Consider the following 57,671-nt stretch of genomic DNA (forward strand, 5'->3'; position numbering starts at 1 on the left):
ACTCCCGACAAACTAATGAGGCTTTAATTTATGCACTCCAGGTCGAAGAAGGAATAGCAGAACCAACTGGAACATTTGGACCAGCTACAAAATCAAAATGCCCGACAATCTCAATGGGTAGCACAAAAGCTAATTTTGTAAAGCTCTTACAATATGCTTTGTACTGTAATAATCGTGATCCAGGAAGATTTGATGGTATCTTCGATGAAAATATGAGAACAGCACTTATTAATTTTCAAAAGTTTTCAGCATTACCTGCCGATGGAGTAGCTGGAATGCAGACCTGGGCATCTCTTTTAGTAAGCAAAGGTGACGAAGATAGGAAAGGAACAGCTTGTGATTGTGCCACACCAATTAATGCTGCCAGAGCAGCAACTTTGAAATCCAACGGATATAAAACGGTTGGGAGATACCTTACTGGATCACATCAGATGACGTTGCCTGAATTAGAGACTATATTTGCTGCAGGTCTTAGCGTATTTCCAATTTACGAGAGAAAATCAACTGAAGCTTCTTATTTTACAGAAACTCAAGGGGTATTCGATGCAAGAGCAGCTATTGGTGCGGCTAAGGGGTATGGTTTTAAAGAAAATACTATTATTTATTTTACTGTAGATTACGACGCTGTTGACGGTGAGGTTACCAGTCGTATAATCCCTTATTTTAAAGCAATTAAAAGGACATTTGCCCAACTCAATAGTGGTTATCAAATTGGCATTTATGGCGCGAGAAATGTTTGTAGCCGCGTGGCCGCAGCAGGTTACTCAGTCAGTAGTTTTGTATGTGATATGTCTTCAGGATTTAGTGGTAACCGCGGCTATTCACTTCCCACCGATTGGGCATTTGACCAAATTAAAACAAGGAGTATAGGGGATGGGCTTGGGAAAATAGAGATTGATAATAATATCTCATCGGGCAAGGATAAAGGCGTTAATTCTATAGTTTATAATAAAGAAAATAGTAATGATTATGTTTCGACGACAAATAATAAGTTCTTCGATCAATTAAAAGTTTTATATAATACAGCAGTAGATTATGTTACTAAAAAGGAAGGAAATAAACCTAATCCGGTCGGGAATATTACTCAACAGGCAAATGAATTAGTTGCCCAGTATCTAAGAAAAGATGAATATGATGGTTTATTGTGGATTTTAACAGCGGATTTTATTGACTCAGATTTTGTTAAAATAGCTGATGATGTATTGAAGGGACAAGAAAAGAGAATCCTGATAGATCCAATTTCTAAATTGACACTAGATAACGCACATATGATGGCTACTTTTAATGCAATAATTCATAGTTCTGTAGGAATGATACAAGATCTTGCAGGATGGGCAGGTGATTTAATTACAGTAGGGGGAGACACTGTCAAATATAATGCTAATTATAAAACAACATATGATGCTGCAATAGATTTAATAGGAGGTCAAATTGGTACATTTGGACTTCCGGATTTATTAGGAGATGTAGACGCTGTTAACCTTGCTATGAATACAAGAACAGGGAGTGCCTCACAACCAGTTTACAAGGTATTTGAAGAATACTATACTACCGGCTACAGTACAAGATACTCTCAATTTTTCAAAAACAGATTTAATAATTCATTTGAGGCAGTTACTAAGGATGCAGAGTACTATTTAAACACCAATAATCCTATCTGTTTGGAATTTAAACATCATTTTAATGTTAATAATTATACCCAAGAGGATGGTCAAGCAATTGCACAAGCATTTGCAGATTGCCTTAAAGAAAAAATAAAATCTGAATAATTAATTCTTCCCAAAAGTAAATCGCTGTTTTGATTTACTTTTGGGAAAAGCGTTATAATGCATATGAGGGGGCGCATATCATTGTGATACAGTTAAAGATTATATATAAGACAGTATTAGTAATTTTAATAAGTGCCTGTTTTTTATTGTTTAATGGATGGTATTTTCATAAATGTATTATCGATCCGCATTACTACCAATTAACAGATTTTTCGGAAGAAGATATTCAAATTTTTGAGCATTTTTATAATATTGATCTACCTTCAAACACAAAGTTTATTAAAGCTGAGCAATTTGAAACAGGGATAGGTAATTATTCTGCAATTTTGTACGTATCATTACCTGCCAAAAAGGTAAAGCCTTTAGTTTCTGACTATTCTTATATGCCTATCTTTTATAACAATAGGTATACAGTATTTTATGGTGTTAATATTACAAGCAGCAATAAGGAAACAGCACAAATTACATTTGGAGCAGACGATAGTTCGCTGAATGGTTCTTTATGGAGTAAGCAAGTAAGGAATCTCTTAGAATCGAAAGGGAAGTATATTGGCGTTTCAGATGAAACTTATGTTATTTCTGCGTTTATAATTAACGTCGTTTTTATTGCATTACTTGTTTGGATCTTGAAAAAGAACAGAAGAACTAGAGTTTGAATTAAGAAATATTTGAACTCACCAGCATAATGATGATTAGGAATACTTAAGGGTATATCGGACAGAAAGAGTTTTCATTGCACAGATCTTTATTAAATAATAACGGTAAGCCAAATTTAAATGCAGTTCAAGGGTATTATAATAGTCTTGTTTTCTCAAGATATAAGCTATTATAAAAATAAATTTAATAGTATGGAAGGAAAGAGAAAGGGGGAAAACATGAGGAGATATTTAGGGATAGTGTCACTTATCATGCTGTTATTCACATTGTGTTTTCTACCCCATATCCATTTTAGAACTGCACAAAATCAAAGCTCCGTCGAAAAGTCATCACCCTGCATGTATGGGAAAACCAAAAGAAAAGAAGAGGTTGGAAAAATCACTTAAAGTTTCAGGAAAAAAATCCTATGAAAAAATAGAACGCAATTTTGGAGATGAAACCAATCACTGATTCGTTGTTTCGAGCAGGCAAATAAAATGCGCGCGAACAAATTCTCTTCGCATCCGCCGGCTAGAATGGAAAAAATAAAATTTTTTATAAAAGTGTATTTGTTTAGCACTTTGTAATCTTTTATTCGTGTATATGGGTTTATTGGATACCTTGGCAAAGGTTTTATAGATGATACTTCAAATTTTAAGCTTCATTACACAAGAATCTTAAATTTGCATTAATATTAATAAATTTCTATCATACTTATTCATTTCTCAGAAGAAAGATATGGAAAAACCTCTGTTTTTTTAGGAAAATATGTTATTATAATTGTGAATTTAAAATATTAAAAAGAAAAGAGGAATTCTAAAGATGAAAAAGTTAGTAATGACCCTGTTTACAGCAGCACTTTTGGGAGTTGCCATTTTCGCAGGCGGGTCAGAAGCATTAGCTATGGATTCGAAAGGTACAATCAAATTTAAAACAGATGCTAATACATATACGAAAAGAGCTACTTCCATTGTGGTTACTGGTACTTTGGCTAGGGATTTAGATAATGGCTTTTCAGTAATTATATTAAATAATAAAGGTAAGGTAATTGCCAGAAAAGATATTTTGCATAGTATTGGTTCACGTAATTTTCGTGTGAGTTTTTCAACGAAAAATCTTCCTGCAGGTAAGTATGATGTGCAAGTTGGACAGGATTGGGGAGGAAGATATTGGTCAGGTGAACTAAAACATTATATTACAGTACAGCATTAATACGGCTGTATAAGTATTAACCTCTTGTTGTTAAAAGGTTTAACTTTAGAAATTTGTTTTCTGTGAAATAATAATTTTTCAATCAAGGTATCTTAATCAATTTACTGTACTGATAAAGATACCTTTTTATCTTTAAAAACAACAAGGTCATGAGTGTTTTTCAAAGCTTGTACCGCTAGCCGCAATGTAGTTGTCTTTTAAATGAGAATATCCATTTGCTCCACCTCACCCCGAATCCCAATCCCAGGCTCCCACGAATCAATCAGACGAATCGCCTTTTGATTCGATTCCATCGCTTTCGTTTTCTCTCCTTTTCGGTACAAGAGCTGTGCCATTCCGTAATAGTAATAGATCAACTCAACTTGATTGGCGTTGTGTTTGTCATAGAGCATTTGTTCAAAGGCTTTTTCCGCTTTTTCGAGTTGATCACACTTGACGTAAGCCATGCCCAGGTTGAAATAGGCTTCTATCGTTTTTTCGCCGCCGTATGCGGCGCTGGTTGTGTTTGCCGCTTCGTATAATGTGATGGCTTCTTCGTAGTGAGAGCGGGCGAAACTCAGGTCGCCGCGGACCAGAAGAACCCTGTGCCGGATAATGGGGGAGACGGGCTGATCTTTGATGCCGTCCAGCATTGCCGCCGCTTTGTCCGGATCTCCGGTTTTTAACAGCAGCCTCGATTGCAGGGCGGTTCCCCATACTTTCAAGTCGTCGTGAGCCGGAGCGCCTGATTGTTCGAGTATCTTCAGGCCGGCTTCTATTTGCCTGAGGGCTCCGTCTGAATCGTTGACTTCCATCAGCGCCCAGCCTGCCGTGTCGATCCTGAAGTAGGCTTCCCGTGTGTGTTCGCCTGATTGACGGGCGGCATCGGCGGCTTTTAATCCGTATTCGATTCGCAGGGGCAGGTTGATTCTGCTTAGAAAATGGCTGATGCGGATGATGAGTTTGATCAGGATGTCATGTTGTCCGGTTTCACTCGACCATTCGATGACCTTTAGGATGTTCGGCCATTCTTTTTTCATTTGCTCTAAATTCCGTCCCAGCAGGTAGCTCCAATAGACAGAATTGGGCTGTTCCCGCTTTATATGGGTTTCCGCATAATCAATATAATAATGCGCCCAGCGGCTGCGGGCTCCTTTTTCAAATTCGTGATTTTCGGATAAGTGCTGTTCTCCGTAAGCGATAACGGTTTGATGGGCTGCGTATTGAATTCTTCCTTCGCTTCGTTCCGGCTGTATTAAAGCATATGACCGCATTTGCTCAATGGCGTAATGAAACCGCCGGACGTCTAATCCGGCCGCTTGAGCCAAGCTTTTTTCATCAGGAGGCTTAGCGAAAAAGCAAAGCGTCTGCCATAGTTTTCGTGTGTCTTCATGACATCTGTTCCATGTGCGGCCAAAGAGAACTTCAAACAATTCCAATAATGAGTAGCCCGCTTGTTTAAGTTCTTGAATGAGCTGGGGAGCGGGGATGTCGTCGTCTGACATGTATGCAATGCTCAGTGCCATGGCCTTCGGGTTGCCGGCGGCTGCCGAGATGAATTCATTCTTAAGGTCAGGCGATAGCCGCAGCAGCTGCTCCAGCTTTTCCCGTTTTTGCGGGAGGTTGCATGTTTGCAGACAGCGGTGCACTTCTTGCTGAAAAAATTCAAGGGCATCCGTTTGTTCAAGGCCGCTCAGCTGAATGGCCGCCAGTTCCCCGAGGCCGTCCCGGTAAGTCTGTTTTACGTTTTCCCGTGCCGTAAGGAGGACTTTTACGCCTTGCGGAAGGCCGATGATAAATTCGTGAATGTCACGTTCCGCTGTATCAATGCTGTCAACGATCAGCAGCACGGGTTTTTCATTTGAATGAGCGGCTAATGCATTGCGGACGACGAAGCGTTTTTCGTTGATAGATTTGTCGATTTGTTCTGCGCGTCCAAGCTGATAGGCGATCGTGTTTAAAAAATCGCTGAAGCTCAATCCTTTCCAGTCAGCGCTGATCCAGATGATGCTGTTGAATGCCGGCCAATCTGGTGAACCGCCGGCACAAAGGTAGGCTGCTTCAAGAGCGATCGTTGTTTTTCCCATGCCGGCCCAGCCTGTGATTAAACAGACCGGTGACGGAGACAGCATCCATTGCCGGATCGCTTCCATATCAAAGCCGCGTCCGATAAAGTTCCCGGTCCGGCGCGACGGTAAGTTATGCGTGACGGGCTTTTCTGTAAGCGCATTCGTTTCATGGCCGGGTCTGTCATGAAACAGCCGCTTTACTGCTTTTTCAACATCTTCATCACTCGGCGCTCCGAATGATCCGTCTTTCCGGCGTATTTTTGCTTTTTTTAGACAAGACGCCGTCCAAACGGGCAATGCGGGTTTGATGACAGGAATGGTGGTGGTTTCCAGAAGGCCGGTCAGCCATTCAGGATCCATGTCGGTCTTTTCGATAATGATCCAAATCAAGCCGAACAGCTTTCCGTCGTCAATTCGTCCGGGAATGTAGTTTGCGCCCATCTGTCCGATCCAGCTTTTGATCGTGTTAGAGGAAACGCCTAATCGGAGTGCGATTTGATCGATATAAGACTGTCCTGTTTTTTCGTTCTTTTTCCTTCTGACTTTATAATCAGGATGATGTTTCAGCGATTTGACGGCAGGTGCCAGCAGTTCTGCAAATTGTGTCCGGTTTTCTAGTTCAGCCATTAGCCTGCACCTCCTATTAGTACTATTTTATCAATTCAGTGTTTTTTGTATATGAAAAATTAAAAAGTACAGTGCGGCTGTCCTTTTATACAGCAGGAAAGGCTGTTGAACGTATGGAAAAGCAGATAAAATAGGGGCAGTAATAGAGAAAACAAAAATGTATGCACTTACATTTCAAAGCAGAGAAAGGATTTTGCCAAATGACTCACACAGTGCCTCAAAACATGAAAGCGGCGGTTATGCACAACACGAGAGAAATCAAAATCGAAACATTGCCCGTGCCTGACATCAATCATGATGAAGTGTTGATTAAGGTGATGGCTGTCGGAATTTGCGGATCTGATCTGCATTACTATACAAATGGCAGAATAGGCAATTATGTAGTGGAAAAACCATTTATCCTCGGTCATGAATGCGCGGGAGAAATTGCCGCCGTCGGATCGGCTGTCGGTCAATTCAAGGTGGGAGACCGTGTCGCCGTCGAACCCGGTGTCACATGCGGACGCTGTGAGGCGTGCAAAGAAGGGCGTTATAATCTTTGCCCGGATGTACAGTTTTTGGCGACACCGCCGGTTGACGGCGCGTTTGTCCAATATATCAAAATGCGTCAGGACTTTGTTTTTTCGATTCCGGATTCACTTTCCTATGAAGATGCGGCTTTGATCGAACCGTTTTCTGTCGGCATTCATGCGGCCGCGAGAACGAAGCTTCAGCCCGGTTCAACGGTTGCGATCATGGGCATGGGTCCTGTGGGGCTGATGGCCGTTGCGGCAGCGAAAGCATACGGGGCAGGCACAATTATTGTGACCGACTTGGAGCCGCTGCGGTTAGATGCCGCGAAAAAAATGGGCGCGACGCATGTCATCAATGTCCGGGAACAGGATGCCGGTGAAGAAATCAAAACGATCACGAATGGCAGAGGCGTTGATGCTGCCTGGGAAACAGCGGGGAATCCGGCGGCATTGCAATCCGCACTGGCTTCCGTGCGCCGGGGCGGAAAACTGGCGATTGTCGGTTTGCCTTCTCAGAACGAGATTCCGCTCAATGTGCCGTTTATTGCAGATAACGAGATTGATATATACGGAATCTTCCGTTATGCGAATACGTATCCGAAGGGAATTGAATTTCTCGCTTCCGGCATAGTGGACACGCAGCATCTTGTAACGGACCAATATCCGCTGGAGAAGACGCAAGAGGCGATGGAACGCGCCTTTCAATACAAAAATGAATGCTTAAAAGTGATGGTGTATCCAAATCGCTGAGTGAAAGGGGAGGATCTTTGCATTCTCCCTCTTGCTTATCAAAAATGAAAACGGATTCTTGGGGTGGGAAATGATGATTGAAACAGAAAAAGCAGCGGCAGTAAAGACGAAACATCGCGGCCTGTCCTGGATGGAACGGATCGGCTACGGATTCGGCGATATGTCGTACAATATTATCTTTCAGTTTGTAAACGCATACTTATTATTCTACTATACAGATATCGGCGGCATTAAGCCTGCGGTCATCGCAGCTTTGTTTCTTATCGTAAGGGTGCTGGACGCTATTTTTGACCCGATTATGGGCGTGATTCTAGACAAGACGAATACAAGATGGGGAAAGGCAAGGCCGTATCTTTTGTGGGTGGCGTTTCCTTTTGCGTTATTTACGTTCTTATGCTTTACGACTCCTCATTTCGGTGAGACGGGGAACATGGTTTATGCGTACATCACTTATATTCTGCTTGGGATGTCCTTCAGCATGCAGACGATTCCGGTCAACAGCTTAACGGGTCGGATGACGAATTCCGTGGAGGAACGGACGGTTCTGACGACGACCCGGATGATTTTGGTTTATATCGGAATTCTGTTGTCGCTTTCCTGTGCGACCCCGCTTGCGGACGCCATCGGCGGGAAAGATCAGGCGTTTGGATTTCAGATGACGGCGCTTATCTACGCGGCGGTGAGCATCGCATTGAATCTGTTCAGCTTCTTTACCGTGCGGGAACGGATTCAGCCTGAAAAAAGAAAAAAACAAGGAATGAAAAAAACGTTGTCTGTTTTATTCCGAAACAAGCCTTTGCTCATTTTGGTTTCTGCATTTTTGGCGTTTGCGATTGGGTTTAACATTAAGCTCAGCACGATGGTGTACTATTTTACGTATAACGTCAACCATAAGGAATTTGTGTTTTTAGGAACCGTGTTGTTTTTCGGCGCCGCGCTGATCAGCAATCTGTTTATTCCTTTCTTTTCTGAGAAGCGGGGCCGGAAGCAGGTCATGATCATCACGGCGGCGTTATCGCTGATTTCTTATGCGGGCCTTCAGTTTACATCGTATTCCTCCATTCCCCTTATTTTCTTTTGGCTTTTCGTTTCGGGATTTTTCACGACGCCTTTAAATACACTTGCTTGGGGAATGGTTGCCGATTGTGTCGATTATGCGGAATGGAAAACCGGAGTCCGGGCTGATGGCGTGGTGATTTCGAGCATGAGTTTCATCAATAAGCTCGGAGTTGCGTTAGCCGGGTCATTTTCGGCCGTTTATCTCGGAATCGCCGGGTATGCCGCGAATACCGATCAGACCGCCTCGTCATTGACTGCGATTAAAAATATGAATGCGCTCATTCCGGGATTGTTCATTCTGCTGTCTATTATTCTTATTTCTTTTTATCCTTTAACTGAAAAGAAATATCAGCAGATGATGTCTGATCTGGAGCAAAGGGCTGCAAGATGAGTATACGTAAAATTTAAAATATTCTATGTAAACGGTTGTATTTATGACTGAAAGCACTATACTGAAACTATAATCGAGAATTGATAAATGAGTGTGATAATGTGGGAAGCCAATCTGTTATTTGTATTGGAGAATTGTTAATTGATTTCTTTTGTACCGATGTGGATGTTGATTTGACGGAAGGGCGCAATTTCTTAAAAAGTGCCGGCGGCGCACCGGCGAATGTGTCGGCAGCCATTGCTAAGCTGGGCGGAGACGCGGCTTTCAGCGGAAAAACAGGCAAAGATCCGTTCGGGTATTTTCTGAAGCAGACATTGGACGCCGTACACGTCGATACGTCTATGCTCGTCATGGATGAGAAAGCGCCTACAACGCTTGCGTTTGTTTCATTAAAACAAAACGGGGAGCGCGACTTTGTGTTTAACAGAGGAGCGGACGCTTTGTTTACGCTGGATGATATTGATCTGGAAAAGGTAAACGATGCGAAAATCCTTCATTTCGGATCAGCGACGGCATTGTTATCTGATCCGTTTTGCTCGGCCTATTTACGGCTGATGTCGATTGCGAAAGACAATGGACAGTTTATTTCCTTCGATCCTAACTACCGTGAGGATTTATGGAAAGGAAGAGTTTCAGAGTTTATAAACACCGCAAAAAAAGCCATTGCCGTAAGTGATTTTGTGAAAGTCAGTGACGAAGAGCTTGAGATCATCAGCGGTGCGAAGGATCATAAAGAAGGCGTTGCGGTTCTTCATGAGCTCGGGGCCGGTATTGTGGCGGTGACACTCGGGAAAAGCGGCACCCTTCTTTCAAATGGGAAGGATATTGACGTCATTCCGAGCATTCCGGTGACATCAATAGACTCAACGGGAGCGGGAGATGCGTTTGTCGGCGCGGCGCTGTATCAGCTGGCGCGCACGGCTGAGATTCAGACGGCAGCCGAAGATTTTGCGAAGCTGCGTGATATTGTCTCATTTGCCAATAAGGTGGGGGCGCTCGTGTGCACCAAAATCGGTGCGATTGATGCTTTGCCGAGCTTAAAAGAGGTTGAAGTATCACTGTAAAGTATGGAGGATGTTTCTTGAAAGTCATCGGACTTCGGGAAGCATCCTCTTTATTTAGGTCTGAAACCCTTTTCGATATACGGTATACTTTAGAAAGGCATCCAGTAAATTGAACCGCTGTGAAGTACATACAATAATGTTTTTATCAGTTCTGAGTAAAACCAAGTTTCTGCTGCTGCCGTCATGTACAGTGTGACGGCCTGTGATATTGAACCGCGGAGGAATGTTTTTTTATGAAACATGTTTTTCTTATTGTGCAATGCGCGTTTTCTGTTTTTTGTTTTCTTTGTCTCGCCGCTGTCAATTGGTATCAGGGGAGTGAGCTTGTTTCTGATTCGTTTGATTGGAATGATACGGCTAAATTCTCAAAGCTTTTGAATGGGACGGATACGATTACAAGTCCGGAACAGATTTCGCAGCTGGATTTCTTTGTGTATGCTGCGAAGCATTATCCGTTAGTGAGCGGGTTGATGATCGGGCTGTTTGTTTATTTTTTGTTCTCACTGTATCTGCTCGTGAAGAATTTCCGCCGGCACAAATGGGCTGAATGAGACTATTTTCATATAAAAATACATAAATTCAAGAGAAAATGAAACCTTTTTCGAAAAAAACAGTATATATAACTGTGAACTTGTTACTATTTAATTTTGGGAGGAAAATGAAAAATGAGTATTTTAGGAAGATTTAAAGACATTATGTCAAGCAATATCAATGCGCTGCTGGATAAAGCTGAAAACCCTGAAAAAATGGTTGATCAATATTTACGGAATCTGAACAGTGATTTAGGAAAAGTGAAAGCGGAGACAGCTTCTGTCATGGCTGAGGAACAGCGGGCGAAAAGAGCATTAACGGAATGCCAGGCTGATGCCGAAAAGATGGAAAGTTATGCGATGAAAGCGTTGCAGGCCGGCAATGAAGCCGATGCGCGGACATTTTTGGAAAGGAAAACGGCTGTTGAATCAAGACTGACTGAACTGCAGACGGCTTATCAGCTCGCTTCTTCCAACGCGTCTCAAATGCGCAAAATGCATGACAAGCTTGTCGCTGATATCGGAGAGCTTGAGTCGCGAAGAAATGCCATCAAAGCGAAGTGGTCTGTGGCAAAAACGCAGGAGAGAATGAACAAATTGGGGTCCTCTGTGTCAAACGCGGGCCAATCGCTGACAGCTTTCGGCAGAATGGAAGACAAGGTCAACCGGGCGCTTGATCACGCCAATGCGATGGCTGAGCTGAACGCGTCTCCGAAAGACGATATTGACGAGCTGACGGCTAAATATGACAGCAATCAAAGCAGTGTCGACGATGAGTTGGCGGCGCTTAAGCAGAAAATGCTTTTCAGTAAAGATCAATAGACAGCGGGCTGCAGTTTTGTCCGATACAAAGAGAAAGTGAGAGAAACAGAATGATCATTTCTTATAAATGCCCGAACTGCGGCGATGATATGGTCTTTGACAGTTCATCCGGCATGCTGACATGTCACAGCTGCGGGCGGCAGGATCAGATTGAGAGCCTGCCAAAAGAGTATATAACGACGAGATTTTCCGAAAATGAGGCGAACGAGTACCGTTGTGAGAACTGCGGCGCAGTATTAATGACTGAGGCGGAAACGACGGCCACGACGTGCGGGTTTTGCGGAGGAGCCGCTGTTCTCGCCGACCGATTATCGGGAAATCTCGCGCCTTCGATGGTGATCCCTTTTACGATCAGTAAAGAAGAGGCCATGGGCGCTTTTAAAAAGTGGTGCCGAAACGGCCGTCTGACACCGAAAGGATTTATGTCTGCCGATCGGGTGAAGAGCATAACCGGCATGTACGTGCCGTTTTGGATGTTTGACTTAAACAGCAAGGTTCAGGTCAATGCCGTTTGTACGAGAGTGCATCACTATGAAGATGGAGAATACCGGGTGACGGAGACCGAGTATTACAACGCGTACCGCGATATCAATCTTGATTATCTCAAAATTCCAGTCGACGCTTCAGAAAAAATGAATGATGAATTAATGGACAAATTGGAGCCTTACGCTTACAGTGAGCTGAAGGAGTTTAATACGGCCTATTTAGCGGGATATATAGCGGAAAAGTACAATTATACCGATGACGATCTCTTTCCGCGGGCGAAGGATAAAATCAGCCATTATATTGATTCTTATATCAGATCCACCTTCTCCGGGTATACGACGGCTGACATTACGGATGAGCAGATTCAGACCGATAAAATCAGCAGCTTTTACGTACTGCTTCCGGTCTGGATGGTCAGCTACGACTATGAGCGGGCTGAGCACATTTTTGCGATGAACGGGCAGACGGGCAAGGTTGTCGGCAAACCGCCGATCAGTGCCGGAAAAGTGGCCGCGTGGTTCGGCGGCATAACCGCCGGTGCGTTTTTAGCATTAAGACTCGTCTCACTTATGATAGGAGGCGGTTTTTAATGAAAGTATCGATGAAAAAAGCGTGTCTCTTCTGCTTTGTCCTTTTTCTGATGCTGTCTTTTTCTTTACATACATCAGCGTCTGCCGCGGAACAGAAGCAATATGTTTATGACAATGCCCATTTATTAACGAAGGATGAAACGAAGAAACTTGAGGAATTGGCCGGGAAGCTGGGAGAAAAGCGCCATACCGATTTTATCATTCTTACCGCAAACGGAACGGGCGGTAAGGAGATCGAACAGTATGCCGGTGATTTTTATGACAGTCATTTTAGCGGAAGCACGGCGATATTGACTATTGATATGAAGGATCGGGAAGTATTTCTCTCCGGGTATAAAAAGGCGGAGACGTATTTGAACAGCAGCCGGCTGAATACGATCAGAAATACGATCTCGTCAGATATTTCCGCAGGCCATTATGAAAAGGCGTTTCAGACCTACATCAAGATGGCTTATAAAGATATGGGGAAAAGTCCGGACGACAAGTCTGACAATCTGCTGCTCACATGGTGGTTTCAGCTGATTATCGCTGCAGCCGCGGCCGGAATCGCCGTCACCGTGATGGTGTACAATTCCGGCGGCAAGGTCACCGTCACCGGCAGCACGTATATGGATCACGATACGTCTGAAGTGCTGAGCCAGCACGACACATATATCCGAACCGACATTACAAGAGAAAAAAAGCCTGATAAAGATAATGACAATGACGGCGGAGTCACGAGGGGCGGCACGAGTTACAGCGGAAGCAAGGGAAGTTTTTAAATTATATGTAAAGGATTTGAGCATACATGGGTTTTTTCAGAAATCAGTTAGCAAATGTGGTGGAATGGGAAGAATTCAGAGACGACATGGTTTTCTATAAATGGAACAACCGTGAAATTAAAAAAGGCAGCCGTCTGATCATCCGGCCGGGACAGGATGCCATCTTTTTATACAACGGGAAGATTGAAGGGATTTTCCGTGATGACGGCGATTATGATATCGAATCAGAAATCATTCCGTTTCTATCGACACTAAAAGGGTTTAAGTTTGGCTTTAACAGCGGCATGCGGGCGGAAGTGCTGTTTGTGAATACGAAGGAGTTCACCGTGAAGTGGGGCACAAAAAACGCCATCAACATTCCGGCGGCAGGAATGCCGGGCGGTATGCCGATCCGCGCAAACGGCACATTTAACTTCAAGGTCATTGACTACATCGGATTGATTGATAAGATTGCGGGTGTCAGAGACAGCTATTTAGTAGAGGACATTAAAATCCGGATTACGTCTATTCTCGATCAGCTTTTGATGAAATGGATCACCAGAGAAGGAAAAGACATGTTCAATCTGCAGTCGAATTCATTTGAAATCGGAAAAGGGATTCAAGAAGATCTTGATATGCAGCTGATCGGAGACGGCATGTCGATTACGGGCTTCAATATTATGAGCTTTAACTATCCGCAGGAAGTTCAGGATATGATTACGAAAAACGCTTCTTACGGCATGGTGGGGGATGTGAACCGCTATCAGCAGATTTCCATGACGGACGGAATGTCATCCGGCAAAATGAGCGGAAGCGGCGCCGCTTCAGACATGGCGGGCATGATGATGGGAATGAATGTGGCAAATCAAATGATGAACCAAATGAATCAAAATCAGCAGAACCAGCCGCAGCAAGATCAAAGTCAGCAGGATCAGGGGACGGCGCCGGCAAACAGCTCGGAAGGAGCGGCTAAGCCGAAATTCTGTCCGAACTGCGGAACGAAAACGGAAGGCGCGAATTTTTGCCCGAATTGCGGACAGAAGTTTGCCTGATGATATACGAAAAAGAGGCCTTTTTGGGGCCTCTTTTTTTGTCATGATTTCATTGTTTGAACGATGAGGGATGTCAGCGCTTTTGATCCCTCAGGTATGAGATGGACGCCGTCCGGTGTGAAGTATTCAGGGTGCTGCAATGCTTTTGCGTGCCAATCGACAAGCGTCACATTTTTGCGTGACTCGGCCTGCCGGCGCAATGATTCGTTTACTTTGCTTTCCCACTGCCGCGGTACACGCGTGTTGACAAGATAGATATCGGCTTTTGAAAAGGAGCTGATCAGTGATTCAATTTGGCTGTTTGTGAAATAGCCATTCGTCCCTAACTCGATGATGACCGCTTTGTTCGGCTGATTAAATGACGCATATTCCGAAGTGAGCTGGAGTGCTTGAGAGACTTGTCTTCCTACCTTTCCGTCGATGGTGACATGAGGGAGGGACTGCCGCAGGTATGACGCAATGTCCAGCATCACCGAGTCACCGATGGCCAGCACGTCTTGCTGAGGCTGTGTTTGTTTTGGATCAGCCGTTTTTTGAGATGACCGTTCCTTTTTCTCGTCGTTTTTCTTCGTATCTGATTTGTCTGCTGGTTCTTTCTTGTTTTTGTCTGACGCGGTATCCGTTTTTTCGCCGCCGTGTTTTTTCTTGCTGTCTTCTTCTTTTGCAGGCTGATCGTGATCGGCCGTTTTGTGCGAAGAGGCGGCGGTTTCTTGCTGATCATTCTGCGCGTACGTCCATTGCGGCTGTTTTTTCTCTTCGGCTATCCCTGACAGCCCGCCCGCAAATACGAGAATGGCGGCAAGAATGAGGCCGAGCGACATTCTGCTGATGACAGAGGACGTCTTCCATTCCAGAAAGCGGTTCAGAAACACGCGGCGTAAAAATGGCCGGAAGCCCGCAGTGCGGATCGGCTGTTCAATGAAATGGTAAGATAGCTCGGCAAGAATGAAAGTGGCGCCGATTCTGACGGCGCAGTGCCAATAAACCGGATTTCCGATTTCCTGCACGGGTGTGCTCAGTACGAAAACCGGGTAATGCCAAAGGTAGATTCCGTATGATCTCGTTCCGATCCAGCGAAGCGGCTTCCATGAAAGGACATGTCCCAAAAAGCTGCTCGGATGGCATAAACATGCGACAAGAACCGCTGCGGTGATGCTGATCAAAAGCATGCCGCCCTTGTACAGGAAGGGTTCATATTCATCCGTGTAAAAGACGCAAAGCAGCAGCGCGGCAAAAGCGGCAAGCTCCGTCCCGTGAAGCAGGTGTTTCATGCTGCTCGGCAGCCGTTTGGAAGATAATCGTTTCATCGGCCACACTAAAGCTAAAGCGCAGCCGATCAGCAATTCAAATGACCGGGTATCCGTCCCGTAATAAACGCGGCTCGGATCTCCGCCGGGCACATACATCATACTCATTACGACTGCCGAACATAACGCGAGGAACATGACCGCGGCCGCAAGCCGGGCCCGTGTTTTACATATGTACATTCCCGCAAGCAGCAGGAAGGGCCATATGATATAAAACTGTTCTTCAATCGCCAGCGACCAAAGGTTTTTTAATGGCGAAGGGGAGCCGAAGCTGTCGAAATAAGAAAGTTGATGAAAGATAAACCACCAATTGCTTATGTAAAAAAGTGAGGAGACCGCATCTCCGCGTACGGTATGCAGGAGCTCGCTGTTAAACAATACGACCCAAATGACCGTCGTGATAATCATCAGATAAGCCGCCGGCAGAAGCCGTCTGATCCGGCGCACCCAAAAATCACGCAAATCAAGGGTGATGGCATTGCCTTGGACAGGCAATATAATAGATGTAATTAAATACCCCGATAAAACAAAAAAGATATCAACACCAATGAAACCGCCGTCGGCCCAGTTAAAATTCAGATGATATGCGATAACTGCGAGGACGGCAAAGGCGCGAAGTCCATCCAGTCCGGGAATATAGCGGTGATGCAGTGACTTGTCTGACATGGTATTCCTCCAATAAAGTGTGCGGAAATTCTCGCTGTTTTGCGGATAGCTATAGCTGATTTCTGTACAGTCTTCCATTTGTTCCGTTAATTAGACGCATTCGGAAGGGGATTTTGTTTCAGAAAAAATGTATGAAATGCTGTGATTTTCTTAAACTTTTCAGCCTCCGTCCGGCGTCTGTTATATGAAAAGGGTCCCTTATGCATCTTGGCTGTTGCGGGACGAAAGAAAAAATCCATGATCTGCGGATATCATGGATTTTTTTCTTTCTTTATCTGATGTAGCGGTCTCCGACAAGCAGCTTGGAGATGACGGAGGTCGGTATTGTAAACTCTGTAACGCCCATATATCCGGGTGCCGCTTCGTATTCATCAAATGAAATAACAAGTTTATGCTTATCTGTAATATAAAAATTCTGGTCGGCGCGGATGGCTTTAAAAGGCTCCGTCATATCATCTTCTTCGACCCAGTATATTTTATTCGGATCTTCTTTCATCTGTTTTTTCATTTGTTCTTTAATATTTTCGCTGATGACTTTAATATAACGGTCATCTTTAAATAAACTCTTTAACGTAAGCACGGCCTCATTCTTTTTATCAATCGTGATGTAACGGCTTTGCGTATAAGATGAAGCTTGCGTTTTTTCGATATCACGGCGGATTGAGATCAGATCCGCTGTGTCAGTAACGGTTTCATAATCGCTGTAAATACTGAGGTGGCCTTTTTTGCTTTTTGAGGTCGCCTTCATAAATTCCTGGTACAGCTCTTTGCTTTCTTTCATATAATGCCGGTTGATGCTGTCTTCGAGTTTATGATCGGAAAGTCCGGACAGAGCGGGCGTTTTCACATCAATGCTTGATTGGTTCTTTTCTTCCTTCATCTCCGTGAATGTGATGGCTTGGACGACTTTGCCGATGACGGGGATTTTAGACATGGCTTGTGCGGCATCCGGGTTGATATTGACAACGGCGGTAAATAAGACGGCCGCAGCGACTGCCGCGGATGTCGGCCACATCACGATTCGTTTTTTCTTCGTTTTTTGCTGAAGGGCTTTTTCGACAATGCTGTCCAGTTCCTTAGGAATGGGCACACTTTTATACTCTTCTCTTAATTGTTCTAATCTCTTTTCCATTAAGAAAGATCCTCCTTCGTCAGCTGAATGCGCATGAGCTTCAGCCCCCTGTAAAGGCGTGTTTTGACGGTGTTGATGTTTTCCCCCGTGATGTCCGCGATTTCTTCTAATTTCAGGTCTTCAAAGAAACGCAGAATGATAATGGTTTTATATTGATGCGGCAGGTCATCAAGCGCTTCGTGAAGGTCTGTGTCTTTGTAGTGATCTTCCTTTCCGCGGCTTAAAAACTCGATCGTTTCATCGTCCATCACTTTCAGTTTTTTCTGTTTGCGGAGAAAATCAATGGCCGTGCGCACTAAAATTTTATAAAACCAGCTTTTGATCACATCGGGGTTTTTGACGGATTCGACCGATGTCAGCGCTTTTTGAATTGATTCCTGAACAATATCTAACGCGTCATCCTTGTTCTTTACGTAACTGTACGCAAGCCGGTAAAAGTCTTCCTTGCGCTCAGTTATGCACGTCACAAGCGACGCTTTGGCTGTTTCGTTCTTCATTGCTTCAAAGGGCTCCTTTTTAAAAAATACGTATCATAGGCTGCTGCCTAAGGATAGACGGGACAGGGTGAAAAATAGTTTGCGCAGAGGGGATCATTTTTAAAAGGAAAAGGAAGGAAAGACGATGAGATGAAAAAAAGAGCCGGAACGGCTCTTTTTCGGATGTGTCTGATATTCAGCTGAACGGTTTAGTTCGGTTTGACTAAGATTTTCACTTGGTTTTTCTCTTTGATTAAAGCGCCGAAGCCTTCTTCAATCAGATCGTCGAGCACGATTTTTTTCGTGACGAGCTTATCTGCTGAGAAGTAGCCCTCTTTCATCAGTGCAAGAACGGAAGGGAAGATGTCACGGTATCCGATAATGCCTTTTACGGTCCGTTCTTTGATGACGATATCGTTCGGATGAATTTCCGCTCCTTTTTCCCAGATGCTGACGATAACCGTTTCACCGGCAATGTTTGTTGACTGGATCGCCTGGCGGAGAACGACAGGAACGCCTGTTACTTCATAAGAAACATCAACGCCGCCGTTTGTGCGTTTAGCGATTTCTTCAACGACATCGTCCGTTTTTGACGGATCAATGATGATAGCGCCGAGTTCTTTCGCTTTTTCCTGACGTTCCGGTGAAAGTTCAACCGCGTAAATATCTGTGGCGCCGGCCGCTTTCAGGGCTTCAATCACAAGCAGCCCGATCGGTCCGCAGCCAAAAACTGCCGCCTTGTCGCCCGCTTTTAATTTGCTTTGGCGGACGGCGTAAAGCGCTACCGCTGACGGCTCAACAAGCGCGCCTTGTTCGTAAGAAAGCTCTTCAGGAAGCTTAAACAGCAATTCTTCGTCAACGGATACATATTCAGAAAATCCGCCGCCGCCTCCGGCTAAGCCTAAGAATCCCATTTGTTCATCAAGGTTATAGGCTCCCTGATGTCCGTGTGTGGCAAAAATCGGTTCCACGACGACACGGTCGCCGACGCTGTAATTTTTGACGCCTTCGCCCACTTCAACGACTTCTCCTGAGAATTCGTGACCCATCGTGACGGGCGCCATTTCGTTTGTTAACGGATGAGGTTCGCCGACCGGAATAAAGATCGGGCCTCCCAAATATTCATGAAGGTCGCTTCCGCAAATCCCGCACCATTTGACTTTAATTTTGACTTTACCCGGTTCTGCTTTAGGTTCATCAATGTTTTCGATTCGAATGTCTTTTTGATTGTGCCATCTTGCCGCTTTCATTGATTATCACTCCTAGTCTGATTGAAACGAGTATAGGTACATGATCAATATGAACCACGGTTAAAAGGAATAAAGTGCTTCCTAAAGCCTGATTTCTCAAAATATATCATATTATGCAACTATCAATAGGCCTTATAAAAAGTCCATATTGAATGCAGAAATACTCTATGAATATTATAACGCTAATGAATTAAATTTTGTAGTATAATTTACCATGGAATTATATAGAACAGGTAATTGTGCCGTCGTTATGTGCATGTCTCATCACGTTGTAATGAACATGTAAAGTGATTGAAATATTATAATCGTCTTCTTGGTGTATAATTTTGCCTAGAATAAAGAATCAGGAGGACGAAAGCTTGAAGAAGTTATTCTTAGCCTTATTGATTTTAGCAGGAAGCACGCTGGGAGCGATCAGTTACTCTTCTGATGCAAGTGCTAAAAAAGTGAACGGAAATATTACATGGTATAATGGAGTCGGTAAAAAAGGATCTTCCGGTAAAAAACTGGGACACTGGGATTGCGCGACAAAATTAGGATTTGACGTTCCGAGAAACGGAACGAAAATCAGAGCTTATGCGAAAGCAAAACCGAAAAAGGTTATCACAGTATACAAAAATGATGTAGGCCGTCTGCCGAATGCCGTATTGGATGTCAGCCCGAAAGCGTTCAAAGCGCTCGGATATCCATTAAGCAAAGGAAGAGTATCCGGACACTACAGCTATTAAAATAGACCATCTTAAAAAGCAAGGACTCTGATTCTTGCTTTTTCTGATTGACGGAGAGATTGATAATGAAGAAGAAACGATGGATCTGGATTTTGCTGGCCGCCGTTTTGGCGGCGGTCATCGCGTCCGTTTTACTGATTAAAGGAAAAAGCGACGGCGGCGGAAAAGCTGTTGTCTCCGGCGGCCATGACAAGCTGCTAGTTTCCATTACAGACAAAGATCTGATGACGAAATATTACGAGGACGGCCGCGTGCTGTACGAGGAAAAGCTTTCGGCATATCCGGCGTTTGCACTCGATGACGCCCATCAGGTGCTCTATTTTGTCGGGAATAATGACCAAAATGAGATGCGTCTGTATAAGCTTGATCTGAAGACGAAAAAGAAGACGGTGCTTTATAAAGGAACGGCAAGCGCTGACAGTCTGTTTTTATCAAAGGATCTGACGCACATTTATTTCCGTCTCGGAAAAGCGGATGAAGATATTTTCCGTCTCGCATCTTTTGATTTGAAAACGAAACGTTATGAAAATCTGTATCCTGCCGCTGATGAGAAAGACGACAGTGTAAGCAGCTTCTTTTATAACCGCAGCCAAAACGATTTTGCGCTTCTGCATTATTCCGTCAAAGAGGATTATCAAAAAACGGATGAGGCAAATGAGAAGGGGATTGACCCTGAACCGACGAATATCCGGTTTGCAGCAGGAGCGGGCGAACACCTTCAGGACCTGACAAACCTTGAACAGTTTATCAGCGGCGTGGCGGTGTCACCGGACGGTAAGAACCTTGTCTTTACATCTTATACACAAAAAGGGACGGAACAAAAAGCGTCCATCCGTCTGATGAATGTCAAAACGAAAAAAGATGAAACGATTATCTCAAACGGGAAGGATTTCGCTCCGCTGATTGATGCCCAGCCTCAGTTTTCTAAAGACGGCAGCATCATTTATTTCATGGCGGAAGCAAAAGGCGCTAAGCGTCTGAAGGATGAAACGGGGCGGAATGCGAGGGTCCGGACCATTTATGCTTATCATTTGGATACGAAAAAATGCGAAAAAGTCTGGGAAAATGACAACGGCATTATCAACAGTTTTTCCGTCATCCAATCATGAAAAAAAACACTCAGCGCCTGCTGGGTGTTTTTTAATGAACAAAGCTGGCTGCGGCTGAGGCGAGCCATTTGAAAAAACGGAGAATCGGAACGGCAAAATGAAGCGTTTCGATGAATGACTGTGCGGCAAGGTTTATTTTCCGCCGTTTTGCCATTTCCTTCAGATCTTTCTGCTGCCGATCGTTTTTCATGTTCATTGCTCCTTTGCATCGTAAAAGGACATGATAACGCAAAGGCCTCTCATGAGACATGGAGGCCTTCTCTATGTTGAGACTCGTAAAAGGGAGGTCTAACTTGATGCCGTTTGATTATTGTTTTGGAGATTTACCAACGAACGGACGCCGTCGATCATTTTACTGCCGCAAAGGGGGCAAGTCGGGGTATCACTGCCGGCAAAATTCTTTCTGCTCCAGCCGATACAGTCCTCTTTTGTGCATTCCCACGTACTGACATCTTCTTTAGGCAGCGGTTCCTGATTACGTTTGTTGTAGTAAGACATAAAGTCACTTCTTCCCTTATGAATTTTCGTGCACTCCTTCATTGTCTCATACTTTTCCCTAATCTCCTAATTCCTTTTTCTATCCAGATTTCCAATGAGGGTGCATCGTCTTCCTGTTATTACAGTATATGCAAATAAGCGCCTTCTTATTTTTTATTTTTGGATAAATGAAAAAAGCCCCTTCTGGAGAAAAGGGGGAGATGTTTGTTTACTGCTTATCCGTGACGTCCATCGGTCTCATCATGTCGTAATCTTCGTGCTCTAGAATATGACAGTGCCATACGTAGCGTCCGCTGTAAGGAGCGAAAGTCGCCGCGATTCTGATGACTTCCCCCGAGTGCGCCTGCACGGTGTCTTTCCAGCCTTTTTCACTTGGAGGAGGCGGGACGGCGGGGCCTGTATACACAATGTCGCCGAATTTGTTATAACGCTCTAAGTCAAAAGGACGCCGGTCAAGGATTTGGAAGGAAACAAGGTGCAGGTGTATCGGATGGGTTCCCCCCATCGGATTGATAATCGACCAGATTTCCGTTGTGCCGAGCTTCGGCGCTTCTGTCACAGGATCATGCCATCGCTTGTTATTCAGCGTCAAAACGGGCCGGCCGTATTTGTCTTGCGTATTTGTGAGTTTAAGCGTCCTGATATTGTGTATTCTCTTTGATGTCACATTAGGCATTGTTGAAAGATATTTAGGCTTCCGGCTTGTGTCTTCTCCCTTCAGCGGTTTTGTGACGCGGAATTGCATCACATTGGCGTCTGTATCCGGATCGACGTCGCCCCCGCAGCCGGTGCCGTTCGTTAAAATGATATGTTCTCCGTCAAAGGCGGAGAAATCGATGAGCACATCATACCGCTCGGCCGGGGCTAAGCTGATAGATTGTGTTTTGACAGAGCGGGGAAGCAGTCCGCCGTCAGAACCGATTTGGATAAACTTCCCGCCGTTATTGAGCGAGAGAGAAAATGTTCTCGTATTGGAGGCATTAAGGATGCGGAAACGATATGTCCGCGGTTCAACTTCCATATACGGCCACGCTTTACCATTGACGAGAATGGTATTTCCGCAAAAAAACGGGACGATGGAAGGGTCGGGCAGCGTTTCGGAAGGGTTAGCAGGTCCGCTCGGATAAGACAAGGAACCGTCGTCATTTAACGAGCGGTCCAAAATCATAAGCGGTACGTCGTACTCTCCGGAGGGAAGCTTCAGCTGCTTTTCTTTTCGCTCGCGGATGATATACATCCCGGCAAGCCCGGCGTACACATTGAGCCTCGTAATCGCCATGGCGTGATCGTGATACCATAACAGAGCCCCGCGCTGTTTGTTTGGATAATGGTATACCTCTTTCTCAAAATAAGGACCCGTTTCCTTAAAATCCTTCGTGAACCATGCTTCCGGGTAGCCGTCGCTGTCCGGCGGCGTTGCTCCTCCGTGTAAATGGACGACGGTTTTGACATCGGGTTCCTGATGACCGCTTTCTGAATGGTGAATGGTATGATCCACGGGCAGAAAATGCTTATCCGGCAGGTCATTCATCCATTTAATATAGACGTTTTCATCTTTGTTCACGTCGATCGTCGGGCCGGGAAACAAACCGTTATACCCCCAAAGCCGGGTCGGCGGGAGATCGCGGTGCAGCTTGTGAAAGCATTCCTTCATGGTGACTTCATAATACGTGCTGCCGTCTGATTTCTTCTGCGGCTGGAGTGTTTCGATAATCGGCAGTTCATCTGCAAATTTTTCTAGTGCCATTTTTCATCCTGTCCTTATCATTTATTGAAATCCTGTACTACAGTTAATGCTGCCTGGAACAGGTTGGTTAAAAAAACACCCGCCCTTTTTTGAGGGGGGTGTCTGCGGTTATTGCGCAACCCGGCTTTCGGAAGCGCTCTCTTTCGGTTTTTGTTTTTTGCGGAATACATATGAGGCAAGTACCAGCAGAGTAATAAATCCTGTCAGCAGAAATTCAGACCTCATTGAACTGATAAACAGCATAGATAACAAGATGGCGCAAATGGCGATGATCGTCAGGTAGGTTAAGTACGGATAAAACCACATTTTGATTTTAAGAGATTCAGGGTTTGTCCGTTCGATTTTCTTTCTCATTCTCAGATGTGAGACGGCGATGACGAGATAGACGAGCAGTGCGATCGCCCCTGATGAATTGACCAGGAACAAAAATACGGAGTCGGGAGAAAAGTAGTTCATAACAACGGCAATGTAGGAGAAAAAGGTGCCGGCGATAATGGCTTGAACCGGTACGCCTCTTTTACTCAGTTTCATAAAACGCCGCGGCGCTTCATTTCGCTCTGCCAGTGAATACAGCATCCGTGACGTCGTATAAAGCCCGGAGTTCAGGCAGGACAGAACGGCTGTCAGGACGATGAAATTCATGATTTGAGCGGCTGCGGGAACCCCGATATGGCTCAAAACGGCAACGAAGGGGCTTTCCAAAATATTGGCTGAATCCCACGGCAGCAGTGTGACCACAACCGCAATGGAGCCGACGTAAAAAATAATGATCCGCCAAACGACTGAGCGGGTCGCCTTTGTGACGGATTCGACCGGATTTGACGTTTCTCCCGCTGCGATTGCGACGATTTCAGATCCCATGAAAGAAAAAATGACAACGACGATGCCGAGCAGAACGGAACTCGGACCTTTAGGGAAAAATCCGCCGCTGCCCGTCAGATTTTCCAGCCCGACCGGTTTGCTGCCGGGGACGATTCCGAAAATGAACGCAAATCCCGCGATTAAGAAGACAACGATCGTCGCTACCTTCACTAAGGAAAGCCAGTATTCAAATTCGCCGAACGATTTAACTGAATAAATATTCGTCAGTGTTAACAGCACGGTCAGAAGCAGACTCGTCAGCCATAACGGAATGCCCGGGAACCAGTACTGTATGATTCCGGCGCCTGCAATGGCTTCAATGGCAATGACGATGACCCAGAAAAACCAATACAGCCATCCGATCGTAAAACCGGCCCAAGGACCGATGGCGTCATGCGCATACTGTGAAAACGAACCGCTTGTCGGGTTGACGGAGGACATTTCCCCCAGCATTCTCATAATAAAAATCACTAATAATCCTGCTAAAGCGTAGGAGACAATCGCTCCGGGTCCGGTGGAATGAATGACGGATCCGCTTCCGACAAATAATCCGGCGCCGATCACGCCGGCAATTGAAATCATGGTCATATGCCGGGTTTTTAATCCCTTAGATAAAGAGTTAGGCTGATTCATTCTTTGCCTCCTTTTGGTTTGTTTATGCTGAATATTCCGACAAGTATTATTCTATCATAAATGCCATAGACAGTTGAAAATGATGTAAGAAAATATGACATTTTTTTCTCATCCGTACAGCAGTAGGTGCCGGGATGAAAGAGGAACATGCCATTGACCATTCACATGTTCATATGGAGCCTCTCCAGCTGAAATAAAGCTTCCTTTCTAAAGGGAGCTTTTTTCCTTTTTCGGACTGGAAACAATTCGCTGGAAACGTTTTTTTATACTGTTTATATTTTGTGGTAAAGTTAGGTTACGATGATTGAAATTTGAGAGATGACTAGGAGGAGAAGAATGGCTTATAAAGAAGAGCTGCATCCGCTGCTGGAGAAAGCCGTTGAGCATATTGAAAACATCATCATAGGAAAACGGGATATCGCCATACTCAGTCTGGCCGCCATTCTCGCAAAAGGGCATGTGCTGCTGGAAGACGTGCCGGGAGTCGGAAAAACGATGATGGTCCGGGCTTTGGCCAAGCTGATCGGAGCTGACTTTAAGAGGATTCAGTTCACGCCGGATCTTCTGCCGTCAGATGTGACGGGTGTCTCTATTTATAATACGAAAACAATGGAATTTGAATACCGCCCGGGACCGATCATGGGGAATATCGTGCTGGCTGATGAAATTAACAGAACCTCTCCGAAAACGCAGTCTTCCCTGCTTGAGGCGATGGAGGAAGGGAATGTCACGATTGACGGAAAGACAATGCGGCTGGCTGAGCCGTTTTTCGTCATGGCCACACAAAACCCGGTTGAATATGAAGGAACGTATCCGCTTCCCGAAGCCCAGCTTGACCGGTTTTTATTTAAGCTGCGCATGGGCTACCCGACTGCCGAGGAGGAGCTTCGGGTTCTGTCTTTGCAGGAAGGGCGCAATCCGCTTGAAACAATCGAGCCCGTCATTTCTAAAGAACAGTTTATCAGCCTTCAGCAAAAACTGGAGCAGGTGCGGGTGGATGATGGAATTAAAGCGTACATCGTCGGCATCATTCAGCATACCCGCCGGCATCCGTCCGTACATCTGGGCGTCAGCCCGCGCGGTTCAATTTCATTAATGAAAGCCGCACAGGCGTACGCGCTGCTTCATGACCGCGATTACGTCATTCCTGATGACGTCCAGTATTTAGCTCCGTATACGCTGCCGCACAGAATGATCTTGACCGCCGAGGCGAAATTTAACGATGTGACGGCGGAAGCGGTTATAGAAGACATCATGCAAACGGAAAAAGTTCCCGTTCAAAGGATGTCGGTCCGCTAATGAGAAAGAAGATGCATTGGCTTCTATATGGCTGGAAGCTGCTTATGTTGGCCGTACTGACGGCGGCTGTCTTTTCTTATGCCATGTTTCAGGGCGGATTTGTGAGCTGGTTTTTATTTTATGCGTTTTTGCCGTTTACCGTTTACGCCGGGCTGGTCGCTGTGTACCCGCTGCGGGCGTTTCAGGTGACGCGTGACGTGTCCTCCGCCCAGTTAACCTCAGGCGACAGGCTGTCTGTCACCATCAGGCTGACGAGGCGCCTGCCGTTTCCGCTGACATATATGGTCATTGAAGATGTGATGCCGGAAACGCTTGGCGAGAGGCGCAGTGCGAAGCAGCTTGTGTTTCCCTGGTTTCAAAGGAAGCTGACGTTACAATATGAGCTGCCGCAGGTGCCGCGCGGAGAGCATCATTTACATACGATAAGAGTGCGGACGGGAGATGTTCTCGGGCTTTTGGACAAGACGGCGTCGTTTTCCGTAACGGATACGGTTCTGGTTTTCCCGGTGTACGGGCCTGTTCACTATAAGCCGCAGGCTGCATCCGGAGAAGAGGGTGCGGGTGCCGGCGCTCCGTTTCAGGTACACCGCACAGCAATGGCTGCGAGCGTCAGAAATTATCAGCCGGGCGACCGGTTTTCCGCACTTGACTGGAAAACATCGGCTCGGCGAAATGAGCTGATGACGAAGGAATTTGACCCGCTGCAGAGTATGAATATGATTCTCCTTTTGGACTGCAGGCCGTCCCCTTCGTTTGAAGCCGCGGTGTCAGCTTCGGCATCCCTGCTTTACACGGCGCTTGTGAAGGGCTCTCCCGCAGGATTTATTTCATTGGGGAGCGACCGGACTGTATTTCCCGTCCGGGAGGGAGACCGGCATTTCAGACAGATGCTGCGTTACCTGGCATCAGCTTCAGAATCGGAAGAAGCTGATGCAGGCGGGCGTTTAGGAAAAGAGCTGGGTAAAGCTTCCATTACCGTCGTGACGGGCAGTCTTACAGAAGACCTTCTCAAACAGGCTGAGCCCGGCCGTGCTGACATGACGGTGTTTTTGGCGAAAGAAACGAATGCCGCGCTTTCGGAAAAAGAACGGAAACTCGCTCTCATCTTCGCTCAAAAAAATATCAAGGTGCAAATGATCAGGGGCAAACAGGTGTCCCATGTTGTTTAGAAAGAGAGGTGGCGCGCCATGCCGCATGACGAGAACCAGGGAAGCAGGCTGAGTCTGCTGCTGTTTTATTTTCTCGCTTTTTTATTGTTATGGGAATGGCTCAGGCCGCTGCACAATTTTACGGATACAAAACATACCGGTTTTTTCATCGTTTTTATCGGTTTGGCATTTCTGCTGTCATTCTTCCGGATGAGGTGGTACGTCACCGTGCCGTCCTGCATTCTGTTTACGTTGATCAGTATTCACATCCTGTTTTATAAAGGTTCTATTTTTCAGCCGGAATGGCTCGTTTCTTTTTTGCGGGACGTGATGCAAAATGCCCGCCACATCGGGACCGGAAGATGGAATGATATGAATCCGTCATTCCGCACGTTGCTGTTTTTTGTGCTTTTATGGCTGCTCGTGTATTTGCTGCATTACTGGGTGATCTATCAGCGGAAAATCTTATTCTTTTTTATCATGACGGTGGCTTATATCACCGTGCTTGATACGTTTACTCCTTATGATGCCGCGTACGCCGTCATCCGGATCGTCTTTATCGGCTTTTTGATGATGGGGCTTTTGTATATGGAGCGCATCAGGCTTACGGAACACATAGCGTTTAAAAAAAGATTGATACTCAAATGGTTTCTGCCGCTGATGCTGTTTATCTGCGCTTCCGTCGTGTTCGGTCTGGCGGCTCCGAAATCAGACCCGAACTGGCCGGATCCCGTGCCGTTTCTAAAAAAAATAACAAACCACAAAGAAGTGCCCGCCGCCGAAAGCAAAATCGGCTACGGCAATCATGATGAAACATTGGGCGGCCCTTTTCAGGAGGATGATACGCCGGTTTTTACATGGAAGGGAAAAGAACGGGCGTACTTCCGGGTGGAAACGAAAGATACATACACGGGGAAAGGCTGGGTGGAGACCGATCAGGGCATGTCCTATAAACTGAACGGCGGCAATGTGGAAGATGTATGGTTTGACCGGAGTGTGCAGACGAGACGGTATACGGCACAGGTGTCCATTGATGAGAATTATCTCTATAATCACGTCATGTATCCGATCGGCGTCTCCAATATTAAACCGAAGCACTCGATTCAGCTTGAAATGAACGGAAACACCGAGCAAATTACGCCGGTCAGTGAACAAGTGGGCAACATCCGCAATATGGGACGGTACACGGTGACTTTTCAGGCGCCCGTCTTTAAGCTGAATGATCTCAGAAAAGTGAAAGTGAAACGATACCGTGAGCAGAATCAATTCAATGACCGGTATTTACAGGTCCCCGACAGCCTTCCGGGAAGAGTGAGACAGCTTGCAGACAGACTGACGCGGGATCATCATAATATGTTCGATAAAGCGAAGGCGATCGAGGATTATCTCGGATCTTCCGCATTTTCGTATAATACACAGGATGTCGCGGTTCCGGAGCACAATCAGGATTATGTCGATCAATTTCTGTTTGAAACGAAAAGAGGATATTGTGATAACTTTTCATCGGCAATGGCGGTGCTGCTCCGCTCCGCGGGAATTCCCGCCCGTTGGGTGAAGGGCTATACATCCGGCGAATATAAAGGGGCAGGCGACCATAACGGCCACATTTATGAAGTCACAAACAACAACGCCCATTCGTGGGTAGAAGTGTATTTTCCCGATCAGGGCTGGGTGACGTTTGAGCCGACAAAAGGCTTCACCAATCCGACGGAGTTTACGTCAGAGCAAAATCATACCGCGGCAAAAGACAGCGGAGGCTCAGCGGGGGGTTCGGATTCACCGTCTGACAAGCAGCGTCAGGAAACAAAGCCGGAAAAAGAAGAAACACCGAAAAAGCGGGATCACAGCGCGGCACCGCATCCTGTGATCCGCAACAAAACCGCGGCACACCTGTGGCCGTATGCAGCCATCGTCATCGTGATTTCAGCCGCGGCGGCACTCGTCTGGCTGTTCCGGGCGCGCTGGATTCCGCACGTTACAGCAGCCAGATTGAAGCGGCGAACGGATGAAGACGTCTTTTTCGACGCATATGCCGCGCTGCTCCGCCAGCTGAAACGAAAAGGTTTCAGCAGGGGAGACGGAGAAACACTGCGCGATTTTGCTGCGAGGATTGACGAGGCGCACCATACAAACGACATGTCCGAGCTGACGCTGCGCTATGAGCGGGCCTTATACCGCAGGGATAATGCCGCAAAGCTTTGGAATGAATCGGGACAGTTGTGGGAAAATATAATTAAAACAAGATAGTCTTGACCGCATATCGTCCTGTTGTTAGAATAAATGAATGTTAAATGGGAGCCCGGGAGCGTTAAAAAGCCGGGCTTCCGTACAAGTCTTGCGCGACAGAGGGCTGAACGTTTGTCCTCCGTTTTTTCTGTGTCAAAAACTTAGAGGAGATTAGGTGACAACCATGACGAAGTTAGTGAATGAAATGATTCTTGTTCTTGATTTCGGCAGTCAGTATAACCAGCTGATTACCCGCCGGATCCGTGAATTTGGCGTATATAGCGAGCTGCACCCCCATACGTTGACAGCTGAGGAAATCAAAGAAATGAATCCAAAAGGAATTATCCTTTCAGGCGGACCGAACAGTGTATATGATGAAGGATCTTTCCGCTGTGACGAAAAAATCTTTGAACTCGATATTCCTGTATTAGGCATCTGCTACGGCATGCAGCTGATGACTCATTACCTCGGAGGAAAAGTCGAGGCGGCAAGCCAGCGCGAATACGGAAAAGCCAACATTCAGATTCAAGGAACTCCTGACTTGTTTAAAGATCTTCCGGAAGAACAAGTTGTCTGGATGAGCCACGGCGATTTGGTTGTAGAAGTTCCAGAGGGCTTCACTGTTGACGCAACAAGCCATCACTGCCCGAATTCAGCGATGAGCAAAGCGGACAAGAATTGGTACGGCGTTCAGTTCCACCCGGAAGTGCGCCACTCTGAATACGGCAATGATCTTCTGAAAAACTTTGTATTCGGCGTTTGCGATTGTGAAGGCAAATGGTCAATGGAAAACTTTATCGAAATCGAAATGCAAAAAATCCGTGAAACAGTCGGAGACAAGCAGGTTCTTTGCGCGCTAAGCGGCGGTGTTGATTCCTCTGTTGTGGCTGCTTTAATTCATAAAGCGATCGGCGACCAGCTGACTTGTATTTTCGTCGATCACGGCCTGCTTCGTAAAGGCGAAGCGGAAGGCGTCATGAAAACGTTCAGCGAAGGCTTTAATATGAATGTCATTAAAGTTGATGCGAAAGACAGATTCTTAAACAAGCTGAAAGGTGTTTCTGATCCAGAGCAAAAACGCAAAATCATCGGCAACGAATTCATTTACGTATTTGATGATGAAGCGGACAAGCTGAAAGGCATCGATTATCTTGCGCAAGGAACGCTTTATACGGATATTATCGAGAGCGGTACTGCAACGGCGCAAACGATCAAATCGCATCACAATGTCGGCGGACTTCCTGAAGATATGCAGTTTGAACTGATCGAGCCGCTGAACACCCTTTTCAAAGACGAAGTGCGCGCGCTTGGCACAGAGCTCGGCCTTCCGGATGATATCGTATGGCGTCAGCCGTTCCCGGGCCCTGGACTTGGCATCCGCGTACTCGGCGAAGTAACGGAAGAAAAACTTGAAATCGTTCGTGAATCAGACGCGATTCTGCGTGAAGAAGTGGCGAATCACGGCCTAGAGCGCGACATCTGGCAGTACTTCACGGTTCTTCCTGACATCCGCAGCGTCGGCGTCATGGGAGATGCGAGAACGTATGATTACACAATCGGTATCCGTGCCGTAACATCAATTGACGGCATGACATCTGACTGGGCGCGTATCCCTTGGGATGTGCTTGAAGTGATTTCTACACGGATCGTCAACGAAGTGAAACACATCAACCGCGTCGTGTATGACATTACGAGCAAGCCGCCTGCAACGATTGAGTGGGAATAAAAAATATAATTAAATTGAAGTTTTTATGCTGATTTAATAGGGATTTATGGGATATAGGAAGGTTGATTTTTACTGGAAATTAATTGATTCCCCCCAGATTCCCCACCAAAGCTCTTCTATCTAAATGATAGAAGAGCTTTTTATTTTTTGAGGTCCATCTAAAAAGTGCAGCTATTTCATATACTAAAGTTAAAAATTCAACTGAACATGGCTTTGATAACAAGTGCTCTTATTACGAAAATAAGGGGCATTTGATTTAGTATTTATCAAAAAAGTTTTTTCATAAAATATTTATTTCTGATATTATAAAAATAGGCAATATATTCTAATAGTATAATCCTAAATCATAAATATTCAGGAGGTATAAAAATGGTTAAATGTACAGCTCCAGTAAGAGGACATAGTTCAGCAAGTGCTGCAGCAAATTGCCCAGCATGTGGAGGACGTTCTCGTGGTAATTATTACAGTTCCAATACTTATTTCCCGTCTTATTATTCAGTTTCAGAAAATACGGGGAGAAGTAACTCAATCAGCAATGGAAGTGCGGCTCGTAATTCTAAAGCACGTTGGTCAAAGTCTACTTCCACAGTACTCTATACTTCAGCGGAAATTAGAAGTCTTACGCCAATTCGTGATAAAGTAGAAGAAATAACTGTTACTCAACCAGAGTTTTTTATGTCATGCCTGGGATGATAGAAAAGAGTCTGCTAAAGACTTACATGATTTACTTGAGACTTTAGGTGTATCAGTATGGTTTAGCGAAAAAGATGTCTTACTTGGTCAACCATTATTACGAGCTATTGATAAGGGGTTGGTAAATTCAAAGATCGGAATTGTACTAGTGACTCCTGCTTTCCTGAACCGTCTTTCGAATGAAGGTGTTGCGGATAAAGAGTTGTCTGTATTACTTGCTACAGATCGTCTAATCCCAATCGTTCATGGTACAACTTATGATGCCTTGAGAGAAGTAAGTCCCTTATTAGCGTCTAGAAGCGGATTAGATACATCTGAAGAATCAATCGGAGATATAGCTGCTAAACTAGCTGAATTAGTAAATCTCTAAATCTGTATAAAATATACTTCAAACAAAGCATGTTCTTTAGCTATTGGTATTTTGAAAGTATCATTTTTATTTAGTCTAACTATGTGTTACTGGTGTAGTGGAATAAATGAAGAAAAAAACGTCTCTTTTTAAAAAAGAGGCGTTTTTTTTCATCTTTTTGAAACCGTTTTGCCCCGATTCATATCTAACAGCATAGGAGGTGGATAAGGTGAAGGAAGAACGATTGATCAGAAAGGCGAAAAAAGGTGATGCCTCAGCCTTTGAAAAACTGATCACAACCCATCAGGAGACTTTATATAAAACAGCTTATCTCTATTTGCATCACAAGGAAGATACACTGGACGCAGTGCAGGAAACGGCTTACAAGGCTTTTCTTCATATCGCGCAGCTGAAGGAGCCGAAATATTTTAAAACGTGGCTGATCCGGATTCTGCTTCATACGATTTTTGCGATGAGGAAAAAGCACGGAGACGTCATTCCGTTTGAGCCGCAGCATGATACGCGCGCGGAGAATAAGAACATTGAAGAATACATAGATCTTCGGAATGCCCTGGAAACGCTTGACGAACATATACAGCTGACCATTCAGCTTTATTATTTTCAAGATTTCTCGATTGCTATGATCGCTGAACAGACCGGAATGGCGGAAGGCACTGTAAAAACGCATCTGCACAGGGCGAGAAAAGCATTGAAGCAGGAGCTGGAAAAGGAGGATAAACACATATGGAAAAGCATCAAATGAAGCAATTGTATCAGAACATTGACGTGCCGAAAGCTGAATTGAAAAACGTGATACATAGCGCCGCTGTCCGTGCCGGAAAAGAAGGCGCCGTCAGACGGAGATGGGGACGAAAAGTGATAAACGGCCTTGCGGTTGCTGCTGCTTTGTTTATTCTGTATCTGTCCTCAGGCTTGTTCATGCCCTCCGTTAATACGGCTATGGGAAACATTCCTGTTGCCGGACAAATTTACAGTCTGTTTCAGGATAAGGCAGGTTCTGCGCTGTTTAAAAGCAATTTGGTGACAAAACTGAACGAGAAAGCGGAATCACGCGGAATCACGGTGACAGTGAAAAGTGTGTATTACGACAGCGGACAGCTCGTTTACAATTTTATCGTTGATAATTTGAAATCAGATGAGGAGAGCATCTCTTTTCAAGTTGATTATAAAGATCCACGGAATATGTTAGCAGAGGATTATGACAGCAGTGATATGAAAAAAATGAAAGACGGGCGGTACGCGGGGCAGCTTCGCCTGTTCACGGACGGCTCAAAGCTGAAAGACGGTGATAAGCTTCCGCTTGTCATTACACAAATCAAGGATATCCCTGGAAACTGGCGCTTTACACTTCCGATCAAAAAACAAAAGTCCGTTTCTCTTGAAGGAACGAAAGCTGTGAATGTAAATCACGGATTATACCGCTTTTTCGATACCCGGGCGGAAAACGGAACGATGGGATCGGCTCTCCTGTATTCTATCGACTTCTATGATGCAGCTAAAAATGATACCATCTCGATTGACGAAGCAACGGATGATGCTGGAAACCATTATGAAATGACGATGTCGAATATTGAACTTGGCGGCAGGAAGAATCTTCCTGGCGGCGGGAAAAGAATACGCGGCCAAACTCAATTCAGCAAACCGATAGACCCGAAAGCGAAAACACTTTTCATAACGGGCGATATAAAAACAGAATCAGAGCCGGGAGAAATCGTGCCTCTGAAAACAAAACTGCCCGTCAGTTATAAAACGAAACATCATCATGTCGGCATTACCATCAAAAAGATCAAACAGCAAGACAGACGGGTAATTGTCGATTATCAATTCAGCGGAATTGATGTAAGCAAGGCGGATGAAGATCAGCTGATGAATGTCGGTGAATCAATCGGTCTCGGCAATACGAAAAAAATGAAAACTTGGCCATCGCTTAATGAGTATGAAAAAGGCTATTATCTGAAAGGGAATAAGGCGAAAGTCACGAATCTTAAAACGGGTGAAATGGAATCCGTTTTTGAATTGGATGATTCATCCGATAAAGACTATTCATTGCGCGATTTCTCATTCGATTCATATGCTTTGTACGTCAATCAAACGGTTATGAACTTGCTGGCGGATGACAAGGGGATTACATTCGCGGTGCCGGTTCGGCCTGCGGACGGAAAATAGTGTCGGGAAGGCGGCTTTTGCCGTCTTCCATTTTTGGTCAATTAACGAATAAACCAAATTTTTTTAACGGGATTGTTCGTTTTTTTTATTGAGTTTTCAAAATTGAATTGATACAATAGACTCAGAAATCAAATATGCAGATATCGTATAATGGCGGGAATATGGCCCGCAAGTTTCTACCAAGCTACCGTAAATGGCTTGACTACGGATCAATCTCAATCGTTTGATATAAATAATCCATTCTTATTTATTCAGACTGAACGTATGTAGTCAAGCGTCCCAAAATGTTATTTGGGGCGTTTTTTATTTGGCGGATAACGGGCAGAATAAATGGGAGAGAATGAAGGAGGCAATTGGCTTGAAGCAATTTTTTCAGTTTGATGAGCTGGGGACAAGCTATCGTAATGAAATCATCGGCGGTTTAACGACCTTTTTGTCAATGGCGTACATTCTGTTCGTCAATCCGCTGACATTGTCTTTAAACGGTGTGAAAGGATTTCCAGAAGCATTAAAAATTGATCAGGGCGCGGTGTTCACCGCTACAGCCTTGGCATCTGCGGCCGGCTGTATTTTAATGGGGCTCATTGCAAAGTATCCGATCGCGATTGCGCCGGGTATGGGATTAAATGCGTTTTTTGCCTTCTCTGTCGTACTCGGCATGGGGATTTCATGGCAGGCTGCGCTTTCCGGCGTCTTGATTTCCGGAATTATCTTCGTGGCGCTTTCGCTGACGGGATTGCGGGAAAAAATCATTAATGCGATTCCGCCTGAGCTGAAATTGGCGGTCGGCGCGGGTATCGGTTTGTTTATCACATTTGTCGGTTTGCAGGGTTCGGGCATTATTGAAGCGAACTCATCGACTTTGGTGTCTATCGGCAATATTCACAGCGGCCCTGTGCTGCTGACGGTTTTCGGTGTTATTGTGACGGTCATTCTGATGGTGCTTCGCGTAAACGGCGGCGTGTTTATCGGAATGCTTCTGACGGCGGTTGCCGGTATGATCTGCGGGCTGATTCCGGTTCCGACACACATTGTCGGCAGCGTGCCGAGTCTTGCGCCGACTTTCGGACAGGCGTGGATGCACCTTCCGGATATCTTCTCCGTACAAATGCTGATTGTCATTTTAACGTTCCTGTTCGTCGGATTTTTCGATACGGCCGGTACGCTGGTAGCTGTAGCGACACAGGCCGGATTGATGAAGGAAAACAAACTTCCGCGTGCGGGAAGAGCGCTTTTGGCAGATTCAACATCAATCGTTATCGGAGCCGTACTCGGTACGTCTACAACGACTTCTTATGTTGAATCCAGTTCAGGCGTTGCGGCGGGGGCGCGCTCCGGGTTCGCGGCTATTGTGACGGGCATTCTCTTTTTGCTGGCGATGTTTTTCTCGCCGCTTCTGTCAGTTGTCACCACGAATGTGACGGCTCCGGCTTTAATTATCGTCGGCGCGCTGATGGTGGCGCCGCTCGGTAAGATCGCCTGGGATAAATTCGAGGTGGCTGTTCCGGCATTTTTAACGATGATTATGATGCCGCTGACGTACAGTATTGCGACGGGGATTGCGATCGGTTTTATTTTCTACCCGATTACAATGATCTGCAAAGGAAAAGGAAAAAGCGTTCACCCGATTATGTACGGGCTGTTCGTCATCTTTATCCTGTATTTCATCTTCTTGAAATAACGGAAAAACCGGCTGAGGACAGCCGGTTTTTTGTTTTTGTCCTATTCCGTAAAACCAATACATACTATAAAACGTCATGTGGGTGTCCGGGTGAAGAAAACCGCTTGACTGTTTAAGGCCGCTTCGGTACCTTATATAAGTGTTTTATTTTCTTGCTTAACAAATTCCGCCGTATTTTTTTGATAGGAGTTGCTGACATGACGGAAGAAAGAAAAGAAACGTTGGAAGAAGAAAAACAGCATCAGGGAACTGATGAAGAACCGCTGTCGAGAATGTCCAGAAATGCGGGACGTTATCAAAAGCAAAAGAAAAAAGAAAAGGAACGGCGCCCGGCTCCGGCTTTTACGGAAAAACTCGCTTCTGCATGGGCCGCTGTCAAACGTTATTGCCGTTTCGCGCTGCGCATTTTGACATCACCGGTGAAGGTCGTTGGGGAAGACGGCTTTTCCCGCTTTAAATATGCTCTTATTTCAATGCTTGTATTCAGTATCTTTTTCTCAATCGGAAATTGGTTTCAGCTGAGGGCAAGCCAGCAAAGGCCTCTCGGATACGGGGAGCGGCATCATACGTTTTTTGACGGCTTTACCGTCGTTCTCGTGTACACGCTCGTCTTTTTTGCCGCTGCGGCGGGCGCGGTCTGGCTTGTATCACGTTATATGATGAAGCAGAAAATTACGATGCGGGATGCGGCCGCGGGGGTCGGATCGCTTTTGGTTCCGGCTGTCGCCTGCTCTATCGTGTGGATGATTTTCGCGATATTGAATCTGCCGGTCATCACCGTGGTGTTTACGGCGCTGACCTTGTTTCTGGCCGCCTCGGCGATGGTGCAGTTTGTGCAGATTCTATACAAATCGGCTGAAAAGCCTGCGGCTGACGTGATGTACTGTATTTCCGCGGCGGTCATCATCATGCTCGTTTTTACGGCTGTGACATGGCCGCTCATTTCCGAGTACTTTACTGCTTCGCTGATCCCTTTATAAGTCGAAATTTGTCTTTCACAATGTTTACAAATTTTTCTAATAAAGCGTGTTGTTTTGAGGACCCGGCCGAGATATGATGAGAGCAACAGCAATTCGAAAGCGGCACTACTCTTTATGATTCGGAAAGGGATGATGAAGATGGCCCCGTTGTTGCGAGAAGCCATTAATCGGAAAAAACAGCACCTGAGGACAAAACTGATCCGCTCTGGGTTTTATCAAGACCATGTTCAGGAACTGTCCGGATACACGCTGAGTGAACTTGAGAAGGAATATGAAGCCGTCAAACGATTGAAAAAAGCCGAGCTTCACTGATAAGAGCTTGAAAGTCTGCCTTGCGGGGCGGGCTTTTTTTTCTTTTGAAAATGATGAAAAGAGGGTAAACTATCCTTAATTGAAAGATTGGCTTTTCAAAGTCAGAGGAGGGGAATCAGTGATGCAGACAATTTTATCCAACAGTATAGGTATGGTTCTCATTATTCTCATCATTAACATTATATATGTCTCTTTCTTTACGATCAGGATGATTCTGACATTAAAGGGACAGCGCTATTTCGCCGCAGGCATCAGTACGATTGAAATCCTTGTATATGTGACCGGCCTGAGTCTCGTTCTCGGCAATCTGAATCAAATTCAAAACGTCATTGCCTATGCGCTCGGCTACGGCCTCGGCGTCATAGTGGGAATGAAAATTGAAGAAAAACTGGCGCTCGGCTACATAACAGTCAACGTCATTACGAAAGAGCTTGATCTGGACCTGCCGAAACAGCTCCGGGAAAAAGGATACGGTGTTACAAGCTGGGTTGCGGGCGGACTTGAAGGAGACCGGACCGCCATGCAGATTCTGACGCCGCGCAAATATGAGCTTCAGCTTTATGATACGATTAAAACGCTTGATGAAAAAGCGTTTATCATCGCCTTTGAGCCGAAAACGATCCACGGCGGATTCTGGGTGAAAGCAGTGAAGAAGAGGAGAATTAAGGAATGACAAAGCCAAAAAAGAAACGGTTTGAAGTAACAGAAGATGAAACGATTGACACCATTCTCACTTTAATGAAGGAAGAGGGTTATATGCCCGTCCGGCGGATGGAAGAGCCGATCTTTACAGAAAAGAAAGAAAATGGATCAATTCAAGTCGTTCCTTGCGGGAAAAAAATCGTATTTGAAGGGAAATTGATCTAAACACGAACATTAAAAGAAAGAATTTTTATATCGTTCGATAATGTCGTTGACATTATCCAAGTCCGTTGTTAAGATAAACATGAAATCAAAACACGACCTCATATAATCTTGGGAATATGGCCCATAAGTTTCTACCCGGCTGCCGTAAACGGCCGGACTATGCAGGAAAGTGATAAACAGCTGACATGGATATCGCAGAAGCGAACGACTGACGATACGCGCGCCATGCCCGGTTTGTATTGCTTCCTCATAGTTGCAATATAAGCCGGGCTTTTTTTTCTGAAAAACAAAGCATGAGAAGGTGGGAACAGAATGCAGCCGCTAGCAGGAATCATCATGGGAAGCACCTCCGATTGGGAGACAATGAAACATGCATGCGACATACTTGACGAACTTCACATTCCTTATGAAAAACAGGTAGTATCCGCGCATCGGACGCCTGATTTGATGTTTGAATATGCAGAAAGCGCCAGAGACAGAGGCTTAAAAGTCATTATTGCCGGAGCCGGTGGAGCGGCGCATCTGCCGGGTATGACGGCGGCCAAAACGACACTGCCGGTGATCGGCGTACCGGTTCAGACAAAATCGCTTAACGGGCTTGATTCTCTTCTGTCTATCGTACAGATGCCCGGCGGCGTGCCGGTCGCGACGACGGCGATCGGAAAAGCGGGCGCAGTGAACGCGGGTCTGTTAGCCGCGCAGATTTTGTCGGCATTTGACGGTGACATTGCGGATAAACTAGAGGCGAGAAGAAATGCTACAAAACAAACGGTGCTGGAAAGCAGTGATCAGCTTGTCTGATAAAAAAACGATTTATCCCGGCGCCGTCATCGGCATTATCGGAGGCGGACAGCTCGGAAAAATGATGGCTGTCGCCGCAAAACAGATGGGCTATAAAGTCGCAGTCGTCGATCCCGTGAAAGACTCGCCATGCGGACAGATCGCCGATATTGAGATTACCGCCCAGTATAATGACCGTGAAGCGATTAAAAAATTGGCCGGAGTCAGTGACATCATTACGTACGAATTTGAAAATATCGATTACGAGGCGCTCAACTGGCTCAAAGAACATGCATATCTTCCCCAGGGAAGCGAGCTGCTGCTCATCACCCAAAACAGGGAAACGGAAAAAAAGGCGATCCAGTCAGCGGGCTGTCAAGTCGCTCCTTATCGGATCGTAAACAGCGGACGGGAGCTTGAGGAAGCTGTTCAGGCCCTGGGGCTCCCGGCTGTGCTGAAAACATGCCGCGGCGGATATGACGGCAAAGGCCAATTTGTCATTAAGGAAGAAGGACAGACAGATGAAGCGGCCGCGCTGCTAGAAAACGGCACGTGCATACTGGAAAGCTGGGTATCATTCCGGATGGAGCTTTCCGTTATCGTGACGAGATCGGTGCACGGTGAGATTTCAACCTTTCCGGCTGCTGAAAATATCCACAAAAATAATATTCTGTTCCAAAGCATCGTGCCCGCGAGAGCGGAGGAAACGGTTCAAAAGCGGGCAGAGGCGCTTGCCGTTCAGCTCGCGGAGAAATTGGAGCTTGTCGGGCCGCTTGCGGTGGAAATGTTCGTTACGGAAGACGGAGACCTTTTGATCAATGAACTGGCGCCGCGTCCTCACAACTCCGGGCATTATACGCTCGACCTTTGTGAAACGAGCCAGTTCGAACAGCACATCAGAGCGGTCTGCGGACTTCCTCTCGGCAGAACCGATCTTCTCAAACCGGGAATGATGGTGAATCTGCTCGGTGAGGAAGTGAAGCTTGCGGAGGAGCATACGGAGCTTTTAAAAGAAGCCAAACTGTACCTGTACGGAAAACATGAGATTAAAAAAGGCCGCAAAATGGGGCATATGACATTTTTGCGGAAGCCTGATGAAACATGGATTCAGGACATCACGAACATATGGACGAAAAGAGACGGAGGACGAGCATAATGATCGAACGTTATTCAAGACCTGAAATGTCCGCGATCTGGACGGACGAAAACAGATACCAGGCATGGCTGGAAGTCGAGATTTTAGCCTGTGAAGCCTGGGCTGAGCTTGGCGTCATTCCGAAAGAAGACGTCAAGGTCATGCGCGAAAACGCGTCTTTTGACATCAACCGCATTTTGGAAATCGAGCAGGATACGCGCCATGACGTCGTTGCATTTACCCGCGCGGTTTCAGAATCATTAGGCGAAGAAAGAAAATGGGTCCACTACGGCCTGACGTCAACAGATGTCGTGGATACCGCTCTTTCCTATCTATTAAAACAGGCGAATGAGATCTTGCTCAAGGACATTGAGAGATTTGTTGACATTATAAAAGAAAAAGCGAAAGAACATAAATACACGGTCATGATGGGCCGCACGCACGGTGTACACGCGGAACCGACGACTTTCGGCCTGAAGCTCGCGCTTTGGCACGAAGAAATGAAACGCAACCTTGAACGTTTCAAGCAGGCAAAAGAAGGGATCGAAGTCGGGAAGCTTTCCGGCGCGGTCGGCACATATGCAAATATTGATCCGTTCGTAGAGCAGTATGTCTGCGAAAAACTCGGCCTGAAAGCGGCGCCGATTTCCACTCAGACATTACAGCGCGACCGTCATGCGGATTACATGGCGGCACTGGCTTTGATCGCGACGAGCATTGAAAAATTCGCAGTGGAAATCCGCGGTCTGCAAAAGAGTGAAACACGTGAAGTGGAAGAGTTTTTTGCAAAAGGACAAAAAGGCTCATCGGCTATGCCTCATAAACGGAATCCGATCGGGTCGGAAAATATGACGGGCATGGCACGCGTGATCCGCGGGTACATGCTGACGGCATACGAAAATGTACCGTTATGGCATGAGCGTGATATTTCTCATTCATCAGCTGAACGCATCATTCTTCCTGACGCGACAATCGCGCTGAATTACATGCTGAACCGATTCAGCAACATCGTCAAAAACTTAACGGTATTCCCGGAAAATATGAAACGCAACATGGACCGCACACTCGGTTTAATCTATTCTCAGCGCGTGCTGCTCGCTTTAATCGACACGGGTCTGCCTCGTGAAGAAGCATATGACACGGTTCAGCCGAAAGCGATGGAAGCGTGGGAAAAACAAGTGCCGTTCCGCCAGCTTGTCGAAGCGGAGGAAAAAATCACGTCCCGCCTCACACCGGAACAGATTGCCGATTGCTTTGACTACAATTATCATCTGAAAAACGTCGACTTGATCTTTGAGCGTTTAGGTTTATAGAAGAAGCCAGCCGGAGGCGGCTTCTTCAGCCGCCTTAGATTGAATATTCCCAACATTCGGGTTAGGAGGCCTTCCGTGAATATTGTGAACAATAATCTTCTTTATGAAGGAAAAGCGAAACGAATTTATCAAACTGAAGACGAACAGATTCTCCGCGTGGTCTACAAGGATTCCGCAACAGCCTTTAACGGTGAGAAAAAAGCGGAGATCAGCGGAAAGGGCCGTCTGAACAATGAAATTTCAAGCCTGATTTTCAAACATCTGCACGCCAAAGGAATTGACAACCACTTTGTGGAGCGTGTTTCAGAATCAGAGCAGCTCATCAAAAAAGTGAGCATCATTCCGCTTGAAGTCGTGGTCAGAAACATTGCCGCCGGAAGCATGTCGAAACGTCTCGGCATCCCGGAAGGAACAGAGCTCCCGCAGCCGATTATCGAATTTTACTACAAGGATGACGCACTCGGCGATCCGCTCATCACAGAAGATCATATCCGGCTCTTAAAAGCGGCGGCTCCTGAGCATGTCGAAACGATCAAATCGATTACAAACCAGGTGAATCAAGAACTTCAGCATATTTTTGAAGACTGCGGGGTCAGATTAATAGATTTTAAGCTGGAATTCGGCTTAGACGCAGAGGGACGGGTGCTTTTAGCGGATGAAATTTCTCCTGACACGTGCCGTCTATGGGACAAAGACACAAACGAAAAGCTCGATAAAGATTTGTTCAGACGGAACCTGGGAAGCTTAACCGACGCATATGAAGAGATTTTCAAAAGACTGGGAGGCATTTCATAATGTATAAAGTGAAAGTTTATGTCAGCTTAAAAGAAAGTGTGCTCGATCCTCAAGGAAGCGCGGTGCAGCATGCATTGCACAGCATGACCTACAATGAAGTGCAGGATGTGCGCATCGGAAAATACATGGAGCTGACGATCGAAAAATCTGACCGCGATCTTGACGCGCTCGTGAAAGAAATGTGTGAAAAGCTCCTTGCCAATACAGTCATTGAAGACTACCGATATGAAGTTGAGGAGGTTGTCGCACAGTGAAATTTGCGGTGATTGTGTTACCCGGCTCCAACTGTGATATTGATATGTTTCACGCCGTAAAGGACGAACTCGGCGAAGAAGTCGAGTATGTTTGGCACGAGGAAACAAGCCTTGACGGATTTGACGGCGTACTCATCCCCGGCGGGTTTTCATACGGCGACTACTTGAGATGCGGCGCCATCGCCAGATTCGCAAACATCATGCCGGCCGTGAAAAAAGCGGCTGCCGAAGGAAAACCGGTTCTCGGCGTCTGCAACGGATTCCAGATTCTGCAGGAGCTCGGACTTCTGCCCGGCGCCATGAGACGCAACAAAGATTTAAAGTTCATCTGCCGCCCGGTTGAATTAATCGTGCAGAACGGCGGTACGTTATTCACATCTTCCTATGAAAAGGGACAATCGATTACGATTCCGGTTGCCCACGGCGAAGGCAATTTTTACTGTGATGACGAAACGCTTGAAAGATTAAAAGAAAACAATCAAATCGCCTTCACATACGGCGGCGATATTAACGGAAGCGTCAGCGGCATTGCCGGCGTCGTGAATGAGAAAGGCAACGTATTAGGCATGATGCCTCACCCTGAGCGCGCAGTCGATGAACTGCTCGGCAGCGCAGACGGTCTTACATTGTTCCGGTCTATCGTGAAAAATTGGAGGGAAACTCATGTCGCTACTGCTTGAACCAAGTAAAGAACAAATAAAAGAAGAGAAACTCTATCAGCAAATGGGTGTCAGTGATGACGAGTTCGCACTCATTGAATCTATTATCGGAAGATTGCCGAACTACACGGAAATCGGGATTTTTTCCGTGATGTGGTCAGAGCACTGCAGCTATAAAAACTCAAAACCGGTTTTACGCAAATTCCCGACTAGCGGCGAACGCGTGCTGCAGGGTCCCGGAGAAGGCGCGGGAATCGTTGACATCGGTGACAATCAGGCGGTCGTGTTCAAAATTGAATCGCATAACCACCCGTCAGCGCTTGAGCCATACCAGGGTGCTGCGACCGGAGTGGGCGGCATTATCCGTGACGTTTTCTCAATGGGCGCCCGTCCGATAGCTGTATTAAACTCTCTTCGATTTGGTGAACTCACTTCACCTCGTGTGAAGTACTTGTTTGAAGAAGTAGTGGCGGGAATCGCGGGATACGGAAACTGTATCGGCATCCCGACGGTCGGCGGAGAAGTGCAGTTTGACGCAAGCTATGAGGGCAATCCGCTTGTCAATGCAATGTGCGTCGGCTTGATTGATCATAAAGATATTAAAAAAGGCCAGGCGAAAGGTGTCGGCAACACGGTCATGTACGTCGGCGCTAAAACGGGGCGCGACGGCATACACGGCGCTACTTTCGCATCAGAAGAAATGTCAGATTCATCTGAAGAAAAACGTTCTGCGGTGCAGGTCGGCGATCCTTTCATGGAAAAACTTCTCCTGGAAGCATGCCTTGAAGTCATCCAATGCGACGCCTTAGTCGGCATTCAGGATATGGGGGCGGCCGGTCTGACAAGTTCGAGTGCTGAAATGGCAAGCAAAGCCGGCTCCGGCATTGAAATGAACCTTGATCTCATTCCGCAGCGGGAAACGGGTATGACCGCTTACGAAATGATGCTTTCCGAGTCTCAGGAACGCATGCTTCTCGTCATTGAACGCGGACGTGAACAGGAAATTGTCGATATTTTTGATAAATATGATCTTGAAGCGGTTTCCGTAGGTCATGTTACGGATGATAAAATGCTCCGCCTCCGCCATAACGGAGAGGTTGTTTGCGAACTTCCGGTCGACGCACTGGCGGAAGAAGCGCCTGTATACCACAAACCGTCAGCGGAACCTGCGTACTACCGCGAGTTTCAGGAAACAGAAGTTGCCGCGCCTGAAGTGAAAGATGCGACAGAGACGCTTTTTGACCTGCTGCAGCAGCCGACAATCGCCAGCAAAGAGTGGGTGTATGATCAATATGACTACATGGTGCGCACAAATACGGTGGTCGCTCCCGGCTCTGACGCGGGAGTGCTCAGAATCCGCGGCACGAAAAAAGCGCTGGCGATGACGACGGATTGCAACGCCCGTTATTTATATCTTGATCCAGAAGAAGGCGGAAAAATCGCCGTTGCCGAAGCGGCGCGCAACATCGTATGCTCCGGCGCCGAACCGCTTGCGGTCACGGATAATCTGAATTTCGGAAACCCGGAAAAACCTGAAATTTTCTGGCAGATCGAAAAAGCGGCCGACGGCATCAGCGAGGCGTGCAATGTTCTCAGCACACCCGTCATCGGCGGTAACGTATCACTTTATAATGAATCGAACGGAACGGCCATCTACCCGACGCCTGTTATCGGCATGGTCGGCTTAATTGAAGATACCGCTCATATTACGACACAGCATTTCAAACAAGCGGGGGATCTTGTATACGTGATCGGCGAAACAAAACCTGAGTTTGCCGGAAGCGAACTGCAAAAAATGACAGAAGGCCGCATTTACGGCAAAGCGCCGCAAATCGATCTTGATATAGAGCTGTCACGCCAAAAAGCATTGCTTGACGCGATTAAAAAAGGCTTCGTTCAATCCGCGCATGACGTATCAGAAGGCGGCTTAGGCGTAGCGATTGCTGAAAGCGTCATGACGACGGAAAACCTTGGCGCCAACGTGACTGTTGCAGGGGAAGCGGCGTTATTATTCTCTGAATCTCAATCACGCTTCGTCGTTTCGGTCAAAAAAGAACACCAAGCGGCGTTTGAAGCAGCTGCGGCTGATGCGGTTCATATCGGTGAGGTAACGGCTGACGGACTTCTGGCGATTCAAAACCAGGACGGACAACAATTGGTTCACGCGCAAACGAAAGAACTTGAGCGCGCGTGGAAAGGAGCTATTCCATGCTTGCTGAAATCAAAGGCCTGAATGAAGAATGCGGTGTGTTTGGCATCTGGGGACATGAAGAAGCCCCGCAAATTACGTATTACGGCCTCCACAGCCTCCAGCACAGAGGACAGGAAGGCGCGGGAATTGTCGCGACTGACGGCGAAAAACTGACGGCGCACAAAGGCCAAGGGCTGATTACTGAAGTATTTCAAAACGGCGAGCTCAGCAAAGTAAAGGGAAAAGGCGCGATCGGGCATGTTCGTTACGCAACGGCTGGAGGAGGCGGATATGAAAATGTCCAGCCGCTCCTGTTCCGTTCGCAAAACAACGGCAGCCTCGCGCTCGCCCATAACGGCAACTTGGTCAACGCCACACAGTTGAAGCAGCAGCTTGAAAACCAAGGGAGCATTTTTCAGACTTCCTCCGATACGGAAGTGCTGGCTCATCTGATTAAACGCAGCGGACACTTTTCGCTGAAGGATCAGATCAAAAATTCGCTATCTATGCTGAAAGGCGCTTATGCCTTTTTAATCATGACAGAAACAGAGATGATTGTAGCGCTTGACCCGAACGGACTCAGACCGCTGTCAATCGGCATCATGGGCGATGCTTATGTGGTCGCTTCAGAAACGTGCGCATTTGACGTCGTCGGCGCAACGTACCTTCGCGAGGTAGAGCCGGGCGAAATGCTGATCATCAACGATGAAGGCATGAAATCAGAGCGCTTTTCCATGAATATCAACCGTTCCATCTGCAGCATGGAGTACATTTATTTCTCAAGACCTGACAGCAATATCGACGGCATTAACGTGCACAGCGCCCGGAAAAACCTCGGGAAAATGCTTGCCCGGGAGTCCGCGGTTGAAGCGGATGTCGTCACAGGCGTGCCTGATTCCAGTATTTCTGCGGCCATCGGCTATGCCGAAGCAACGGGCATCCCGTACGAACTCGGTCTCATTAAAAACCGTTATGTCGGCAGAACGTTTATCCAGCCGTCACAGGCTCTCCGTGAGCAAGGCGTCAGAATGAAGCTGTCCGCCGTCCGCGGTGTTGTCGAAGGAAAACGGGTCGTCATGGTTGATGATTCCATCGTACGCGGGACGACAAGCCGCCGGATTGTCACAATGCTCAGAGAAGCGGGGGCGACAGAGGTGCACGTCAAGATCAGTTCACCGCCGATCGCTCATCCATGCTTCTACGGCATCGACACATCAACCCATGAGGAGCTGATCGCTTCCTCTCATTCCGTGGAAGAAATCCGTCAGATCATCGGTGCCGACACGCTTTCTTTCTTAAGTATAGACGGATTGTTAAAAGGAGTCGGCCGAAAATTTGAAGACACCAATTGCGGACAATGCCTCGCTTGTTTTACGGGCAAATATCCGACGGAAATTTATCAGGATACAGTGCTTCCTCACGTAAAAGAAGCGGTGCTGACAAAATAAAATGTGAAAATGACATAAAGGCAGCGGGAATTCAGGCTGCCTTTCTCTTTCTGCCTTTTAAGGAGAAACGAATTGACAAGGAGTGATAGGGATGTCTGATGCTTATAAAAATGCCGGAGTTGACATCGAAGCCGGATACGAAGCCGTCAAACGAATGAAAAAACACGTGGAGCGCACGAAAAGGCTCGGCGTTATGGGAAGCCTGGGCGGTTTTGGCGGAATGTTTGATCTGTCAGAGCTTCCGTATCAAAAGCCTGTTTTGATTTCCGGAACAGACGGTGTCGGCACCAAACTGAAACTCGCATTTTCAATGGATAAGCATGACACGATCGGCGTCGATGCGGTCGCGATGTGTGTAAACGATGTGCTTGCCCAGGGAGCGGAGCCGCTGTTTTTCCTTGATTATTTGGCGGTCGGCAAGGCTGATCCGGTGAAAATTGAGCAGATCGTACAAGGTGTGGCGGACGGATGCGAGCAGTCAGGATCAGCGCTTATCGGCGGTGAGACGGCGGAAATGCCGGGGCTTTATACGTCTGATGAATACGATATTGCGGGCTTTTCAGTCGGCGTCGCGGAAAAAGACGAAATCGTCACCGGTGAACATATCGAAGAGGGGCATCTCTTAATCGGACTTACTTCAAGCGGCCTTCACAGCAACGGATTCTCCCTGGTGAGAAAAGTGCTTCTTGATGACGGCGGACTTGATTTGGATACTGTCTATGAACCGTTTGCGCGTCCTCTCGGAGAAGAATTGCTGGAACCGACGAGAATATATGTGAAGCCGGTGCTCAAGGCGGTGAAAAGCGGTAAGGTGGACGGCATGGCGCATGTGACAGGCGGAGGATTCATCGAGAATATCCCGCGAATGCTGCCGGACGGATTGAGCGCGGAAATTGATCACGGCTCATGGCCGATCCCGCCGATTTTTCCGTTTCTGCAGGAGCACGGCAAGCTGAAAGAAGAAGAAATGTTCAATGTCTTTAATATGGGCATCGGTTTTGTCCTTGCCGTTAAAGAAGAAAACCTGACAGACGTCATCAGCACGCTTGAAGCTCAGGGCGAGAAGGCTTATCTGATCGGCCGGGTCAAGCGGGGCGAAGGCATTTCTTTCGGCGGTGCGGCTCTTTCATGAAAAAGTTTGCGGTATTTGCTTCAGGAAACGGATCGAACTTCGAGGCCATTGCCAAACGCATGAGAGAAGAGAAGTGGGATGCGGAGCTCTCGCTTCTCGTGACGGATAAGCCTCAGGCAAAGGCGGCGGAAAGGGCGGAGGCTCTACATATCCCGTCATTCGCCTTTGAACCGTCATCTTTTGAAAACAAAGCGGCCTTTGAACGGGCCATTATTGAACAGCTGTGTCTGCACGGGGCGGAATTAATCGTTCTCGCCGGCTATATGAGACTGATTGGAGATACGCTGCTTGAAGCATACGGGGGCCGCATTATTAATATACATCCCTCACTTCTTCCGGCATTCCCTGGGATTGACGCTGTCGGACAGGCGTATCGGGCGGGTGTGAAAGTGGCGGGCATTACCGTTCATTACGTCGACGAAGGCATGGACACCGGACCGATTATCGCGCAAAAAGCATTTGAAATACAGGAAAACGATACGCTTGAAGACATAGAGCGTACAATACACGAGCTTGAGCACAAATGGTATCCGAGCGTTGTGAAACAGCTGCTGGGACTAAATAACAGAGGTGAAAAGGCATGACAATCAAACGCGCACTAATCAGTGTTTCTGATAAAACAAATCTCGTACCTTTCGTAAAGGAACTGACAGAGCTCGGCGTCGAAGTCATTTCGACCGGAGGAACAAAAAAACTTCTTCAGGAAAACGGTGTGGATGTCATCGGCATTTCGGAAGTGACCGGATTTCCTGAAATTATGGACGGACGGTTAAAAACGCTCCATCCTAATATTCACGGCGGTCTGCTTGCCGTAAGAGACAATGAAGAGCATATGGCGCAGATCAATGAACACGGCATTGCACCGATTGACCTTGTGGTCGTCAACCTTTATCCGTTTAAAGAAACGATTTCAAAAGAAGACGTAACATACGATGAAGCGATAGAAAACATTGATATCGGCGGCCCCGGCATGCTGCGCGCCGCATCGAAAAACCATCAGGATGTGACGGTCATCACAGATCCGGCCGATTACAGCTCCGTGCTCAATGAGATGAAAGAACACGGCGGCGTTTCACTCAAAAGAAAACGCGAGCTTGCGGCCAAAGTATTCCGCCATACCGCGGCATACGACGCATTAATCGCTGATTACTTAACACGCGAGGCCGGTGAGAAAGACCCTGAGCAATTCACCGTTACTTTTGAGAAAAAACAGTCGCTCCGCTACGGTGAAAACCCTCACCAAGAGGCGGTTTTCTACCAAAGCGCACTTCCTGTCTCCGGTTCCATCGCGGCGGCAAAACAGCTTCACGGCAAAGAGCTTTCTTACAACAACATTAAGGACGCGGATGCGGCCGTTCAAATCGTCCGGGAATTTACAGAACCCGCAGCTGTTGCCGTTAAACATATGAATCCGTGCGGAGTCGGTACGGGAGCTTCAATTGAGGAAGCATTCAATAAAGCGTATGAAGCTGATAAAACTTCCATTTTCGGCGGCATCATCGCGCTGAACCGTGAAGTTGATCAGGCTACGGCTGAAGCCCTTCACGGCATCTTTTTAGAAATCATTATCGCCCCTTCTTTCAGTGAAGAAGCGCTGAACGTGCTGACGGCGAAGAAAAACCTTCGTCTGCTCACGCTTGACGTGACCGCATCAGGAAAGAAAGAAAAACAGCTGACTTCCGTACAGGGCGGTCTTTTGATTCAAGATTTAGACGTCCATGGATTTGATGACGCCGACATCAGCATTCCGACAAAAAGAGAGCCGAGCGAGCAGGAATGGGAAGATTTGAAGCTGGCCTGGAAAGTCGTCAAACACGTGAAATCCAATGCGATCGTCCTTGCAAAAGAACATATGACGGTCGGTGTGGGCGCAGGACAGATGAATCGCGTCGGTTCAGCCAAAATCGCCATTGAGCAGGCCGGAGAAAAAGCAAAAGGCAGCGCGCTCGGATCAGACGCGTTTTTCCCGATGCCGGATACAGTCGAAGAAGCCGCAAAAGCCGGTGTCACGGCGATTATCCAGCCCGGCGGATCGGTCCGCGATGAAGATTCGATTAAAAAAGCGGATGAATACGGAATCGCCATGGTATTCACCGGCATCAGACATTTCAAACATTAAGGGGGGAACGAAGCGTGAATGTATTGATTATCGGAAAAGGCGGCAGAGAGCATACATTGGCTTGGAAAGCGGCGCAAAGCCCGCTTGTTGACACGGTGTACGCCGCGCCCGGAAATGACGGTATGGCAGACTGCGCGGCGCTGGTCAACATTGAAGAAAGCGATCATGCCGCACTCATTGCGTTTGCGAAAGAACATCATGTCGGGCTGACGATTATCGGCCCCGAAGTTCCTCTGATTGAAGGGATAGCCGACGAGTTTGAAAAAGCCGGACTGCTTGTTTTCGGACCGTCTGAAAAAGCGGCTATTATTGAAGGAAGCAAACAGTTTGCCAAGGATTTAATGAAAAAATACGGCATTCCGACGGCGGAGTACGAGACGTTTACTTCATTTGAAGAGGCGAAAGCATATGTACAGCAAAAAGGCGCGCCGATTGTCATTAAAGCGGACGGGCTTGCCGCCGGAAAAGGTGTCACAGTCGCGATGACGGAAGAAGAAGCGATTGAATGCCTGCACGATTTTCTTGAGGATGAGAAATTCGGGGAGGCGAGCGCATCTGTTGTCATTGAAGAGTTCCTCGCCGGCGAAGAATTTTCTTTAATGGCGTTTGTAAAAGGGGAGACCGTCTATCCGATGGTCATCGCTCAAGATCATAAACGCGCCTTCGATGGAGATAAAGGTCCGAACACGGGCGGAATGGGCGCCTACTCACCGGTGCCGCACATTTCCGATGATATCGTCAGAAGCGCAGTCGAAACGATTGTGAAGCCGGCGGCAAAAGCAATGGTGAAAGAGGGACGCTCCTTCACGGGCGTGCTGTACGCGGGACTGATTCTGACGGAAAACGGATCAAAAGTCATTGAATTCAACGCGCGCTTCGGAGATCCGGAAACACAGGTCGTCGTGCCGAGAATGGAATCTGACCTCATTCAGGTGCTCTTAGATCTTCTGCATGAGAAGGATGTTGACCTAAGATGGAAGGATACGGCCGCGGTCAGCGTTGTCCTGGCTTCTGAAGGCTATCCGGAAGGCTATGCGAAAGGGACGCCGATCGGCAGTTTGACGTCCGCTGAAGACGGGATCGCCGTTTTTCATGCCGGAACGAAAAAAGACGGCGGACAATTTGTTACAAACGGCGGCCGGGTCGCCAATGTCACGGCATTTGCTGAGACATTTGAAGCGGCGAGGGATAAAGTGTACAGCGCCGTTTCAGGGCTGACAAAACCCGGACTGTTTTACAGAAGCGATATCGGCGCCCGTGCGCTGAAAGCATCGCAGCGATAAAGAGGAAACCCCCGCGTCTTAAAAGATGCGGGTTTTCTTCTGAATGACGACTAAGATTGTCGATTTGCCGTGAGAGATGGTTCTTCTCGGAATCGTGATAACAGGAGAAAATAAAATAACAAGCCGAAACGGCTTGTTATTTTTCTTGCTGATGGCTGTCATCCTGATTCATTCCTGTCTGGAACATATATGTCACCGGACAGAAGCGGAGGATGCCGGACGCCGCTTTCATCGCGCCCATCATCATACAGAAGAGATGCATCTTGCACCAAGGTTTTCTCGTGTATTTCGCTGAAGCGGCAGACAAAATGGTGAGGCCGCAAGTGATGCGCATAACGGCATTTAATAAACTGATATTCGGTTTCATCATTTCAGCTCCCTAGAAAAAGTTTTTCATTCATCTTCAATAATTTGTAACGTTTTAGCCGTGCGATAATTGTGCGGATGTGATACGATGGGTCTAATATAAGCGAAGGAGAGTATGTGAATGTCCGAACGTACCTTTAACTGGAAAAATAAAGACATCAGATCACAGGCGGATGTTGTAGACTCAAAGCTGCTTCCAACGCTACTTTTACGGGATGCTCTCGTATTAAATCCTTTTTTAAAACAATGGCTGAAAAAAAACGTCTGGATTTACGGAGACCGAATTGTATATGTTGGTCATGAGCTTCCTGATGCAGCAGAGCACATTCATACCATAAATTGTGAAGGAAAATACATTGTGCCAGGTTACATTGAACCGCATACACATCCTTTTCAAATATATAATCCCCAAACGCTCGCCGAATATGTGTCTCAATTCGGAACAACGACGTTTGTTAATGATAACTTGTTTTTTCTTTTGCACAGCGGTAAAAAGAAAGCGCTTACTATATTGGAAGAACTGAAAAAACAGCCGGTGCAATATTTCTGGTGGTCCAGATATGATCTGCAGACTGAAGTGCTGAATGAGGATCAGCTCCTTTCTTTTGATGTCCGCAAGCAATGGATTGAGCACCCGGATGTCATTCAAGGCGGAGAATTGACCGGATGGCCGCGCCTCATGGACGGCGATGACTTGATGCTTCATTGCATGCAGGCGACAAAGAAACTGCGCAAGCGGATAGAAGGGCATTTTCCCGGAGCCTCTGAAAAAACACTGACGAAGATGAAACTGTTCGGGGCTGATTCTGACCACGAGGCGATGAATGGAGACGAGGTGATGAGACGGCTTGAATTGGGTTACTATGTCTCGCTCAGACATTCATCCATCCGCCCTGATTTGAGAACGATTTTGCAGGATCTCCATCAAAAAGGCTTCCGGCATTATGATCATTTCTTTTACACGACGGATGGAGCGACGCCGCATTTTTATAAAGGCGGCATGACGAATGAATTAATTAAAATCGCTTTGGAGGAAGGGGTTCCGGTGATTGACGCCTACAATATGGCCTCCTTTAATATCGCGAAGTATTATCAGATGGATGACTTTCTCGGTGTGATCGGTCCGGGCCGGCTTGCTTCATTGAACATTCTCGATGACCCGATGAATCCGGACCCGGTCACGGTGATCTCCAAAGGCATCCTGCTGAGGGAAGACGGCCGAAATATGAATGCGTTTACAGAAACAGATTGGAAAAAGGGCGGTCTTGTCCCTCTTGAGCTTTCATATGATATGACGATGGATGATTTACAGTTTTCAATGCCGATGGGTGTGATTATGCGCAACGCCGTCATTATGGAGCCGTATATGATTGCGATTGATAATTCTGTTGACCAGCTTTCTTTTGATCATGATGAATGCTATCTCACGCTTCTCGATAAGCATGGAAAATGGCGGGTCAATACGATGCTGAAAGGTTTTGCCGATCGGGTGCAGGGCTTTGTCAGTTCTTACACGACAACCGGAGATATTATCGCTGCCGGAAAAAATAAAGAAGATATCCTGCTCGCTTTCTCACGGATGAAAGAAATCGGCGGTGGAATCGTGCTTGCCGAAAACGGGAAGATTCTGCATGAGATTCCCCTCGCCTTAAACGGTTCTGCATCCGCAGAGAATTATGAAGAAGTGCTTGAGAAAGAGCAAAAACTGAGGACGTTGCTGGAGGAGCGGGGCTACCGATTCTGCGATCCGATCTATACGCTGCTCTTTTTGCAGAGCACACACCTGCCTTATATCCGCATTACGCCGAGAGGAATATTCGACGTGATGAAAAAAACTGTACTCTTTCCATCGATAATGCGTTAAAATATAAAAGCAGGGAGCCGACATATGAAAAGATGGAAAACCGTTTGTATGCTTTGTTTTGCGTTTTTGCTGCTTGCCGCCTGCCGGCAGAACAATGCCGATCAGGTGCAGCCGAAAGAAGCGGAAGCTCCTTTAACGGGGCTGAAAACTGAGCAGAAGCTTGCAGAACGCCGTCCGATTGCAGTCGCAGTGAACAATCATCCGAAGGCGAGGCCCCAATCCGGGCTGTCAAAGGCGGATGTTGTCATCGAAGCGCTCGCGGAGGGCCGGATTACGCGGTTTCTCGCGATTTTTCAAAGTGAGATGCCGGAAACGGTCGGGCCTGTGCGGAGCGCGAGGGAATATTTTGTCACGCTCAGCAGCGGGTTTAACAGCATATTTGTCCATCATGGCTGGAGTCCCGGCGCTAAAAAGCAGCTGGAGTCCGGAACTTACGATTATATAAACGGTTTGGATTTTGACGGCAGCCTGTTTTGGAGAGCCGATTTCAGCAAGCCGCCCCACAATTCCTACACGTCGTATGACAATATCAGGAAGGCGGCGGAACAAAAAGGATACAAGCTGAACGGAAAAACAGAACCGCTCCCATTTCAGACATCAGATGCAAAACCCGGAAACGAAACCTACAATATTCGGATAGATTATGGAACACAAAACGTTACAAATCTTGTCGAATACGATTATGATAAAAAAGCTGATGCTTATACAAGAAGCTCTGATGGTGTGAAAGCGACAGACCGGGAGACCGGAAAGCCTTTAGCCATGCACAACATTTTTATTGTTGAAGCCGGCCATCGCATGACAGACAAAGATGGAAGGCGGGCCATCGATATTCAGTCAGGGGGGAAGGGCCTCCTGCTTCAGCACGGCGATGTTATAGAGTCAGACTGGGAATATAAAGACGGCCGTATTCTGCCCGTAAAAGGCGGTGAGATTCTTCCGTTTGTGCCAGGAAAGACATGGATTAATATCGTGCCTGATCTCGATGCAGCTTCCATTAGTAAAGGAGAAGGTGTTTGACGATGCAAATCGATAAATTACGCGGAAAAGAACTGGACCAGTTATTTTTATCTATTTTATCGCTGAAAGATCTGGAGGAATGCTATCGTTTCTTTGACGATCTTTGTACGATTAATGAAATCCAATCGCTGGCGCAGCGTTTGGAAGTGGCGAGAATGCTCCGCGAAGGAAATACGTATCACAAAATTGAAAGCGAAACGGGTGCTTCCACAGCGACGATTTCCCGGGTGAAGCGCTGCTTAAATTACGGGAACGACGCCTATGAAATGGCGCTTGACCGCGTAAACAAAGGAGAATCCTCCTCAGCTACGTAAAAAACCGCTCTGCCGATGACGGCAGGCGGTTTTTTTATGCGTGCTGATTCAAAAGGCCGGAAAGTTCCCTCAGGCTTCCGTCTTCCTCCCGGTATACGATGTGTTCAGCTGAGAAATGAATCGGCGAGCTGATACCCGCCGCCGCGGCAAGGTGAAACAGCCCTTCACGCAACGAGAGCACGTAGTTGCAGACGCGGTGCTGTTTATCCTCGATACTGAGCGCGCGCTGAAGTTTTGGATCGGTTGTCGCCACTCCGACAGGACAATGATTGGTGTGGCATACTTGAGCACGGATACAGCCGACTGAAAACATCATTCCCCGGGCAATATTGACAAAATCCGCGCCTAACGCGAGGGCAACGGCAATCTTATCCGGAGTGAGCAGCTTTCCGGATGCGAAAATTTTCAGCTTATCTCTTATACCGTATGTCTTCAAAAGGCCGTCAACAAGGGGGAGGCCGGTCAGAATCGGCAGGCCGACGGAATCCGCCAGTTCATGGAAAGAAGCTCCCGTTCCCCCTTCACTGCCGTCAATCGTAATAAAGTCGGGAAGTTTGCCTGATGAACTCATACAGGAAATAAGGTCTTCAAGGTCTTTGCGGCTGCCCGGGACAATTTTGATGCCGACCGGTTTTTCACCGACAGTTCTTAATTTCTCAATGAAATCAAGCATGTCCGGAACATTTGAGAATTCGTTGAAGCGGTTTGGGCTGTCAATGGATTGTCCGGGCTGCACATTTCTGATGGCGGCAATTTCTTCGGTCACCTTTGAACCGTCAATATGACCGCCTCTTGCTTTCGCCCCTTGCGCAAGCTTTAATTCAAAGGCTTTAATCTGCTCGAGGCGGCTTTTTTTCTTAAATTCTTCCCATGAAAATTCTCCATCTTCAGTGCGCACGCCGAACAGCCCGGGGCCGATTTGGCAGATAATATCCGCGCCGCCTTTCAAGTGATACTCAGACAGGCCGCCTTCGCCTGTATTCATCCATGTGCCGCCGGCCTGGTGCAGCCCTTTTGACAGAGCGGTGATTGCCCGGTCGCCAAGTGAGCCGTAGCTCATCGCTGATTGTCCGATTAACCCTTTTACATAAAACGGTTTCTTGCATGTGTCGCGGCCGATCACTTGCACATCGTCCGGATGCAGGTAATAAGGGTCCGCTTTTGCTTTTTCGCGGTGTTCGCTGCGTTTCAGCAGGTTGTCTTTGTCAATCTTGTATACCATCGTGTCGATCTTCGGCGTCTGATCTGTGCGCAGCTCCTCCCTTTGTTTCGGGAAGAGGGCGTTACGGATATAATAGCCCGGCTGATCGAAATCCCGTTCTGAGCCGAAGCCCATCATTCTGCTTTTATACTTTCCCGACATGACCGTCTGTTCATATTCTCTCCGGGAAAACGGCTGTTCTTCGTTATCATTGCTGAATAAATACTGCCGTAGCTCAGGTCCGATTTTTTCAAATATATAGCGCAGTTTTCCCGCTGCGGGATAATTGCGCAGCACTGAATGTTCTTCCTGCTTTTCGTCTCTTATGTATATCCAGAGAAACAATGCGGCGGGAACTAAAATAATAAAAATCAATACACAAATCAGTACGATAATGGCTTGTTCCATTGAGACCAGACTCCTTGCCTTTTTTCTCTTTGACATTCCACATATTGTCTGTTTTCAAACATAGACGTTTCCCGTCAGGCGGAGCGCAATCTTTTTTTGTGAATCAGGTGAATGACGTCTTTTTCCGTTTTTCCGGGCCAAACGAATTTGTTATAATGTTTAAATGGCAAGAAACGAATGGAGGAACGAAAACGCATGTACGATGTTAACGAGTGGAAGCATGTTTTTAAACTCGATCCGAATAAAGATTTACCGGATGAACAGCTGGAACGGCTTTGTGAATCAGGGACTGACGCCATTGTGATCGGAGGAAGCGACAATATCACCGAGGACAATGTGCTGAGACTGATGTCAAAGGTGCGGCGGTTTTTAGTGCCGTGCGTACTTGAGGTGTCGACGATTGATTCCATTGTGCCCGGGTTTGATCTTTATTTCATTCCGAGTGTGCTCAACAGCAAAAAGGCGGACTGGATTGTCGGCATGCATCATCAGGCGATGAAAGAATACGGAGAGCTCATGTCAATGGAGGAAATCGTGACGGAGGGCTACTGCATCGTCAACCCTGATTGTAAGGCGGCCGCTTTGACGGAGGCGGATACACATATAGAAACAGAAGATATTCTCGCCTATGCGCGGGTCGCGGAACATTTGCTTCATCTCCCGATTTTTTATCTGGAATACAGCGGGATGCTGGCGGACATAGAAACGGTGGAGAAAACGAAGGCTGTGCTGGACAAGTCCGTCCTGTTTTACGGAGGCGGGATTAAAGACGCGGAAACGGCGGAACGGTTCGGCCGTCATGCCGATGTCATCGTTGTCGGAAATGCCGTATATGAAGATTTTGATCAGGCGCTCAAAACGGTGGCGGCTGTAAAGACAAAGTAGCCAAGCGAACGAAATTGATTTATGATAGAACATATGTTTGATAGGCGGTGAACGGATATGAATTACATTAGCAATCAATTATTAAGCGGATTAAATCCCGTTCAGCAGGAAGCGGTCAAGACGACGGACGGTCCGCTGCTTCTGATGGCGGGCGCGGGAAGCGGAAAAACACGTGTGCTGACGCACAGAATCGCATACTTAATGGCGGAAAAACACGTGGCGCCATGGAACATTCTGGCGATTACCTTTACAAATAAAGCAGCCAGAGAAATGAAGGAGCGGGTGGAGAGCATTCTCGGACCCGGCGCGGATGAAATCTGGATTTCCACCTTCCACAGCAT

At 46.7% G+C, this 57,671-nt stretch carries 53 protein-coding genes, 1 pseudogene and 2 riboswitches (2 of these 56 running past the window's edge); of the genes and pseudogenes, 42 read left to right on the top strand and 12 right to left on the bottom strand.

Translation table 11 applies throughout. From position 1 onward, the window contains the following. The 3 genes from ACWJJS_RS17795 to ACWJJS_RS17805 form a co-directional block, all read left to right on the top strand. Positions 1-1,769 carry the 3' portion of a glycoside hydrolase domain-containing protein gene (locus ACWJJS_RS17795; RefSeq protein ID WP_454023772.1) on the top strand. The gene continues 517 nt to the left of window position 1, outside the view, so 1,769 of the gene's 2,286 nt are visible here — the last part of the coding sequence; the start codon falls outside the window, past its left edge; it ends in the stop codon at positions 1,767-1,769. Positions 1,770-1,852: 83 nt separating this feature from the next. Then, complete coding sequence (locus tag ACWJJS_RS17800) at positions 1,853-2,425, top strand: hypothetical protein (protein WP_278071627.1); 573 nt, start codon at positions 1,853-1,855, stop codon at positions 2,423-2,425. Between the two features lie 802 nt (positions 2,426-3,227). Further along, a complete protein-coding gene (locus tag ACWJJS_RS17805; protein WP_070081453.1) occupies positions 3,228-3,617 on the top strand; it encodes a hypothetical protein in 390 nt (129 codons plus the stop codon). 197 nt (positions 3,618-3,814) lie between these two features. Here ACWJJS_RS17805 and ACWJJS_RS17810 read toward each other — a convergent pair whose 3' ends face one another. Then, complete coding sequence (locus ACWJJS_RS17810; protein WP_454023773.1) at positions 3,815-6,292, bottom strand: NB-ARC domain-containing protein; 2,478 nt, start codon at positions 6,290-6,292, stop codon at positions 3,815-3,817. A gap of 200 nt (positions 6,293-6,492) precedes the next feature. Between ACWJJS_RS17810 and gutB the strand changes: the two genes are divergently transcribed. From gutB to ACWJJS_RS17850, 8 genes are all read left to right on the top strand, one after another. Then, entirely contained in the window at positions 6,493-7,554 is a 1,062-nt protein-coding gene (gene gutB / locus ACWJJS_RS17815; protein WP_182069616.1) for a sorbitol dehydrogenase, read from the top strand. A 73-nt stretch (positions 7,555-7,627) separates the two neighbouring features. Continuing rightward, on the top strand, positions 7,628-9,004 hold the full coding sequence (locus tag ACWJJS_RS17820; protein WP_454023774.1) for an MFS transporter: 1,377 nt from the start codon (positions 7,628-7,630) through the stop codon (positions 9,002-9,004). A gap of 101 nt (positions 9,005-9,105) precedes the next feature. Next, on the top strand, positions 9,106-10,068 hold the full coding sequence (locus tag ACWJJS_RS17825; RefSeq protein ID WP_060674424.1) for a carbohydrate kinase family protein: 963 nt from the start codon (positions 9,106-9,108) through the stop codon (positions 10,066-10,068). Positions 10,069-10,301: 233 nt separating this feature from the next. Next, positions 10,302-10,619 (top strand): YjdJ family protein, encoded by a 318-nt coding sequence (locus ACWJJS_RS17830; protein ID WP_025853950.1) that lies wholly within the window; start codon positions 10,302-10,304, stop codon positions 10,617-10,619. Positions 10,620-10,733: 114 nt separating this feature from the next. Continuing rightward, the gene (locus ACWJJS_RS17835; protein ID WP_025853951.1) at positions 10,734-11,420 is read left to right on the top strand and encodes a PspA/IM30 family protein; all 687 of its coding nucleotides are present in this window, start codon (positions 10,734-10,736) and stop codon (positions 11,418-11,420) included. A 50-nt stretch (positions 11,421-11,470) separates the two neighbouring features. Next, positions 11,471-12,496: a TFIIB-type zinc ribbon-containing protein gene (locus tag ACWJJS_RS17840; RefSeq protein ID WP_172614496.1), complete on the top strand. Its 1,026-nt coding sequence runs from the start codon at positions 11,471-11,473 to the stop codon at positions 12,494-12,496. After that, positions 12,496-13,257 carry a TPM domain-containing protein gene (locus tag ACWJJS_RS17845; RefSeq protein WP_039062723.1) on the top strand — a complete coding sequence of 254 codons (762 nt, stop codon included), beginning with the start codon at positions 12,496-12,498 and terminating at the stop codon, positions 13,255-13,257. Before ACWJJS_RS17840 ends, ACWJJS_RS17845 begins: the two co-directional genes overlap by 1 nt. A gap of 26 nt (positions 13,258-13,283) precedes the next feature. Next, on the top strand, positions 13,284-14,288 hold the full coding sequence (locus ACWJJS_RS17850; protein ID WP_454023775.1) for an SPFH domain-containing protein: 1,005 nt from the start codon (positions 13,284-13,286) through the stop codon (positions 14,286-14,288). A 41-nt stretch (positions 14,289-14,329) separates the two neighbouring features. Here the strand turns inward: ACWJJS_RS17850 and ACWJJS_RS17855 are convergent, their stop codons facing one another. From ACWJJS_RS17855 to ACWJJS_RS17870, 4 genes are all read right to left on the bottom strand, one after another. After that, complete coding sequence (locus tag ACWJJS_RS17855) at positions 14,330-16,261, bottom strand: acyltransferase family protein (RefSeq protein WP_317461746.1); 1,932 nt, start codon at positions 16,259-16,261, stop codon at positions 14,330-14,332. 271 nt (positions 16,262-16,532) lie between these two features. Then, positions 16,533-17,393 (bottom strand): anti-sigma-V factor RsiV, encoded by an 861-nt coding sequence (rsiV, locus tag ACWJJS_RS17860; protein WP_317461747.1) that lies wholly within the window; start codon positions 17,391-17,393, stop codon positions 16,533-16,535. Further along, positions 17,393-17,890, bottom strand: coding sequence for an RNA polymerase sigma factor (locus ACWJJS_RS17865; protein ID WP_003155802.1), 498 nt, complete (start codon positions 17,888-17,890; stop codon positions 17,393-17,395). The genes rsiV and ACWJJS_RS17865 overlap by 1 nt, the downstream gene beginning before the upstream one ends. A gap of 188 nt (positions 17,891-18,078) precedes the next feature. Beyond that, positions 18,079-19,119, bottom strand: coding sequence for a 2,3-butanediol dehydrogenase (locus ACWJJS_RS17870; protein ID WP_003155800.1), 1,041 nt, complete (start codon positions 19,117-19,119; stop codon positions 18,079-18,081). Positions 19,120-19,478: 359 nt separating this feature from the next. Between ACWJJS_RS17870 and ACWJJS_RS17875 the strand changes: the two genes are divergently transcribed. Beyond that, a complete protein-coding gene (locus ACWJJS_RS17875; protein ID WP_007408877.1) occupies positions 19,479-19,847 on the top strand; it encodes an RlpA-like double-psi beta-barrel domain-containing protein in 369 nt (122 codons plus the stop codon). 65 nt (positions 19,848-19,912) lie between these two features. Further along, positions 19,913-20,956, top strand: a complete 1,044-nt coding sequence (locus ACWJJS_RS17880) for a TolB family protein (protein ID WP_454023776.1) — start codon at positions 19,913-19,915, stop codon at positions 20,954-20,956. 31 nt (positions 20,957-20,987) lie between these two features. Here ACWJJS_RS17880 and ACWJJS_RS17885 read toward each other — a convergent pair whose 3' ends face one another. The 4 genes from ACWJJS_RS17885 to gabP form a co-directional block, all read right to left on the bottom strand. Next, positions 20,988-21,146 carry a hypothetical protein gene (locus tag ACWJJS_RS17885; RefSeq protein WP_165409795.1) on the bottom strand — a complete coding sequence of 53 codons (159 nt, stop codon included), beginning with the start codon at positions 21,144-21,146 and terminating at the stop codon, positions 20,988-20,990. Between the two features lie 98 nt (positions 21,147-21,244). Continuing rightward, positions 21,245-21,454, bottom strand: a complete 210-nt coding sequence (locus ACWJJS_RS17890) for a cold-shock protein (RefSeq protein ID WP_007408879.1) — start codon at positions 21,452-21,454, stop codon at positions 21,245-21,247. A gap of 208 nt (positions 21,455-21,662) precedes the next feature. Then, positions 21,663-23,201 carry an outer spore coat copper-dependent laccase CotA gene (cotA, locus tag ACWJJS_RS17895; protein ID WP_454023777.1) on the bottom strand — a complete coding sequence of 513 codons (1,539 nt, stop codon included), beginning with the start codon at positions 23,199-23,201 and terminating at the stop codon, positions 21,663-21,665. A gap of 108 nt (positions 23,202-23,309) precedes the next feature. Continuing rightward, positions 23,310-24,695 (bottom strand): GABA permease, encoded by a 1,386-nt coding sequence (gene gabP, locus ACWJJS_RS17900; RefSeq protein ID WP_146283761.1) that lies wholly within the window; start codon positions 24,693-24,695, stop codon positions 23,310-23,312. Positions 24,696-25,031: 336 nt separating this feature from the next. Between gabP and ACWJJS_RS17905 the strand changes: the two genes are divergently transcribed. The 24 genes and pseudogenes from ACWJJS_RS17905 (at position 25,032) to purD (ending at position 51,272) form a co-directional block, all read left to right on the top strand. Beyond that, on the top strand, positions 25,032-25,994 hold the full coding sequence (locus ACWJJS_RS17905; RefSeq protein WP_416406114.1) for an AAA family ATPase: 963 nt from the start codon (positions 25,032-25,034) through the stop codon (positions 25,992-25,994). Further along, positions 25,994-27,163, top strand: coding sequence for a DUF58 domain-containing protein (locus ACWJJS_RS17910; RefSeq protein WP_454023778.1), 1,170 nt, complete (start codon positions 25,994-25,996; stop codon positions 27,161-27,163). The genes ACWJJS_RS17905 and ACWJJS_RS17910 overlap by 1 nt, the downstream gene beginning before the upstream one ends. Before the next feature lie 18 nt (positions 27,164-27,181). Continuing rightward, positions 27,182-29,389, top strand: a complete 2,208-nt coding sequence (locus ACWJJS_RS17915; RefSeq protein ID WP_278071633.1) for a DUF4129 domain-containing transglutaminase family protein — start codon at positions 27,182-27,184, stop codon at positions 29,387-29,389. Between the two features lie 163 nt (positions 29,390-29,552). After that, positions 29,553-31,094: a glutamine-hydrolyzing GMP synthase gene (gene guaA, locus ACWJJS_RS17920; RefSeq protein WP_007408887.1), complete on the top strand. Its 1,542-nt coding sequence runs from the start codon at positions 29,553-29,555 to the stop codon at positions 31,092-31,094. Positions 31,095-31,463: 369 nt separating this feature from the next. Further along, a pseudogene (locus ACWJJS_RS17925) lies at positions 31,464-32,157 on the top strand (toll/interleukin-1 receptor domain-containing protein). 208 nt (positions 32,158-32,365) lie between these two features. Next, a complete protein-coding gene (locus tag ACWJJS_RS17930; RefSeq protein ID WP_454023779.1) occupies positions 32,366-32,899 on the top strand; it encodes a sigma-70 family RNA polymerase sigma factor in 534 nt (177 codons plus the stop codon). Beyond that, positions 32,881-34,323 carry a DUF4179 domain-containing protein gene (locus ACWJJS_RS17935; protein ID WP_454023780.1) on the top strand — a complete coding sequence of 481 codons (1,443 nt, stop codon included), beginning with the start codon at positions 32,881-32,883 and terminating at the stop codon, positions 34,321-34,323. The genes ACWJJS_RS17930 and ACWJJS_RS17935 overlap by 19 nt, the downstream gene beginning before the upstream one ends. A 123-nt stretch (positions 34,324-34,446) precedes the next feature. Continuing rightward, a riboswitch (purine riboswitch) is annotated at positions 34,447-34,548 on the top strand. 133 nt (positions 34,549-34,681) lie between these two features. After that, positions 34,682-36,004: an NCS2 family permease gene (locus ACWJJS_RS17940; RefSeq protein WP_088461587.1), complete on the top strand. Its 1,323-nt coding sequence runs from the start codon at positions 34,682-34,684 to the stop codon at positions 36,002-36,004. A gap of 197 nt (positions 36,005-36,201) precedes the next feature. Next, complete coding sequence (locus tag ACWJJS_RS17945; RefSeq protein WP_014304542.1) at positions 36,202-36,984, top strand: hypothetical protein; 783 nt, start codon at positions 36,202-36,204, stop codon at positions 36,982-36,984. Positions 36,985-37,122: 138 nt separating this feature from the next. Further along, positions 37,123-37,296 (top strand): Fur-regulated basic protein FbpA, encoded by a 174-nt coding sequence (locus ACWJJS_RS17950; RefSeq protein WP_003155777.1) that lies wholly within the window; start codon positions 37,123-37,125, stop codon positions 37,294-37,296. A 118-nt stretch (positions 37,297-37,414) separates the two neighbouring features. Continuing rightward, entirely contained in the window at positions 37,415-37,969 is a 555-nt protein-coding gene (locus tag ACWJJS_RS17955; protein ID WP_014469850.1) for a DUF2179 domain-containing protein, read from the top strand. After that, positions 37,966-38,163, top strand: a complete 198-nt coding sequence (locus tag ACWJJS_RS17960) for an NETI motif-containing protein (protein WP_007609843.1) — start codon at positions 37,966-37,968, stop codon at positions 38,161-38,163. The genes ACWJJS_RS17955 and ACWJJS_RS17960 overlap by 4 nt, the downstream gene beginning before the upstream one ends. Positions 38,164-38,241: 78 nt before the next feature. Beyond that, a riboswitch (purine riboswitch) is annotated at positions 38,242-38,343 on the top strand. Between the two features lie 132 nt (positions 38,344-38,475). Beyond that, the gene (gene purE, locus ACWJJS_RS17965; protein ID WP_003155768.1) at positions 38,476-38,964 is read left to right on the top strand and encodes a 5-(carboxyamino)imidazole ribonucleotide mutase; all 489 of its coding nucleotides are present in this window, start codon (positions 38,476-38,478) and stop codon (positions 38,962-38,964) included. Further along, positions 38,918-40,099: a 5-(carboxyamino)imidazole ribonucleotide synthase gene (gene purK / locus ACWJJS_RS17970; protein ID WP_070081464.1), complete on the top strand. Its 1,182-nt coding sequence runs from the start codon at positions 38,918-38,920 to the stop codon at positions 40,097-40,099. The genes purE and purK overlap by 47 nt, the downstream gene beginning before the upstream one ends. Beyond that, entirely contained in the window at positions 40,099-41,391 is a 1,293-nt protein-coding gene (purB, locus tag ACWJJS_RS17975) for an adenylosuccinate lyase (RefSeq protein WP_007408896.1), read from the top strand. The genes purK and purB overlap by 1 nt, the downstream gene beginning before the upstream one ends. 75 nt (positions 41,392-41,466) lie before the next feature. Further along, positions 41,467-42,186, top strand: a complete 720-nt coding sequence (purC, locus tag ACWJJS_RS17980) for a phosphoribosylaminoimidazolesuccinocarboxamide synthase (RefSeq protein WP_003155762.1) — start codon at positions 41,467-41,469, stop codon at positions 42,184-42,186. Beyond that, positions 42,186-42,440: a phosphoribosylformylglycinamidine synthase subunit PurS gene (gene purS, locus ACWJJS_RS17985; RefSeq protein WP_003155758.1), complete on the top strand. Its 255-nt coding sequence runs from the start codon at positions 42,186-42,188 to the stop codon at positions 42,438-42,440. The genes purC and purS overlap by 1 nt, the downstream gene beginning before the upstream one ends. After that, on the top strand, positions 42,437-43,120 hold the full coding sequence (gene purQ / locus ACWJJS_RS17990) for a phosphoribosylformylglycinamidine synthase subunit PurQ (protein WP_007408898.1): 684 nt from the start codon (positions 42,437-42,439) through the stop codon (positions 43,118-43,120). The genes purS and purQ overlap by 4 nt, the downstream gene beginning before the upstream one ends. Next, positions 43,104-45,332 carry a phosphoribosylformylglycinamidine synthase subunit PurL gene (gene purL, locus ACWJJS_RS17995; RefSeq protein WP_032872542.1) on the top strand — a complete coding sequence of 743 codons (2,229 nt, stop codon included), beginning with the start codon at positions 43,104-43,106 and terminating at the stop codon, positions 45,330-45,332. Before purQ ends, purL begins: the two co-directional genes overlap by 17 nt. Further along, complete coding sequence (purF, locus tag ACWJJS_RS18000) at positions 45,308-46,738, top strand: amidophosphoribosyltransferase (protein ID WP_070081465.1); 1,431 nt, start codon at positions 45,308-45,310, stop codon at positions 46,736-46,738. Before purL ends, purF begins: the two co-directional genes overlap by 25 nt. 91 nt (positions 46,739-46,829) lie before the next feature. Then, positions 46,830-47,870 carry a phosphoribosylformylglycinamidine cyclo-ligase gene (purM, locus tag ACWJJS_RS18005; protein ID WP_015388588.1) on the top strand — a complete coding sequence of 347 codons (1,041 nt, stop codon included), beginning with the start codon at positions 46,830-46,832 and terminating at the stop codon, positions 47,868-47,870. Then, positions 47,867-48,454 carry a phosphoribosylglycinamide formyltransferase gene (purN, locus tag ACWJJS_RS18010; protein WP_454023781.1) on the top strand — a complete coding sequence of 196 codons (588 nt, stop codon included), beginning with the start codon at positions 47,867-47,869 and terminating at the stop codon, positions 48,452-48,454. The genes purM and purN overlap by 4 nt, the downstream gene beginning before the upstream one ends. Beyond that, positions 48,451-49,989, top strand: coding sequence for a bifunctional phosphoribosylaminoimidazolecarboxamide formyltransferase/IMP cyclohydrolase (purH, locus tag ACWJJS_RS18015; RefSeq protein ID WP_454023782.1), 1,539 nt, complete (start codon positions 48,451-48,453; stop codon positions 49,987-49,989). Before purN ends, purH begins: the two co-directional genes overlap by 4 nt. Positions 49,990-50,003: 14 nt before the next feature. Next, positions 50,004-51,272, top strand: coding sequence for a phosphoribosylamine--glycine ligase (purD, locus tag ACWJJS_RS18020; RefSeq protein WP_070081466.1), 1,269 nt, complete (start codon positions 50,004-50,006; stop codon positions 51,270-51,272). A gap of 18 nt (positions 51,273-51,290) precedes the next feature. Here purD and ACWJJS_RS18025 read toward each other — a convergent pair whose 3' ends face one another. Further along, positions 51,291-51,434 (bottom strand): hypothetical protein, encoded by a 144-nt coding sequence (locus ACWJJS_RS18025; RefSeq protein ID WP_164672385.1) that lies wholly within the window; start codon positions 51,432-51,434, stop codon positions 51,291-51,293. Then, a complete protein-coding gene (locus ACWJJS_RS18030; protein ID WP_017419030.1) occupies positions 51,409-51,639 on the bottom strand; it encodes a YgaP family membrane protein in 231 nt (76 codons plus the stop codon). The genes ACWJJS_RS18025 and ACWJJS_RS18030 overlap by 26 nt, the downstream gene beginning before the upstream one ends. A gap of 120 nt (positions 51,640-51,759) precedes the next feature. Between ACWJJS_RS18030 and ACWJJS_RS18035 the strand changes: the two genes are divergently transcribed. From ACWJJS_RS18035 to ACWJJS_RS18045, 3 genes are read left to right on the top strand one after another with little or no spacing between them, the layout of a single operon-like run. After that, positions 51,760-53,502 carry an adenine deaminase gene (locus ACWJJS_RS18035; RefSeq protein ID WP_077721902.1) on the top strand — a complete coding sequence of 581 codons (1,743 nt, stop codon included), beginning with the start codon at positions 51,760-51,762 and terminating at the stop codon, positions 53,500-53,502. Between the two features lie 24 nt (positions 53,503-53,526). Beyond that, positions 53,527-54,522, top strand: coding sequence for a DUF3048 domain-containing protein (locus ACWJJS_RS18040; protein ID WP_063174586.1), 996 nt, complete (start codon positions 53,527-53,529; stop codon positions 54,520-54,522). 2 nt (positions 54,523-54,524) lie between these two features. Then, positions 54,525-54,836, top strand: a complete 312-nt coding sequence (locus ACWJJS_RS18045; protein ID WP_003155745.1) for a YerC/YecD family TrpR-related protein — start codon at positions 54,525-54,527, stop codon at positions 54,834-54,836. Between the two features lie 34 nt (positions 54,837-54,870). Here the strand turns inward: ACWJJS_RS18045 and ACWJJS_RS18050 are convergent, their stop codons facing one another. Then, positions 54,871-56,445, bottom strand: coding sequence for an FMN-binding glutamate synthase family protein (locus tag ACWJJS_RS18050; RefSeq protein WP_229153844.1), 1,575 nt, complete (start codon positions 56,443-56,445; stop codon positions 54,871-54,873). Between the two features lie 195 nt (positions 56,446-56,640). Between ACWJJS_RS18050 and ACWJJS_RS18055 the strand changes: the two genes are divergently transcribed. Next, positions 56,641-57,330, top strand: a complete 690-nt coding sequence (locus ACWJJS_RS18055) for a heptaprenylglyceryl phosphate synthase (protein ID WP_003155740.1) — start codon at positions 56,641-56,643, stop codon at positions 57,328-57,330. A gap of 57 nt (positions 57,331-57,387) precedes the next feature. After that, positions 57,388-57,671: the 5' portion of a DNA helicase PcrA gene (gene pcrA / locus ACWJJS_RS18060; RefSeq protein WP_454023783.1), read on the top strand. The gene runs 1,936 nt beyond the window's last position; 284 of the gene's 2,220 nt are visible here — the first part of the coding sequence; its start codon is at positions 57,388-57,390; the stop codon falls past the right edge of the window.

Source organism: Bacillus sp. JK106, from assembly GCF_053663355.1.

Coding starts and splice junctions, on each gene's coding strand:
- ACWJJS_RS17845 (WP_039062723.1), top strand. CDS start 12,496: ATGAAAGTATCGATGAAAAAAGCGTGTCTCTTCTGCTTTGTCCTTTTT.
- ACWJJS_RS17945 (WP_014304542.1), top strand. CDS start 36,202: ATGACGGAAGAAAGAAAAGAAACGTTGGAAGAAGAAAAACAGCATCAG.
- ACWJJS_RS17950 (WP_003155777.1), top strand. CDS start 37,123: ATGGCCCCGTTGTTGCGAGAAGCCATTAATCGGAAAAAACAGCACCTG.
- ACWJJS_RS18035 (WP_077721902.1), top strand. CDS start 51,760: ATGTCCGAACGTACCTTTAACTGGAAAAATAAAGACATCAGATCACAG.
- ACWJJS_RS18025 (WP_164672385.1), bottom strand. CDS start 51,434: ATGACAGCCATCAGCAAGAAAAATAACAAGCCGTTTCGGCTTGTTATT.
- ACWJJS_RS18030 (WP_017419030.1), bottom strand. CDS start 51,639: ATGAAACCGAATATCAGTTTATTAAATGCCGTTATGCGCATCACTTGC.
- ACWJJS_RS17850 (WP_454023775.1), top strand. CDS start 13,284: ATGGGTTTTTTCAGAAATCAGTTAGCAAATGTGGTGGAATGGGAAGAA.
- ACWJJS_RS17910 (WP_454023778.1), top strand. CDS start 25,994: ATGAGAAAGAAGATGCATTGGCTTCTATATGGCTGGAAGCTGCTTATG.
- ACWJJS_RS17855 (WP_317461746.1), bottom strand. CDS start 16,261: ATGTCAGACAAGTCACTGCATCACCGCTATATTCCCGGACTGGATGGA.
- ACWJJS_RS18050 (WP_229153844.1), bottom strand. CDS start 56,445: ATGGAACAAGCCATTATCGTACTGATTTGTGTATTGATTTTTATTATT.
- ACWJJS_RS17805 (WP_070081453.1), top strand. CDS start 3,228: ATGAAAAAGTTAGTAATGACCCTGTTTACAGCAGCACTTTTGGGAGTT.
- gabP (WP_146283761.1), bottom strand. CDS start 24,695: ATGAATCAGCCTAACTCTTTATCTAAGGGATTAAAAACCCGGCATATG.
- purN (WP_454023781.1), top strand. CDS start 47,867: ATGAAAAAGTTTGCGGTATTTGCTTCAGGAAACGGATCGAACTTCGAG.
- ACWJJS_RS17810 (WP_454023773.1), bottom strand. CDS start 6,292: ATGGCTGAACTAGAAAACCGGACACAATTTGCAGAACTGCTGGCACCT.
- ACWJJS_RS17880 (WP_454023776.1), top strand. CDS start 19,913: ATGAAGAAGAAACGATGGATCTGGATTTTGCTGGCCGCCGTTTTGGCG.
- ACWJJS_RS17865 (WP_003155802.1), bottom strand. CDS start 17,890: ATGAAGAACGAAACAGCCAAAGCGTCGCTTGTGACGTGCATAACTGAG.
- purF (WP_070081465.1), top strand. CDS start 45,308: ATGCTTGCTGAAATCAAAGGCCTGAATGAAGAATGCGGTGTGTTTGGC.
- ACWJJS_RS17905 (WP_416406114.1), top strand. CDS start 25,032: ATGGCTTATAAAGAAGAGCTGCATCCGCTGCTGGAGAAAGCCGTTGAG.
- ACWJJS_RS18045 (WP_003155745.1), top strand. CDS start 54,525: ATGCAAATCGATAAATTACGCGGAAAAGAACTGGACCAGTTATTTTTA.
- purH (WP_454023782.1), top strand. CDS start 48,451: ATGACAATCAAACGCGCACTAATCAGTGTTTCTGATAAAACAAATCTC.
- ACWJJS_RS17885 (WP_165409795.1), bottom strand. CDS start 21,146: ATGAAAAACGATCGGCAGCAGAAAGATCTGAAGGAAATGGCAAAACGG.
- cotA (WP_454023777.1), bottom strand. CDS start 23,201: ATGGCACTAGAAAAATTTGCAGATGAACTGCCGATTATCGAAACACTC.
- ACWJJS_RS17960 (WP_007609843.1), top strand. CDS start 37,966: ATGACAAAGCCAAAAAAGAAACGGTTTGAAGTAACAGAAGATGAAACG.
- purB (WP_007408896.1), top strand. CDS start 40,099: ATGATCGAACGTTATTCAAGACCTGAAATGTCCGCGATCTGGACGGAC.
- ACWJJS_RS17935 (WP_454023780.1), top strand. CDS start 32,881: ATGGAAAAGCATCAAATGAAGCAATTGTATCAGAACATTGACGTGCCG.
- purS (WP_003155758.1), top strand. CDS start 42,186: ATGTATAAAGTGAAAGTTTATGTCAGCTTAAAAGAAAGTGTGCTCGAT.
- ACWJJS_RS17820 (WP_454023774.1), top strand. CDS start 7,628: ATGATTGAAACAGAAAAAGCAGCGGCAGTAAAGACGAAACATCGCGGC.
- ACWJJS_RS17915 (WP_278071633.1), top strand. CDS start 27,182: ATGCCGCATGACGAGAACCAGGGAAGCAGGCTGAGTCTGCTGCTGTTT.
- ACWJJS_RS17870 (WP_003155800.1), bottom strand. CDS start 19,119: ATGAAAGCGGCAAGATGGCACAATCAAAAAGACATTCGAATCGAAAAC.
- purK (WP_070081464.1), top strand. CDS start 38,918: ATGCTACAAAACAAACGGTGCTGGAAAGCAGTGATCAGCTTGTCTGAT.
- purE (WP_003155768.1), top strand. CDS start 38,476: ATGCAGCCGCTAGCAGGAATCATCATGGGAAGCACCTCCGATTGGGAG.
- ACWJJS_RS17840 (WP_172614496.1), top strand. CDS start 11,471: ATGATCATTTCTTATAAATGCCCGAACTGCGGCGATGATATGGTCTTT.
- rsiV (WP_317461747.1), bottom strand. CDS start 17,393: ATGGAAAAGAGATTAGAACAATTAAGAGAAGAGTATAAAAGTGTGCCC.
- purL (WP_032872542.1), top strand. CDS start 43,104: ATGTCGCTACTGCTTGAACCAAGTAAAGAACAAATAAAAGAAGAGAAA.
- ACWJJS_RS17830 (WP_025853950.1), top strand. CDS start 10,302: ATGAAACATGTTTTTCTTATTGTGCAATGCGCGTTTTCTGTTTTTTGT.
- gutB (WP_182069616.1), top strand. CDS start 6,493: ATGACTCACACAGTGCCTCAAAACATGAAAGCGGCGGTTATGCACAAC.
- ACWJJS_RS17835 (WP_025853951.1), top strand. CDS start 10,734: ATGAGTATTTTAGGAAGATTTAAAGACATTATGTCAAGCAATATCAAT.
- guaA (WP_007408887.1), top strand. CDS start 29,553: ATGACGAAGTTAGTGAATGAAATGATTCTTGTTCTTGATTTCGGCAGT.
- ACWJJS_RS18040 (WP_063174586.1), top strand. CDS start 53,527: ATGAAAAGATGGAAAACCGTTTGTATGCTTTGTTTTGCGTTTTTGCTG.
- ACWJJS_RS18055 (WP_003155740.1), top strand. CDS start 56,641: ATGTACGATGTTAACGAGTGGAAGCATGTTTTTAAACTCGATCCGAAT.
- purM (WP_015388588.1), top strand. CDS start 46,830: ATGTCTGATGCTTATAAAAATGCCGGAGTTGACATCGAAGCCGGATAC.
- ACWJJS_RS17890 (WP_007408879.1), bottom strand. CDS start 21,454: ATGTCTTACTACAACAAACGTAATCAGGAACCGCTGCCTAAAGAAGAT.